The 57671-nt window shown below is 42.9% G+C and carries 56 protein-coding genes and 1 pseudogene (1 of these 57 running past the window's edge); 14 read left to right on the forward strand and 43 right to left on the reverse strand.

The features are described from left to right. Positions 1–26: 26 nt before the first annotated feature. Entirely contained in the window at positions 27–218 is a 192-nt protein-coding gene (locus JOC94_RS00005) for a hypothetical protein (RefSeq protein ID WP_205177827.1), read from the reverse strand. Between the two features lie 319 nt (positions 219–537). Here JOC94_RS00005 and JOC94_RS00010 point away from each other — a divergent pair, with 319 nt between their 5' ends. Beyond that, on the forward strand, positions 538–933 hold the full coding sequence (locus JOC94_RS00010) for a helix-turn-helix domain-containing protein (RefSeq protein ID WP_205177831.1): 396 nt from the start codon (positions 538–540) through the stop codon (positions 931–933). Positions 934–1367: 434 nt separating this feature from the next. On the opposite strand, the gene JOC94_RS00015 is transcribed toward JOC94_RS00010, so the two are convergent. After that, on the reverse strand, positions 1368–1961 hold the full coding sequence (locus JOC94_RS00015; RefSeq protein ID WP_205177839.1) for a recombinase family protein: 594 nt from the start codon (positions 1959–1961) through the stop codon (positions 1368–1370). 594 nt (positions 1962–2555) lie between these two features. On the opposite strand from JOC94_RS00015, the gene JOC94_RS00020 reads away from it, so the two are divergent. Then, a complete protein-coding gene (locus tag JOC94_RS00020) occupies positions 2556–3011 on the forward strand; it encodes a DUF3102 domain-containing protein (RefSeq protein ID WP_205177841.1) in 456 nt (151 codons plus the stop codon). Here JOC94_RS00020 and JOC94_RS00025 read toward each other — a convergent pair. The 3 genes from JOC94_RS00025 to JOC94_RS00035 all read right to left on the reverse strand — a co-directional run bounded on the left by JOC94_RS00025 (position 2967) and on the right by JOC94_RS00035 (position 4956). Further along, positions 2967–3410, reverse strand: a complete 444-nt coding sequence (locus JOC94_RS00025) for a hypothetical protein (protein ID WP_205177843.1) — start codon at positions 3408–3410, stop codon at positions 2967–2969. The two genes, JOC94_RS00020 and JOC94_RS00025, sit on opposite strands and share 45 nt — an antisense overlap. Positions 3411–3793: 383 nt before the next feature. Continuing rightward, positions 3794–4759, reverse strand: coding sequence for a ParB N-terminal domain-containing protein (locus JOC94_RS00030; protein ID WP_205177845.1), 966 nt, complete (start codon positions 4757–4759; stop codon positions 3794–3796). After that, positions 4759–4956 carry a hypothetical protein gene (locus tag JOC94_RS00035; RefSeq protein ID WP_205177847.1) on the reverse strand — a complete coding sequence of 66 codons (198 nt, stop codon included), beginning with the start codon at positions 4954–4956 and terminating at the stop codon, positions 4759–4761. The genes JOC94_RS00030 and JOC94_RS00035 overlap by 1 nt, the downstream gene beginning before the upstream one ends. Before the next feature lie 179 nt (positions 4957–5135). Between JOC94_RS00035 and JOC94_RS00040 the strand changes: the two genes are divergently transcribed. Next, positions 5136–5369 (forward strand): helix-turn-helix domain-containing protein, encoded by a 234-nt coding sequence (locus JOC94_RS00040; protein ID WP_328799750.1) that lies wholly within the window; start codon positions 5136–5138, stop codon positions 5367–5369. A 1055-nt stretch (positions 5370–6424) separates the two neighbouring features. On the opposite strand, the gene JOC94_RS00045 is transcribed toward JOC94_RS00040, so the two are convergent. Both JOC94_RS00045 and JOC94_RS23430 read right to left on the reverse strand, forming a co-directional pair. After that, positions 6425–8521, reverse strand: coding sequence for a CocE/NonD family hydrolase (locus tag JOC94_RS00045; protein ID WP_205177856.1), 2097 nt, complete (start codon positions 8519–8521; stop codon positions 6425–6427). Next, positions 8484–8714, reverse strand: a complete 231-nt coding sequence (locus JOC94_RS23430; RefSeq protein ID WP_139345532.1) for a DUF819 family protein — start codon at positions 8712–8714, stop codon at positions 8484–8486. Before JOC94_RS23430 ends, JOC94_RS00045 begins: the two co-directional genes overlap by 38 nt. 549 nt (positions 8715–9263) lie before the next feature. Between JOC94_RS23430 and JOC94_RS00055 the strand changes: the two genes are divergently transcribed. After that, positions 9264–9587: a DUF3784 domain-containing protein gene (locus JOC94_RS00055; RefSeq protein ID WP_077109506.1), complete on the forward strand. Its 324-nt coding sequence runs from the start codon at positions 9264–9266 to the stop codon at positions 9585–9587. Between the two features lie 171 nt (positions 9588–9758). Here the strand turns inward: JOC94_RS00055 and JOC94_RS00060 are convergent, their stop codons facing one another. The 5 genes from JOC94_RS00060 to JOC94_RS00080 form a co-directional block, all read right to left on the reverse strand. Further along, positions 9759–10235, reverse strand: a complete 477-nt coding sequence (locus JOC94_RS00060) for a hypothetical protein (RefSeq protein ID WP_077109505.1) — start codon at positions 10233–10235, stop codon at positions 9759–9761. Between the two features lie 90 nt (positions 10236–10325). Beyond that, the gene (locus JOC94_RS00065) at positions 10326–10520 is read right to left on the reverse strand and encodes a hypothetical protein (RefSeq protein ID WP_077109504.1); all 195 of its coding nucleotides are present in this window, start codon (positions 10518–10520) and stop codon (positions 10326–10328) included. Between the two features lie 77 nt (positions 10521–10597). After that, positions 10598–13561: a restriction endonuclease gene (locus JOC94_RS00070; protein ID WP_077109503.1), complete on the reverse strand. Its 2964-nt coding sequence runs from the start codon at positions 13559–13561 to the stop codon at positions 10598–10600. A 16-nt stretch (positions 13562–13577) separates the two neighbouring features. Continuing rightward, positions 13578–15587 carry a site-specific DNA-methyltransferase gene (locus JOC94_RS00075; RefSeq protein ID WP_077109502.1) on the reverse strand — a complete coding sequence of 670 codons (2010 nt, stop codon included), beginning with the start codon at positions 15585–15587 and terminating at the stop codon, positions 13578–13580. A gap of 207 nt (positions 15588–15794) precedes the next feature. Next, positions 15795–16313, reverse strand: coding sequence for a hypothetical protein (locus tag JOC94_RS00080; protein ID WP_077109501.1), 519 nt, complete (start codon positions 16311–16313; stop codon positions 15795–15797). Between the two features lie 373 nt (positions 16314–16686). Between JOC94_RS00080 and JOC94_RS00085 the strand changes: the two genes are divergently transcribed. Together JOC94_RS00085 and JOC94_RS00090 are read left to right on the forward strand one after the other, a co-directional pair. Continuing rightward, positions 16687–16833 carry a hypothetical protein gene (locus tag JOC94_RS00085; protein ID WP_171973773.1) on the forward strand — a complete coding sequence of 49 codons (147 nt, stop codon included), beginning with the start codon at positions 16687–16689 and terminating at the stop codon, positions 16831–16833. A gap of 127 nt (positions 16834–16960) precedes the next feature. Further along, positions 16961–17107, forward strand: a complete 147-nt coding sequence (locus tag JOC94_RS00090; protein ID WP_171973772.1) for a hypothetical protein — start codon at positions 16961–16963, stop codon at positions 17105–17107. Between the two features lie 41 nt (positions 17108–17148). Here JOC94_RS00090 and pabC read toward each other — a convergent pair whose 3' ends face one another. From pabC to JOC94_RS00110, 4 genes are all read right to left on the reverse strand, one after another. Then, on the reverse strand, positions 17149–17994 hold the full coding sequence (gene pabC / locus JOC94_RS00095; RefSeq protein WP_077109499.1) for an aminodeoxychorismate lyase: 846 nt from the start codon (positions 17992–17994) through the stop codon (positions 17149–17151). A gap of 1 nt (position 17995) precedes the next feature. Beyond that, the gene (locus JOC94_RS00100) at positions 17996–18574 is read right to left on the reverse strand and encodes an anthranilate synthase component II (protein ID WP_077109498.1); all 579 of its coding nucleotides are present in this window, start codon (positions 18572–18574) and stop codon (positions 17996–17998) included. Beyond that, entirely contained in the window at positions 18558–19979 is a 1422-nt protein-coding gene (locus JOC94_RS00105; protein ID WP_077109497.1) for an anthranilate synthase component I family protein, read from the reverse strand. Before JOC94_RS00105 ends, JOC94_RS00100 begins: the two co-directional genes overlap by 17 nt. 865 nt (positions 19980–20844) lie before the next feature. Next, positions 20845–22092 carry a GTPase gene (locus JOC94_RS00110; protein ID WP_077109961.1) on the reverse strand — a complete coding sequence of 416 codons (1248 nt, stop codon included), beginning with the start codon at positions 22090–22092 and terminating at the stop codon, positions 20845–20847. Positions 22093–22359: 267 nt separating this feature from the next. On the opposite strand from JOC94_RS00110, the gene JOC94_RS00115 reads away from it, so the two are divergent. Together JOC94_RS00115 and JOC94_RS00120 are read left to right on the forward strand one after the other, a co-directional pair. After that, complete coding sequence (locus tag JOC94_RS00115; protein ID WP_236016915.1) at positions 22360–22605, forward strand: hypothetical protein; 246 nt, start codon at positions 22360–22362, stop codon at positions 22603–22605. A gap of 24 nt (positions 22606–22629) precedes the next feature. Beyond that, complete coding sequence (locus tag JOC94_RS00120; protein WP_077109960.1) at positions 22630–23481, forward strand: endonuclease I family protein; 852 nt, start codon at positions 22630–22632, stop codon at positions 23479–23481. On the opposite strand, the gene JOC94_RS00125 is transcribed toward JOC94_RS00120, so the two are convergent. Further along, positions 23460–24602, reverse strand: a complete 1143-nt coding sequence (locus JOC94_RS00125; protein WP_077109959.1) for a DEAD/DEAH box helicase — start codon at positions 24600–24602, stop codon at positions 23460–23462. The genes JOC94_RS00120 and JOC94_RS00125 overlap by 22 nt on opposite strands. Before the next feature lie 224 nt (positions 24603–24826). Here JOC94_RS00125 and JOC94_RS00130 point away from each other — a divergent pair, with 224 nt between their 5' ends. The 4 genes from JOC94_RS00130 to JOC94_RS00145 all read left to right on the forward strand — a co-directional run bounded on the left by JOC94_RS00130 (position 24827) and on the right by JOC94_RS00145 (position 29849). Next, positions 24827–25594: a 3-hydroxyacyl-CoA dehydrogenase gene (locus tag JOC94_RS00130; protein WP_077109958.1), complete on the forward strand. Its 768-nt coding sequence runs from the start codon at positions 24827–24829 to the stop codon at positions 25592–25594. A gap of 33 nt (positions 25595–25627) precedes the next feature. Then, on the forward strand, positions 25628–26773 hold the full coding sequence (locus tag JOC94_RS00135) for an acyl-CoA dehydrogenase family protein (protein WP_077109957.1): 1146 nt from the start codon (positions 25628–25630) through the stop codon (positions 26771–26773). 21 nt (positions 26774–26794) lie between these two features. Continuing rightward, on the forward strand, positions 26795–27922 hold the full coding sequence (locus tag JOC94_RS00140; protein ID WP_083717289.1) for a CaiB/BaiF CoA transferase family protein: 1128 nt from the start codon (positions 26795–26797) through the stop codon (positions 27920–27922). A 316-nt stretch (positions 27923–28238) separates the two neighbouring features. Continuing rightward, positions 28239–29849 carry a long-chain fatty acid--CoA ligase gene (locus JOC94_RS00145; RefSeq protein WP_205177858.1) on the forward strand — a complete coding sequence of 537 codons (1611 nt, stop codon included), beginning with the start codon at positions 28239–28241 and terminating at the stop codon, positions 29847–29849. A 586-nt stretch (positions 29850–30435) separates the two neighbouring features. Here JOC94_RS00145 and JOC94_RS00150 read toward each other — a convergent pair. Beyond that, positions 30436–31824 (reverse strand): alanine/glycine:cation symporter family protein, encoded by a 1389-nt coding sequence (locus tag JOC94_RS00150; protein ID WP_077109876.1) that lies wholly within the window; start codon positions 31822–31824, stop codon positions 30436–30438. Between the two features lie 210 nt (positions 31825–32034). On the opposite strand from JOC94_RS00150, the gene JOC94_RS00155 reads away from it, so the two are divergent. Continuing rightward, the gene (locus tag JOC94_RS00155; protein ID WP_171973799.1) at positions 32035–32928 is read left to right on the forward strand and encodes a YitT family protein; all 894 of its coding nucleotides are present in this window, start codon (positions 32035–32037) and stop codon (positions 32926–32928) included. Positions 32929–33005: 77 nt separating this feature from the next. Then, positions 33006–34139: a zinc-dependent alcohol dehydrogenase gene (locus tag JOC94_RS00160; protein WP_077109874.1), complete on the forward strand. Its 1134-nt coding sequence runs from the start codon at positions 33006–33008 to the stop codon at positions 34137–34139. Between the two features lie 654 nt (positions 34140–34793). Here the strand turns inward: JOC94_RS00160 and hisIE are convergent. The 25 genes and pseudogenes from hisIE to JOC94_RS00285 form a co-directional block, all read right to left on the reverse strand. Next, positions 34794–35438 (reverse strand): bifunctional phosphoribosyl-AMP cyclohydrolase/phosphoribosyl-ATP diphosphatase HisIE, encoded by a 645-nt coding sequence (hisIE, locus tag JOC94_RS00165; protein ID WP_077109873.1) that lies wholly within the window; start codon positions 35436–35438, stop codon positions 34794–34796. Then, a complete protein-coding gene (gene hisF, locus JOC94_RS00170; protein ID WP_077109872.1) occupies positions 35428–36183 on the reverse strand; it encodes an imidazole glycerol phosphate synthase subunit HisF in 756 nt (251 codons plus the stop codon). Before hisF ends, hisIE begins: the two co-directional genes overlap by 11 nt. Before the next feature lie 3 nt (positions 36184–36186). Beyond that, complete coding sequence (gene hisA, locus JOC94_RS00175; RefSeq protein ID WP_077109871.1) at positions 36187–36885, reverse strand: 1-(5-phosphoribosyl)-5-[(5-phosphoribosylamino)methylideneamino]imidazole-4-carboxamide isomerase; 699 nt, start codon at positions 36883–36885, stop codon at positions 36187–36189. 44 nt (positions 36886–36929) lie between these two features. Continuing rightward, complete coding sequence (hisB, locus tag JOC94_RS00180) at positions 36930–37517, reverse strand: imidazoleglycerol-phosphate dehydratase HisB (RefSeq protein WP_077109870.1); 588 nt, start codon at positions 37515–37517, stop codon at positions 36930–36932. Next, a complete protein-coding gene (locus JOC94_RS00185) occupies positions 37498–38574 on the reverse strand; it encodes a pyridoxal phosphate-dependent aminotransferase (protein WP_077109869.1) in 1077 nt (358 codons plus the stop codon). The genes hisB and JOC94_RS00185 overlap by 20 nt, the downstream gene beginning before the upstream one ends. Then, positions 38571–39854, reverse strand: coding sequence for a histidinol dehydrogenase (gene hisD / locus JOC94_RS00190; protein ID WP_077109868.1), 1284 nt, complete (start codon positions 39852–39854; stop codon positions 38571–38573). Before hisD ends, JOC94_RS00185 begins: the two co-directional genes overlap by 4 nt. Beyond that, a complete protein-coding gene (gene hisG / locus JOC94_RS00195) occupies positions 39851–40471 on the reverse strand; it encodes an ATP phosphoribosyltransferase (protein ID WP_077109867.1) in 621 nt (206 codons plus the stop codon). Before hisG ends, hisD begins: the two co-directional genes overlap by 4 nt. Next, positions 40468–41592, reverse strand: coding sequence for an ATP phosphoribosyltransferase regulatory subunit (locus JOC94_RS00200; protein ID WP_077109866.1), 1125 nt, complete (start codon positions 41590–41592; stop codon positions 40468–40470). The genes hisG and JOC94_RS00200 overlap by 4 nt, the downstream gene beginning before the upstream one ends. 305 nt (positions 41593–41897) lie before the next feature. Then, a complete protein-coding gene (locus JOC94_RS00205; protein WP_077109865.1) occupies positions 41898–42890 on the reverse strand; it encodes an ABC transporter ATP-binding protein in 993 nt (330 codons plus the stop codon). Between the two features lie 15 nt (positions 42891–42905). Beyond that, the gene (locus JOC94_RS00210) at positions 42906–43901 is read right to left on the reverse strand and encodes an ABC transporter ATP-binding protein (RefSeq protein ID WP_077109864.1); all 996 of its coding nucleotides are present in this window, start codon (positions 43899–43901) and stop codon (positions 42906–42908) included. A gap of 17 nt (positions 43902–43918) precedes the next feature. Beyond that, positions 43919–44851 carry an ABC transporter permease gene (locus JOC94_RS00215; protein WP_083717264.1) on the reverse strand — a complete coding sequence of 311 codons (933 nt, stop codon included), beginning with the start codon at positions 44849–44851 and terminating at the stop codon, positions 43919–43921. Beyond that, positions 44851–45780, reverse strand: a complete 930-nt coding sequence (locus JOC94_RS00220) for an ABC transporter permease (RefSeq protein WP_077109862.1) — start codon at positions 45778–45780, stop codon at positions 44851–44853. Before JOC94_RS00220 ends, JOC94_RS00215 begins: the two co-directional genes overlap by 1 nt. Positions 45781–46033: 253 nt before the next feature. After that, a complete protein-coding gene (locus tag JOC94_RS00225) occupies positions 46034–47701 on the reverse strand; it encodes a peptide ABC transporter substrate-binding protein (RefSeq protein ID WP_077109886.1) in 1668 nt (555 codons plus the stop codon). A gap of 226 nt (positions 47702–47927) precedes the next feature. Then, on the reverse strand, positions 47928–48878 hold the full coding sequence (locus tag JOC94_RS00230) for an ABC transporter permease (protein WP_077109861.1): 951 nt from the start codon (positions 48876–48878) through the stop codon (positions 47928–47930). After that, positions 48871–49794 carry an ABC transporter ATP-binding protein gene (locus JOC94_RS00235; protein ID WP_077109860.1) on the reverse strand — a complete coding sequence of 308 codons (924 nt, stop codon included), beginning with the start codon at positions 49792–49794 and terminating at the stop codon, positions 48871–48873. Before JOC94_RS00235 ends, JOC94_RS00230 begins: the two co-directional genes overlap by 8 nt. A gap of 3 nt (positions 49795–49797) precedes the next feature. Next, the gene (locus tag JOC94_RS00240; RefSeq protein ID WP_077109859.1) at positions 49798–50508 is read right to left on the reverse strand and encodes an ABC transporter ATP-binding protein; all 711 of its coding nucleotides are present in this window, start codon (positions 50506–50508) and stop codon (positions 49798–49800) included. After that, entirely contained in the window at positions 50498–50878 is a 381-nt protein-coding gene (locus JOC94_RS00245) for a GntR family transcriptional regulator (protein ID WP_077109858.1), read from the reverse strand. Before JOC94_RS00245 ends, JOC94_RS00240 begins: the two co-directional genes overlap by 11 nt. 2 nt (positions 50879–50880) lie before the next feature. Continuing rightward, a complete protein-coding gene (locus JOC94_RS00250) occupies positions 50881–51549 on the reverse strand; it encodes a hypothetical protein (protein WP_077109857.1) in 669 nt (222 codons plus the stop codon). Between the two features lie 1029 nt (positions 51550–52578). Then, positions 52579–53208, reverse strand: coding sequence for an NDxxF motif lipoprotein (locus tag JOC94_RS00255; protein ID WP_236016917.1), 630 nt, complete (start codon positions 53206–53208; stop codon positions 52579–52581). 372 nt (positions 53209–53580) lie between these two features. Then, positions 53581–53778: pseudogene (locus JOC94_RS00260) on the reverse strand (ATP-binding cassette domain-containing protein); the annotation flags it as partial. Then, entirely contained in the window at positions 53736–54446 is a 711-nt protein-coding gene (locus JOC94_RS00265; RefSeq protein ID WP_077109854.1) for an ABC transporter ATP-binding protein, read from the reverse strand. The gene JOC94_RS00265 and the pseudogene JOC94_RS00260, both read right to left, overlap by 43 nt. Next, complete coding sequence (locus JOC94_RS00270; protein ID WP_077109853.1) at positions 54436–54816, reverse strand: GntR family transcriptional regulator; 381 nt, start codon at positions 54814–54816, stop codon at positions 54436–54438. The genes JOC94_RS00265 and JOC94_RS00270 overlap by 11 nt, the downstream gene beginning before the upstream one ends. Positions 54817–54818: 2 nt before the next feature. Continuing rightward, positions 54819–55598 (reverse strand): hypothetical protein, encoded by a 780-nt coding sequence (locus JOC94_RS00275; RefSeq protein ID WP_077109852.1) that lies wholly within the window; start codon positions 55596–55598, stop codon positions 54819–54821. A gap of 592 nt (positions 55599–56190) precedes the next feature. After that, the gene (locus JOC94_RS00280) at positions 56191–56787 is read right to left on the reverse strand and encodes a DNA-3-methyladenine glycosylase (RefSeq protein ID WP_077109885.1); all 597 of its coding nucleotides are present in this window, start codon (positions 56785–56787) and stop codon (positions 56191–56193) included. 194 nt (positions 56788–56981) lie between these two features. Then, positions 56982–57671, reverse strand: partial view of an alpha/beta hydrolase gene (locus JOC94_RS00285; protein WP_077109851.1) — the 3' portion only. Its footprint extends 282 nt past the window's final position; 690 of the gene's 972 nt are visible here — the last part of the coding sequence; the start codon falls outside the window, past its right edge — the gene reads right to left on this strand; the stop codon is at positions 56982–56984.

Here is a 57671-nt window from a genome sequence, read left to right on the forward strand (position 1 = left end):
CGCCGTTCTCCGATATGATATAAGTTTCATTTCGATTCCCCCTCGATAATGTCGTTATACTTCGTCACGTGCCGACCATAGGTGTAAATCTCCATAACATTGACCGCCGATACCATAGCGTAGAGTTCGCGCTTTAGATCGTCATTGTCCGGCTCCTGGCGCAATATGTTCGCGGTAGCCCGGATATGCTCACGTAATGACTCAATCGCATGATCCATTATTTCGATACCTCCTTGCCTTCGCGCATATTGCCGATGAAGTAACCGAGAAAGAACGTTCCGAATGTAGCAAATAATACTGTCATTAGTTCCATTTTCGATGGCCTCCCTTTTTTTACTCTTATACGTTTAAGAGTATATTAAGAACAAAACGAAAGTCGAATTATCTCGACCAAAATAAACTCTTAAACGCCTATGCGTATATTGAATATAACACTGTCGAAAAACGCTGTCAACACTTTTTTTAAAAATAATTTGATAAACGTATAAGAGTATAATAAAATTAACGAAAACCCAACGAAAGCGAGGCGAAAAAGTTATGGATGATTATCGCAAAAACTTTTTAGTCGGCGAAGATGCCGTCAAAGCATTAGAGGAATACGACGATACAGAAGATCACTTATACGATCGTGTTCGAGTAGTCATTCACTTAAAGCAGCGCATGGCCGAGCGCGCGTTAACACAAATGCAGCTGTCGGAAATGTCCGGAGTAAGACAGGCGACAATATCGCAGCTATCACGTGGCTATGTCGAAAGATTGCATATACCAACGCTAGAAAAGATTGCTTGGGCGCTCGGCATCGAAGATATAACGCAATTAATAACATTTGAACTCGAGAGCGAAATAATGAACATGGCGAATCCGTACGGAATTGAATACGACTATCCGACGAAGAACAAACGAAAGAACAGCGCGACCCGGCCCGAAGGCTAGGTCGTTATTATTTTATCGAAGTCCTCGTACTCGGCGCCGCATATATATATTCACCCGTCCGAAGTCCGATTATGACCGCCTTTTTAAACGTTTAAAGCCTTCCGATACCTAATACACTAGCGAAACATTACGACTTCTAAAAAGGCGGGTATACCCCCGTTATTTGATCATAAAATTGAAGCTAAGCCGAAGTGATCTGAAATATCCCGTATCAAAACGGCAGATGGTGTGCGCTGTTCGAAAAAGGAGGCCCCGACCCCTCGATTTTTAAAATTCCGGCGGAAAATATTTCGATATTTGCATTTCCATTTTATGGTATCGAAATATTTTTTTACTTCGCGTTTGTCAGGGTTACTTGGTGCGGCCAGCCAGCGTTACCCTCCCCCGCCGGTCTTTTTTTTATTCTCCCGCCTTACATAAAAAGAGACAGCCGCTTATTTTTCGGCTGCCTTTTCTTCCTTCATTCTTGCGTATAATGTCGCACGCTTGACGCCTGTTATCTTGCATATATCTGTGACGCTTAGACCGTTGTTTGCACGGTCTTTCATTAGTTCGATAGCCTTCCGTATATCTCGCTCGTTACTGCTTGCCGGTCGTCCCATATGCTTGCCTTGCGCCTTTGCTCGTTCCCTTCCTTCGGTTGTTCTTTCGACGATTAATGACCGTTCAAACTGCGCAAAGCTGCCGAGTATGTTAAACATAAGTTCTTGCATAGCGGTAATCTTTCCGCCTGTTTTAAACGTCATATCATCCTGAATAAATACGACACTAACGCCCTTCTCGTTTAGCTCCGATACAATCTTATTGAGGTCGGTAATCGAGCGGGCCAATCGGTCTATCTTCGTTACATACACCGTATCTCCTGCCCGTACATTGTCGATCATGTTAGCGAGTTCCTTCCGTGGTGCTGTCGATGTTCCCGTAACCTTCTCGACATATAGACGCTCGCAGCCTTCCGCCTTTAATATCGCCTCTTGCGTTTCTAAGTCCTGCCCTACCGTCGATACACGCGCATATCCTATTTTCATATCCGATAACCTCCGTCTAAAAGTCTGCTATATTCTATACGTTTAATTATAGACTAACTTCTAGACGGTTTCAAGCGGTATTTTCGAATAAATCTAGGCATATTTCGGAAATATCTATAAGTTAACACTTTTAGACGATGTGTACGTTTTGGGGGACAATAACATTATTTATAGTGTTTAACGGAGTCTAAAGCGTTGACTATGCCGCGCGTAACCGCCTTGCGGCTGGTGAAAGTGTCGGTTATAACCGATATAGTCCGATGAAAAACAGCATAAAACCGGAACTAATCGGAAGCCTAAATCGCAAGCCTACTAAAGGCACTCGAAATAGTTCCTTCATTATGTGTCGAAAATTAAGCCGTTTTAGTCCGCTTGCGATTGTTAATTTCCGATATAATGCTGACCCCGTGAGTTTTCGGAGTCCTAGCGCCTTGAACGCCTCGCCTGACTAACGGACTGCCTGACGACGATTTTACGTTGCATCACGTTGCATGCTTTCGGTATACCTTCGGAATAATTCCTTCATTAAAGCGTCAAGTAAAACGCCTTGACATACGTATGCAACATTATCGCTTAATATAGGAGGTTATCGAAATGGCAAACGAAATAAAAGGCGGTGGTAATCACGATCTATCGACGGACAAACTGTCGCAAGACCTAAACGTAATCACCGCAGAAATTAACGCATACCAGCGTGTGGCGGGCGAAGCAATATTCGAGATTGGTAGGCGATTGAAACACGTTAAGGAAAACGACTTGGCGCACGGAGAGTTTATGGAATGGTACGAGTCTATTGGATTAACGAAAGACTTCGTTAGCAAAGCAATAAAGGTCGCTGAACAGCTTTCAAAATTCGAGACGTCACGAAATATCGGAATGGACGCCTTATATCTTATCGCAACCCTTCCGCCCGAAAAGCGAGAAGTCGAACACGTCACGGATAAAGGCGAAATGAAGAAGCCCGAAGAAATGACCGTACGCGAACTACGCGAATTAAAGAAGGCTTTAAAACAGGCGGAAGCCGAGCGCAGGGAACGCGAAAGACTTTAATGATTCGATCTCGCCCGCAAGTACCTCCGCTTTGGCTTGCGCTTTGGCTGGCGTGGATTCTGCGGAAGGCTTGGCGATTTCGTATGTTAGGGATACCGGTAAATCCTCGATAAGATTCTCGCCTTCGGGACAATTTGTCCCAATGACTAATTTATATCGTTGAATTAAACGAGTCGCTTGTCGTCTTTCCATCCCGATATATTGAAGCCATTTACCGAATACCCCCTCGTGCCTTCCTCCTTTTTTAGATAACTCCTGCTGCGCCTCGTACAACTCACGTCCTAATTCCGTATAAGCCTTTCCGACGATCTGCCGCATGTTTGATTCTTTCTGGCGGAGGAAGTCTGCGGTGTCTCCGTCTAGTTGATCGTATTGAAACTTTGTGATTTCGTTTGTCAATTTCGTTTACCCCCCCTATATAAGCGTCAGGCCGCGCCGCCTACCTTTCTTTTATTTTTAATTTTCTTTTTGGAAGTTCTTCCTTCGAATAGATACCTTATATCATATTATCGGAGTATTAGTTCCTTCGAAATGTGTTTATTATAGATACGTTCCGACCAAACTTGTTTGGGCGGTATGTTTTATCTTGTTAAAGATAGTTCTCGTTAAAAGATGATTCTTGTTAGTGTGACGCCTGTCCATGTGAGCTACATCCGCACATGGTTACTCGTCACATAGTCGCTCCGGCTCCGCTTCAAATATGCTTAACTGGCTTATCGGCAGTACCGTATAGCGCGTATTTTCCCACGTACCACCGTCCGAACGCTTGCGTGTAGTTTCGATCAGCTTTCGACCTTGCCACCGATAGTCGACGAGGATGAAGCGGAATACTTGCTTATCGCTGAGAACGTTGAAAGGCGAGGACAAGCTGAAACAGATCCGATCAAGAAGTCGAGAATAGCGAATTTCTTGCGGGAATATTGGGGCGTTAGGCGAGGAGGGGATATGGCGGGAGCGAAAGACCAAAATGGGCTTTCGGATATAGGAGAGTTTATCGGAGAGAAATCTCTAACAGGCACAAAACGAGTCCTAAAACTCCACGATCTCATCCCGCAACTCCAGCGTCTAGTATCCGCGGGCAAACTCGGAACGACAGCGGGCGAGCAATTAGCGCATTTAACGCCTTCCGGTTGCTCGTCCGCCTTCATCTGCGTATATGCCCGATTAATCGAATACTCTCCGTTGAATACCCGCTCGAATAGGTCGGGGCGGTTGCGGTAGACTGCAATAAGGTAAGTCATACTCGACCGCCCAATCCCCGCCTTTTTAGCTAATTCTTCGGCAGTATCCCGACTTAACTTACTTTTTGCCAAATCTGGCAAAAGGTCATTTCTATTTCCTTGACCAACTTTTGCTTCTTGCGACATCTCTTCATAAAACAATCTAACGACTAGCGCCGCCCGTTGTCCCGACTTTAATTCCGGAACCTGTAATATATTGTTCGTCATATAGGAAGGAACGCCGTCGTCCGTCACATCTTCGAATATTACTTTTACATCCTTTATTCCAAGCTCTTTCGCCGCTCTGAAGTGATATATATTCCCAACTACCTTAAATCCTTTAGTAGCTATAATTGGATGATGAAGCCCAGCCTTTGCGATGTTGGCGACAAATTCCGACCATTTCTTCTTGCTCATTGGCGGAGAGTATTCCGCCTGCTTGCTGTGTTCTGTTAGTTGTGACGTTGCTACTTCAACAACTTCTGTTATCTGCTCGTCGTTCTTTTTAAATTCGATTACGTTTCCCATTACGCTACCTCCTTTATTATGTAGCCGTCGATAATCTCGTAAACTTGTCCGCAATCTGACGTAAATGTTCCCGTCCATGCGGACGTTGTTTCTGCGAATGTGCCTTCGATGATTGGTGTTCCCTCTGCCTCTAGACTTGCTTCGTAAATCGTATGCACTAAGATTCCTTTTTCGACAACTAATATTCTATTATCCATTTATTCGTTACCTCCTGTTAACTTTTCGTATCTTTCGACTAACTTAAATAGTATATTACAACATATTTTTTTAAGTGTCAACACCTAAAAATAACTTTTTGTATTTACATATTAATTTTTCGTAACTTTAAGTGTACTTTTCATTCACTTGTGCTATAATGTAAGTGGAGGTGATAGTTGTGAGAGAAACGAAAATTAGTTACATGCCTTTAGAGATACTTCTCCTTAAGAAAGGTAAAAATAAACAATATCTAAGAGAAGTATTAAAAATCGCACCGTCAACAACCTCTAGAATTTCTAAGAATGAAATAATATCATTGGACATTATTAAAAGAATCTGCGATCACTTCGATTGTCAAATTCAAGACGTTGTACAATTCGTAAGAGTTTCCGAAGAAGAGGACGAGGCTTAACTGCTTCGTCTTTTTCTTTTGCCCGCGCCGTTCACCTTTTCTTTTTATTTGAAGAACTTCCTCCGAATAGATACCTTATACCGTATTATCGAAATAATTAACATCTTCGAAAAAATCTGTATTAGATAGTTCCCGTGAGAAGCGATAGCTTCGAACGGTATGTTTTATCTCGTTAAATAATAGTTCTTGTTAAAACCTAGTTCTAGTTAGTGCTATCCCCACCCATGTCGGCTACCCTTGACACGGCTGTAGGTTGCATGGACGTTAAATCCTCCGGCTCTGCTTCGAATATCCTTAGCTGGCTGATCGGCAGTACCGTATAACGCGTGTTATCCCACGTTCCTTTATCGGTGCGCACTTTGACAGCTTCGACCAACGGACGCCCCTGCCATCGATAGTCGACTAGCTTTCGGATGCGCGCGCTCGCTGCCTGCCTACTCACGCCAAGCCCGCTCGGCTGATATTTTCGGGAACTAATCGGAAGGATCCGGGAAATAAAACAGCATAGTGGCGTAGCCTTGCTCGATAAACTGGACGTACAGGAAATAATCGAGTAAGACTTGCTTGTCCGTTTAAAATCGGCTATTATTGCAGTAACCGTAATAAGAGAACGTGTAAGGCTTTATAAACCGATTGAGGCAGCGTTAGGCTAACGACAGGCTTTACGGACATTTGCGACTAAAAGCGAGTTTCCTAAACCGTGCGTCGCAGGTTCGATTCCTGCCGGGGCCGTACCTAAAAAGCCAGTAACAGCAAGGGGTTCAGCGTTTATGCTCCCTTGCTTTTTTTGTTACCATTGACAAAGTGGCACGTATTGGTCACCTTTCGTCTAAAAACGGTCAAAACCAACATTTGTGTTTTAAGCCAATAATGCTAGAAACAAAGTTGAACTCACTCACATTTTGATATTCATTCAGGATCGTGAACAAGTGGATCAAAAAATCGTCTCATCAGGCTAATTGATAACATACAGGAGATTTCATAAAAAACCTCTCTTTTATGAGGAATACTCGAAGCTGACGATTAAATCGCATTTAATGAAATCCTTGTCGTTTTTATTTAATGATAGGCAATTGCACATATGACAGATGGTTCCCTTGATGATAAACTCGTTGTTTGGCCTTTAGGAAATCAATATCTGTTGCAGGATCTTTTCCGGTATTGGAGTTTGGAAAAATATAGTTATCCGCACTGGAAGTTATCGTTAAACGAATCCGGTGTCCTTTCTTAAAGGTATTGGCTATTTTCGATGTGCGAATAACATATTCTTCCACTTTATTTGGTTCAAGCAAAATCTCTCGTTCAAAACCTTTTCTGAATCGGGCACAAAACACACCATCCACTAGTTGAATAGAATTGCCTTTCGGGTCAACATCTGTTAGGCGAACAATCCAATCCGTATCTTTGGCAGAGCTGGAGGCGAATATTTTCACATAAATGTCCCCGGCAATCGTTATTGGTTTATCCAAAGGTGCGGAAGTGTAAACTAGTACGTCCTCTCTTTCTTCCACTTCTTTATAATTGGCCGGGACGCCAATTTCATTTTCCGATAGATCAATCAAGTGCGGAGCCGGGTTTTCCGGATCATATACAAATTCATCATACCCCTCCTGGACAGATGAATCGAACAATAGAGTACCATCCCCATAGGAAGATTTGGCACTGCTTTTGCTGCTTACATACATATTAGTCCATTCAACATTTTCAGGAGGCCATTGTTTGGCTGTCACCCATTTGTTTTCGCCGATAACATAATATTCGACGATTGGGCCGCCATCAATTCCATTATTAATTCCTTTTAGTTTCCGATCAAACCATTGCAGATAGTAAAAATCCATATCATAACGAAGCGCATTATTACCGAAAGCAACGCCTTGGATATCACGGGTCGTATTTGCATCATGCATCCACGGCCCAAGAATAATCTTCTTATCATTGTCGGCATAGTCTTGTACTACTTCAAGCGCTTCCGTCGTTCCCATCCCGTTATCATCATACCATCCTGATATGATCATGGCGGGTACCTTAATATTTGCTTTATATTGATACCAATCCGACTTTGACCAAAAATCATCTTTCGCAGGATGCGCCATCCATTCGTTCCAAAAAGGGACTTCTTTTCCCAATGCATTTTTCGGAATATTTCGTAATGGACGAGTGTTCAAAACATCATCCCAATCTGTACGAAGCATATTTTCCGGCTTAAATTCTTTTTCAGCCATTGCAAAGGCCCAAGCAAGCGTGCCGGATACGAAAGTACCCCCTTTTCTGGGGATATCGATAAAAGGACTTCCGGCGGTAACAATACTGACTAAGGCCTTTAAATGAGGATTGCCGCTGGCTGCGGCAGCCCATTGAACATACCCGCCATAAGAAGCACCGACCATCCCGATGTTTCCGTTACACCAAGGTTGCTCGGCAATCCAATTTAACGTATCATCGCCATCTTCTATCTCTGAATACATAGGGAGCCATTCACCTTCTGAATCTTGTCTTCCTCGCGTATCCTGGATAACGACGACATAACCACGTTGAATGAAATCCACATACGATCGTTTGTATATCATTCGTCCATAAGGCGTCCTTACTAAAATAACCGGCTTTGGTCCCTCAAGTTTACTTGGAACCCATACATCTGTAGCCAATCTAATATGATCCCTCATAGCCACCATAAAGCTCCCGAGATGTTCAATACCGTATGTTGCTTTCGATACTTTTGGGTGATCCCAAAGTTTTATAGGTGTATTTGCTTCATATCCTTCCTTAACCAAAACACTGCAATTGATCCTCGAAGGGCATATAAAGGCAACTGGTTCTCCATCTGCCAGTACTATATCGAGCGGAAACTTTTTCTTTCTTTCAACCCATACGCTTTTATCTTGCTCAAGTCTATGATAAACAGCCCCCCAGGACGTGACCACCTGCTGTTTTTCTGTTTGAAAAATATTCCTGTATTCATCCAGACGCTCCCAAATCTCTCGCGGATTTATATGGTAGTAATCTTCCAGTGCCTTTGTTTGTGTGTCCGTTAAGCTTACCTGATCATCCCATTCGTTTGTCATAACGTTCCTTTCTCGAAATAAGACCCCGTCACTTTGAAATGTCAATGTCGCATCATGAATTCCCGACCGATATAACCGATAGGTCACCATTTAATCTCCTCCTATTTTTAGGCATCGATGATACATTTAATGAAGTATGTACGCCAATCCCCAAATAATTGCCAAGCACCGAACCGATGACTCCTAACACAATGGCAAGGCTAACGAGCGCTCGCCACTTAGCTGAAGCCGCAACTAACGCAGAAGTTGCACCATCCGCGATTGATGCAGCAATGGAAATAATGACATATTGGTATCACTATTAAAGATACGACATAAGACTGCATGCCATATAAGCGAAAAGATCACAACAACAAAGCAATAAGGGTTTAATACATCTTCCCAATCATTAAAAGACAAGAACGATCACATTACTCTAAAATATAATATCTGTTCATATTGCCAAAACGGCAAACCTTCTTCTTGAAAGAGGTTGTCCTTTTGTTGCATTAGGAAAAGGAGTACCTTCAAGATTCTGTAAAAGTTGTTTGATGAAATATTTTAAAAAGATTATTTTCACACCTTTCCACAACTTGCTATTTTGCGTTATGATGAAATCAATGCATGGTTGTAGAGCTGTTAGATTGAAGAAATGGCCCAAAGACTTTGCTTCGTACCGAAACCAGCCAGGTTCTCGCTACTTCCACTTGTTGCTAAAAGCAAATGGTTCGATTTCATGATCAAACTGCTAGTTGGAGGTTAAGGGAAAGAACCCGTTTATAGCATTTCTGGTACTCTTATTCAAATCAATCATGAGTATTGCATTCAATATGAAGCAAAGGAAGGTGCCGTTATGTTTGAAGCTACCATTCTCATCATTATTTTCATTTCTTTTTTCATTTTTGCTATCGTATTGTCAAGAGGAAAAGGAGCATTTTTGATTGCGGGTTATAATACAATGTCTGACAGTGAAAAAGCTCAATACGATGAAGTGGCTTTGTGCAAATTTATGGGGAAAATCATGTTTGGCGTTTGCTTGAGCATCTTATTGTTGACATTAAGTGAGGTGTTAGGGAAACAAGTGTTGTTGATTATAGGTCTTATTTTACTATTTACCCTTATTATTTTTGCCTTGGTGTACTTAAATACAGGCAACAGATTCAAAAAGAAAGCTTAATCTTCGATTTACAACACATGCGTCGTTTCATTTTTGAATCAGGTCTTAAAAAGGAGAATGAAATAAACTGAATAAATGAATAGTTTTTTCATACTCGGAGTTATCGTGTATTTTCTACTATCTGGGTTATTCAAAGTTTACATAATAAAAATCTCCATACGTGAGATGTCTCTAATCATTCATGAAATCATGTATTGTTATGCATCTGCCATCTGATATAACAATATCTTGATCATCATGAACATGAACTACTCTCACTTGACTGGGATCGTCAAAACAAGGGTTTTTTGTTTTTCTATTATATACAATATCGAATTGTATATCGCTCATTTGCGCAAGTTTACTTACTACTCTGAAGTTATTGTAATCTACTGAAAATGGCCGCCATTGATTTAGGGTAAAATAAGATCGTTTTAATTCGGAAAAGCGCTCAATAACGTCCTGACGCGAGATTTTAAACATGTCTATCTCAACCGCAATCATTCGATTACCGAGATTTCGTCTCTGCCAATTCATACATGCACTGGATGATTCGCTATTAATCGCTTTTTTTGTAGGATGACGATTCATTTCCCAATGAAAAGATTGCAGTTTCTTGGCTAACTCAGGCAACGGTATGTTGGCAAAGTTGCCATCTCTTTTTGCCATAGCGATTTCTGTTATTTGTGTAACATCTGTTCTAAAAAGAATGGTGACAAACGGAACCCCTTATCGGTGGCTGATCTGGTTTAAAAGCGCCTACGTTTCGTAATAGCTGTTCGACAATGGTTCATCGGCTTTCACTCCAGCCGCCAAACTCAATACTTTGGGATGAAACGTATTCTTATCTCCATATATGAGCGCCCCAATATTGCCTTTTGGAAACTTGAAAAAAGGATGAGGATTCTCGTCCAAATAACGATAAATCGCATTTGTTTGATAATAATTTCCCATTGAATAACCCCCTTTAAAATAGAAACACCCTTAGACATGATTCGTCACTAAGGGTGAATTTTCCTGCTCTTCCTATTTTATTCTATGCGTGATTTTTCCCACCAATCACGAACTGTTTGATCAACAACCCCATAACTGATACCCAACTTGCCAAAATATTTTTGAGCACATTTGACTTGGGAACTATTCAGCCCGCCTTTCAAATCTCTAATGAATTCAAGCTTTACTTCTCCCTCTTTTTCTAATCTGACCATTCCCCAGCCGGGTTTATAATTGCCAATCACTTTTGGGAATTTTATTTTAAAATGGGGCGGGAATTTAAAATAAAGCTTCGTGTTGTCCGCATCAGGTATGACTCGTTTCAACATAAAGTCACGTTCAACATCTGAATCAACTTGCACTTTATCATATAAGCTGTTTATCCCGCCCGCGATCAACTGCTTCTGCGGACATTTCCTAGTGATAGGAAATATTGCATTTACATCATACAATGGCTCCGCCATTACCGTAAATTCAATGTTTTCGGCGATGTGGTTACGGGAAACTTCCTGAATCCGGGATAAAAACTCACGAATCCAGCCCTCGGGGTTTTTCCATATAAGCTTTCTTTTTTCAAGATCCATTTTTTTAAATATCGTTATGATTGTTTTTTTTGTTAAATTTGTTTCTTTTGCCGCCCTCTCTATTAAGTTAGGTATAGGGTATTTTTCACTGAAAACTCTCGTTTTATTTTTTTCAATATGACGGATTTTTTCAGTGTGAAATATGAATGGACTTTCTTTTGTGAGGATCTCCCCACCAGCAAATATAAGAGATTGTTCCTCACTTTTGCTGCTAGAATTGATTTCCGTAACGATGTGATGTTTCAGTCGGATATCATTTACTAGTTTATAGAGACTGTCCCCTTCCCGAACTGTTTCATTTCTCGTATAACGATTGCCGGTAGAATTTTGAAACGCAATGGTAATATATGCTTTTTCATCCCGGGTTTCTCTTAACACTATCTTGTATTGGTGCATGATAAACTTGGCGCGGGAAATTTCCATTGTCGGCTCGGGAAACTTGGTGGCATTTAACCTTTTCACACATTGATTGATGAGCTTTTCCGTATCAATGTTTATTTCATACTTTACTTTCTGATTTAATTTCGCCCAAAAATGTTGAAACTCAGAAGAAAGAAATAGTCTGTCATTGCGTTTAACAATGGCTTGCCGCGGCTTTTTTGGCTTCTGAGGAGGTTTATTTCCATCTTCTTCATATTCATGTTGCAAACTTGCCACGTAGTTCTCATAACTTTCATTGGCGATGACCGTGAGGATATTCATTTCATATTCCGCAGGCCTCTCCCCTTTTTGGTCTACAGCCAATCGTAATCCTCTTCCTATTTCCTGCCTTTTTTTGATGTTAGAAACAGTTTGATTTAATGTGCAGATTTGAAACACATTCGGATTATCCCAACCTTCTCTGAGTGCAGAGTGGGCAAAGATAAAAGAGACCGGTTCTTCAAAAGAAAGTAATTGTTCCTTTTTCTTCATAATTAATTCAAAAGCGGCTTTTTCCATTTTTCTTTCGGTTTGATTGCGGCCATTCGTGTCAACCGCTTCATCATCACTCGCCGTCTTGCCGGGCTTTGCAAAATAACCTTCTCTGACTTCACTCGGCTCCATATTGGAAAAAGAAGGAAATTTCGTCTTTAATCTGTTAAAACACTCATCAAACAACCTTCTAATAAGAGCCTCTTTACCGGTATAATTTTTCACTTTGTCGATAAAAAACAATGATAACACTTTAATTCCTTTTTCTTTCAATTCCTCTTGTTTAGCCATATGCACTTCAATCGTTTTTTCAATTTGTGCTCGAAAAATACTTTCTTTAGATGCAAGTGCATGATGAAAACTTAATTCAAACCCATTTTCAAACGAAACTTTTTTATGTTCGTCTTTTTTGCCATACTGGATTTCCGTCACTTTCAATCCGGCATAATCTTGTAATCCGGTGATCTTTTCTAGATCAGAACCTTGTCTTAACAAGATGTCTCTTTCCTTTTTTATTCCCTTATCCAATACATTCACTTTTACTTTTGCCGCTATCGGCTGGCGAACTATATCCATTAACCGGATTAAAGGAACATTAAAGTTGTCCAAATCAGATATGCCGATCACTTCAATTTGTTTTACAAGGTTATTTCTAAAAGCATCTATTGGTGTAAGGCGATAACATAAGTTGGGCGTCTCTTTATGGGTCGCCGAATATCTTAAGACAAATAAAGGTTTTAGTGTGCGGATGGCTTCCTTGGCTATTTTTGTATGAAAATTTTGCGGTTCATCCAATACAACGATAGGTCTCGTTTCTTGGACAAAATGAATGGGCTTTTTATCACCTTGTAATTGTTCGGTCATTTTATAAAAGTTATTGGAAGGTTTATTAAACGAATCCATTGTCATGATCATGACAGATAGATAGGGGGTTTCGGCATACTCGCGCAATTTGCCCAATTTAGCGCCATCATATTGAATCAAAGATATTTCTTCATTATCGTACAATGACGCAAAATGGGATTTTGTCATTTCAATTGTTTTTACCACACCTTCATAAATGGCTATGCTCGGCACAACGATCATGAACTTTTTATACCCATAGATTTTATGTAATTCATGAATGGTTCTTAAATAAACATATGTTTTTCCGGTGCCGGTTTCCATTTCGATTGTAAAATGCGGAATAGCAATAGGTTTGTCATGGTGAATGCCATTCAGAAGAGGTCCTTCATCGAGTTCTATTTTGGAAGAAAGCGAGATTTCGCTCCCTCTCTTTTCAAGATTGTTTTTCTGTTGGACTTGTTGCAGGTTGTGCAACAGAAGATGATAATCCAATTGTTCATCCAAGCCCGCATTAGTAACAATTTTATCATCTATATGGGTTGGCCAAAAATCAACGTTATCAAGTGTCGGTACTCCTTCAAAAAGCTTTACAACACTATTGATCGCATCAAGTTGATATTGTTGTTCAGAATCAAACTTTATTTTCAAATGTTGTCCCAATGATACTCTTCCTTTTTTAGAGTGTTTTTACATTTAACGTTTCAGATAAGACCATTTTTAATGTGTCGGTTACGGCATCGTCCAATACAATCAAAACATCCCCCTTGAATGGGATAAGATCATTGGCTGTATGTTCTTCCAGCTTCTTGTCCAGGCATATATATAAACTGTAGTCGACGCGGTCATGTGTAATCTTCCACACTTTGTTGTACCGCACATTTTTTAAAACTTCCCTATTGCTATCAAGGGGAAAACCTTGAACTAACAAAAGTTCGGTTATGACATTTTCTTCATTCCAGCCTGGAACGAGCGGTGAATAATCAAACCGTTCTTCCAATTCTTCAATACGATCACCGTCAAAATCAGACCATTGTCTAATATTTGTTTTCCCTAAACCAAAAACCTTAAATCCGCAATCAGAAACGGCTCCCCTTTGCTTTATACATGTCGCGACTTCCATTAACCTTTTCTTTGTTATTTGGGAAATAGTGTTAAATCCGGATTTTCTAGCTGCCGAATTTTTGGCTGTTTCTTCGGGAACCTGAACCAAAATAAATCTTCTTCGGGTATGATATTTTTCATTTAATTCATAGACTGCATGACCCGTTGTGCCTGATCCCGCAAAAAAATCTAATATGATATCATCTTCCTCAGTAAAAAAGTGTATCATGTCCATAGCGAATCTATAAGGCTTTGGATTTTCAAAAGGCAGCCCCAGCTTGTTAAACAAATCATCGTCGCTTCCGCCATACCTGAGGATGGATGGGATATTTTCATATAAATATTCTTTTAAAAGATATTTTCTATTTGGTATTGTTTTTTCATCTTTCCCAAAGAGGATTTTATTTTCTTCCAATAATTTTCTCATTGTAGAGGGAGGATTTCTCCAGCCTCTTTGAGGAATCGCACAAGGTTTTTTAGTTTGGGGATGAATCAATGGAATAAAATAATGGTCAGGAGCCTGCTTTTTATTTGGCCAAGCCATTGAAACTGGACGATATACATCCCCATTTTCATCAATAAATTTATAAGCGGCTTCCCCGCCCGATAGATCATCTTGGGTTTGTAACCATTTTTTATATTCTTCATTCACAGCGTCCAAATCATATTCTTTGATATGTTCTTCCAGAATCGATTTGGGTAATGTATATTTTTGGGCCACTTCTTGAAGGTCATCCGGCAAACTTGTCTTGCCAAGCTTGCTGAATAGCTCCTTCGCTTTTCGAATCATTTTTTCAGCGTTTCGTTTGGGTCTTTTTATTTCATGTTTTGCCAGCAAATAATCCTTATTTCTGGCGTAGACTAATATGGATTCATGTTGATAAGCAATGCCCGTAGCATCCCCCTTGGGATTTCGCTTATCCCAAATGATATGTCCAAGTCTATTTTCTTCTCCAAATATTTCATTCATCAGCAATTCCAGATTGCTCTGTTCGTGTTCATCTATATGTATGGCGATAACTCCTTCTTTTTTAAGCAAAAACTTTGCCAACCGTAAACGCGGATACATCATATTTAACCAATTAGTGTGAAATCTGCCGCTCGACTTGGGATTGCTCGTTAACACTCCTTCTTCGTCCGCTTGTCCGGTTTTCAATAAATATGAGTGTACAGACTCTTTGTATTCATCTTCGTAAATAAAATCATTCCCGGTATTATAGGGGGGATCGATGTATATGAACTTCACTTGTTCTCTATAGCTTTTTTGCAGTATGCGGAGAACCTCCAAGTTTTCTCCTTCAATCAAGATATTTCTGGTATTTTCAACGTTTATCCCTTCATGTTTCATAGGATAAAGTGAACCTGTAAATGGTTTTGCAGCCAGTTTTTTAGCTTCCACTTTTCCGGGCCATTTTAACTCATAAAAGCCGTCTTTTTCCGAAGAAAGATCCAGAATATGTAATTCTTCTTTTAATATTTCCAGGTTAAAAGTTCCATCAGTAAACGCTTCTGGAAATAATTCTTTTAATACATCTATTCTTTCTTGATCAGACCTTTCGGGTTTATTGAGTTTTTCTATAGACATTAGCGTATTCGCCCCTATTAATTGATGTTCTTATTGTAAAATATATCATCAGTGAGAATGTCCGTTCGCATTTCATTATAACAATAATTTGCTTTAAACAACAAATGCGTATTATTTTCATTATACAATCATAAACGGCTGTCAATATAAGTTTGCGGTAGCGGACCGAAGGGAGCGTACAAAAGAATGTAGCCAAGGTAACCAAATTTACCGGGCTTCGTAAATGGGTCCGTGCCTCTGAGACCAGCTTTCGGTTATGACTAAACGGAATTCGGAATTATCTTTCATCTTTCGGTCCAGAATAGGTTTTTTCACTACAATTGCTAAACGATTGCCATCGTTTAACAAAACCACTAGACAAATACCCATTTTACGAAAAATAGGTTTCATGTTTTTTCCTGGGTCATATGGTGTATAAACACAAAGCAAGGAAGGTGATCTACATGCATCATTATGGCTACCATGGTTATCCAATGCATCATTACGGATATCCAATGCACCATCACGGGCATCATCATCATGGCCACCACCATGGGCACCACCATTGGCATCATCATGGATATGAATTGGATCAAATGCAATTTCAACATCAGGGGATACATCCCTATTCCATGCACCATGCCCACCCTCACCACCACCATCATATGTATTAAAGAGCATCATGAAATCAATAAAGAGAAGAACTATTTTTTGAGCGCTTTTACAAGGCGCTCTTTTATTTATCATGATCGCCAGGACTCCCGCTTTAACAAACATTGCGTTGCTTTTTAATCATGGCTCACTATCTATAAACGGTTATCGTCTCGAGGACGGTTAGGAGGTTGAGCAATTGAATGAACATTTCCGCCATTTTATTCAGCCCTGTCGTGTTCCTTTTCTTTGTTTTCCCGCGAACGGCTTGTTGATGTTGCTAGCTTGACAGCCGAGTGTGTCGTTTTAGATGGAGCGGCAGATTGTGATAGAATCCCTCTGTCTTGTACCTTGGTGGATCATCATCATCGCAAAGGCCCACGGCAAACGATACAAAACTGAAACGCATTTTTTTATGATGAATGTAATTCGGCGGCAAGCATACATATTGTATCAAGGAGGAATGCTCATGGAATTATGGATTACAATTGGATTAACAGGTGTGTTGGCGGCTATAGCGGGATTTCTTATTTATTACATTCGTACTGTGTTGGATTTTGATGACACACGTACAATTGATTCCTCCCCTTCAGATGAACAGAAAGAGAATGAGTAACATACCTCCCGCACAATTGTCCTAATATTTTTAAAAATGAGTTGACAATTAGGAATATGATGTTTATTCTATTAGCAAACGGGGTAATGATTGTACTAAACGATCACAAAACTGGGAGGGAACAACGTTGGACTTATCGGTTTTGATTGGACTGGTCGTTTTTTTAGCCGTAGTTGCCGGAGGACTCGTATTTTTTATCGGTTCTGCCCTTGATTTTGAAGATGCCAGGAAAGTCGATCGGCCCCCTTCTAAAGATTTACATCATGAAAATTAGAAATCAAAATCTCCTGCAGCCCGCAGGAGATTTTTTCTCTTCTATTTATCCATCTTTGATATAGCGTCCTTATATTTTTCATAAAGCCGCCCGACTATGACTCCCTTGTTCCCCGGCAGTTTGCATTTCATGAACTTGTGAACAGGGACGATTTCCTGGATGGAGTTGGTAAAAAATATTTCATCCGCCTCTTGCAGGACATTTTCTTTAAACAAGCCTTCTATAACGGGAATGTCTGCGGATCTAGCCAGCTTTAATATCAATTGCCTTGTAATCCCGTTTAAAATCCCTGTTTCCAGGGAGGGTGTGTACAACACACCCGCTTTTACCCAAAATAGATTGGAAGTAATGCCCTCTGCCAAATATCCTTCTCTTGTCAGAAAAATTCCTTCCCTATCGCGGTCAGGCCCCAGCTCCCTTTTCGCTGCAGCATTGTTGAAAAAGTGATGGGACTTCAGCCGGCTTTCCGTTTCCGGTGTATTGCGCCGCAGTTTTAAAATGACCGCTTCTTTTTCCTGAAGGGGAATGAGCGGGGGAAGCGATTTTTGAAAAATAATAACAGTTGGATCGATGTATGGCGCGGTTTGCAGCCCGATGTCACCTTCTCCCGCAGATACATTCATTCGGATGTAGGAATCGGGGAGGCCGTTTATCAGGCATAATTCCTGGATAATCGGCTTTACTTCTCCTGATGTAAATGATCTGTCTATCTCCAGCTCTTCTAATCCATGATTCAGCCTTTCTATATGCTCCTCCAATAAAAACGGCTTCCCGCCATAAGTACGAATCGTTTCAAAGACGCCCAATCCGTATAAATAACCGTGATCAAAGGGGGAAATAACGGCGTTTTCCTTTTTGATAAACTTCCCATTTAAAAATAAAACCATGTTATTTCACAGCCAATTCTATTGATTTCAGAAAGTTGGACAAAAGCCGTTTTCCTTCCCGGGTCATGATCGATTCTGGATGAAACTGGACACTTTCGACTGGCCATTCCTTATGACGGACAGCCATGATTTCTTCATTCTCGCTTTGTGCACTCACTTCCAAACAAGCTGGGAAGTCTGTCTTCTGGATAAGAAGTGAGTGATAGCATGTTGCTTGGAACGGATGATCCAGTCCGGCAAAAACGGATTTCCCGTCATGATGAATTTCTAATGTTTTCCCATGCAGCACATATTGTGAACCTCCAATTTCGCCTCCAAAAGCAACGGCAACCGCCAAATGTCCAAATCCAATGCCGAGGATGGGAACTTTCCCTAAAAAATGACGGATGATATTTACCGTTGTGCCCTCTTTGTCGGGAATACCCGCTCCTGATGAAAGAATGATAGAGTCAGGGGCCAGTTTGTCCATTTCTTCGATGGACGCATGAGCTGATATGACCGCCACTTCTCTTCCCGTAGCGCCAATCATCTGGACAATGTTATATGTGAATGAATCATCATGATCAATAATCAGTATCAACACTAATCCCTCTTTTCTCTGCCGCTTCCTTTGCTTTCCAAAGGGCTTCCGCTTTTTTCAATGATTCCCTATACTCCGCCGCCGGATCTGAATCAATGACAATTCCCGCCCCGGCTTGCACATGGCACATTTGTTCTTTGATTACCATCGTTCGGATCGTAATATTGAGATGGAGATCGCCGTTAAAGCCAATCCAGCCAAGTGATCCTGTATAGACCCCGCGTTTTATTGGTTCTAATTCTTCGATGATTTCCATTGTGCGAATTTTAGGGGAGCCTGTAATCGATCCGCCGGGAAATATGGCCTCGATGACATCATTTACAGTTTTGTCTGCGGACAGCTCGCCGCCTACATGTGAAACAAGATGCATGACATGGGAATACTTTTCGATGGCCAACAGTTCATCTACTTGAACAGTTCCGTATTCGCATATTTTCCCAAGATCATTCCGTTCCACATCGACAAGCATAATATGTTCCGCCCGCTCCTTTTCATTGGAAAGCAGTTCCTCTTGCAGGGCTTGATCCTCCGTTTCATTTGCACCCCGGGGCCTCGTTCCCCCAATCGGTCTTGTTCCCACATGCTTGCCATGTTTTTTGATTAACAGTTCCGGTGAGCCTGACACAATTTGAAATCTGGGTGTGTGAAAATACCCCATATAAGGTGAGGGATTCAGCTTTCGCAATTCATTGTATACCTGTATGGGAGGAACGGCTATTTTTTGGGATTGGCGCACCGTAAGGTTCACCTGCGAAACTTCGCCAGCTTGAATGTATTGTTGCACCTTTTGAACGGCCGCCTTAAACTCCTCTTCCGTGAAGGAAACTTGCATATCTTGATCATCCGCTACGGGTTTGTCAAAGACGGATTCCTCAATGGCCGGCTTGGAAGCTTCCATCCACTCATGTTTTATTCGGGTAATCGTTTCCTCTGCCTGTCCGTGCTTCAATGCCATTAACCAGAGAGTCTGCTCCTCGTGGTCAAAAACAGCCCACTCGTCAAACACCAAAACATATAATAATGGAAGCCGCAAGTCGTCTTTGGCGATTTGCGGCATACTCACCACATGTTCTATGTAATCATAGCTAATAAAACCGATGGCTCCGCCTTGAAAATCGGGGATTTCCGGCAAAGGGGCAAAGGAAAAGGGCTTCATCCACTTTTCAAGCTCCTCTATTGGCTTCCCTGCCATGATCTTTTTTTCACCATGATGAAAAATCTCCAAACCGTTTTCAATCGCTCTTGCCTCGGCAAATGGTCGAATGCCTGCAATACTGAACCGCCCGGTCCTGCCGCTTTCCAATAATACGTGCCGATCCTCGTTCCGGGTCAAATGAACATATGCGCGAAAAAAGCTTTCTTGATCAAAAGGGATTTTTTCAAACAACACATTTCTGTTTGCCATCTGTCAGTCATCACTTCCTGCCTTGTCAGTATAAATGTCTTCTTCAAATTTTAGAGTACATCGTTAATAGAGTACAAGTATTATCCCGCATGTAAGGTGCCGTAAGACTCCCACTTCAACATCTTGAGTGAATACAAAAGGGCTAAGTGGGAGAAACGGCACCTACATGCCCGATTGGTTCAACTAACATTCAGTAGGAGAAACGCCTACTGAATGAAGTTTCACTTTATCCCGCATGTAAGGTGCCGTAAGACTCCCACTTCAAAATCTTGAGTGAATACAAGAGGTTTAAATGGGAGAAAACGGCACCTACATGACCGATTGGTTCAACTAACATTCAGTAGGAGAAACGCCTACTGAATGAAGTTTCACTTTATCCCGCATGTAAGGTGCCGTAAGACTCCCACTTCTTGAGTGAATACAAGAGGTTTAAATGGGAGAAAACGGCACCTACATGACCGATTGGTTCAACTAACATTCAGTAGGAATGGAAGAAAACGCCTACTGAATGAAGTTTCACTTTATCCCGCATGTAAGGTGCCGTATACACCACTTCAAAATCTTGAGTGAATACAAAAGTCTAAATGGGAGAAAACGGCACCTAAATGCCCGATTGGTTCAACTAACATTCAGTAGGAATGGAAGAAAACGCCTACTGAATGAAGTTTCACTTTATCCCGCATGTAAGGTGCCGTATACACCACTTCAAAATCTTGAGTGAATACAAAGGTCTAAATGGGAGAAAACGGCACCTAAATGCCCGATTGGTTCAACTAACATTCAGTAGGAGAAACGCCTACTGAATGAAGTTTCACTTTATGTAAAGCAAAATAAAACTCCGCAACATAAGCGGAGATTTGATAGTTTATGATTCTTTTTTTTGTTCTTTTCGAAATTGCTTTTTTCCCTTCTCAAATGCTTGCTTTGCTTTTTTCAAATCTTTTCCTTCAATGTAGTATGAAATGCCGGCCTGACCAATCCCATACGTTACCCCACCTGCCACTGCGCCGGAAATGACGTTGCCGGCAGCGGGAATTAGTTTGGCCGCTGAACGGGCTCCTTCTCTTACGAGAAAAGCCACTCCAAGATTGACTCCAAGCGCTCCAATAAACTCGCCGGCAGTGGCCTTGCTGATTTCCCTGCCCGAAATATAGGCAATCGCCATAATCATAAACGCCTGAAGTGCCGTCAACAGCGGCATATCCGCAAACGGTATCGGCTCAATTCCGATGATCATCGCCATACCGGACATCGTGACGACGATCTTCTGTGCCGCTTTTTTTTTAGCCGGGATCGCCTTTGCCGCTTTTGCCGTTTTTAATTTGGCGTCGTTTGGAAGGACGTCGACTAAATATGCGGCCAGCTCATCTACGTTCCAGCGCATATCGTATACGATATTTCCATCTTTGTCAAAATCGGCATATGTGCAAATTGGAATCGTCGTGATCAGAGGAATTTTATGTTCCTTAAAGCGTTTTTCCATCAAATTGACGGCCGCTTTGATATTTTTTGCTTTTTCCGGATGCCCATCGAGCGGCAGTTCTTTATAGTAAGGCGGATCAAGCTCATCCACTTGGCTCACGATGCAAATGACTGGAACATCATAGGCGTGAACCTGGCGGATGAACTCCCTGATGTCGTTTAGCTCCCGCAAATCCTCCTCCACCCGTGCATCGATTTCCTTTGCCTTGATTAAAAACAGGAATACATCCGGCTGCTCCGCTTTTACTTCTTTTTTTAATTGATCTATCGCACGATCTTCGTCGGCTGCTTCAAGCGGCTTCTCGCTTTCACCAAGCCCCCTGGAATCAAGCAGCCTGATCTTCGGGTCTTCATCTGAAGGGTACCATAGCCATTTTCCCCTTCCAGTTCCCGCCTGGACCGGGCTGACTACTTGCCGCCTTTCTCCAAATAATGCATTGATGAGAGATGATTTCCCGGCTCCTCTTCTTCCCACAAGCGCAATTCTTGGTTCCCGCGCTTCGATTGTAAGCTCCTTTAATTCAAAGATCTTGGATTTCATTTTTTGTTTTGCGTTGCCGGAAATTGGCAGTCGATCTACTTGATCCTTTAAGTTTTTAAATACAGAAAAAAAATTTTTGTCATTGCCCATCTCGATCCCTCACGATCTGTAATATGTAAATTTATCCCGCATGTAAGGTGCCATTTACATCACTTCAAAACCTGGGTTGATACAAAAGGTCTGAGTGGGAGAAAACGGCACCTAAATGCCCGATTCGTTCATCTAACATTCAGTAGGAGATGGAAGAAAACGCCTACTGAATGAAGTTGCAATTTATATTTTCCCTCTTTTTCCGTAATTGAACCATTTCTATTTCTGTTTCTTCATCAAAAGATTATAATGAACAGGAAGGGAACGATGATTATGGAGCTTTTACATTGGTCATACTCAAAAAAATACAATATTGTGGCAAGGTTTCATCCATTTTCCCACTCAAAAGTCATTTTCAGACAGATCAAGGACTATTATTTCATTTATACCATTTATTGGTCTTCCGAAGATCCTGTCGTTGTCCGCAAGGATTTGGAAACAATGGAAATTCTGCTGAACCGCGAGCTTGGAACAGAACAAGCCTACTTTAATAGGCTTGCCTACAATCATTAATTCGGCAGAAACGGAGTGATCATGATGACCGTCCATCTTGTCCCAACGATCAAAACTTTGGAGAAGAATCTTTATAGATTAAGAGAGAATCAGCTAGTTTATTACGATGCGCAAGCAGACAGGAATGAAATCATCCAATATTATCGACGTGTCGACGTGTGGGAAACGAAATCCATATACCGGCAATTGCACGCCCTCGTCAAACAAACCCATAAAAACCGCGTGCCCTATGGGGTAAGCAAAGACCAATATTTATATACGTGGGTGGATCTGCAGCCCGACGGAGGAATTAAAAGCATATACTCCGGAAAGGATGAAGATCCGGCTATGTTGATTGCAAAAGATGATGAAGTTCGAAAAAAGCATGAACAGTTATTGGCGGAAAACGGCCTCCCAAAATATATGCCGATGGAGCTCAAGTTTAATGCCGAGCACATTGTCCCGCAATCATGGTTTTCCGGTCGCGAACCGATGAAGGGGGATTTACACCATCTTTTTGCCTGTGAACCAAGCTGTAATGCCATTCGGTCCAATTTTCCATACTACGACTTTCCGGAATACAACCCGGAATTGCCTACTGAAAAAATACGGAACCATTGCGGAGTCGCTTCGTCCGGTTTATTTGAACCAGAGTTTGGAAAAGGAACGGTCGCCCGTGCGCTGCTTTATTTTGTCCTCCGTTACCCGAAAGGGATCAAAAAGGCATTTCGCAAAAAAGTGGACTTCCCGCTCTTGCGGAAATGGAACAAGACCTTCCCACCCGAGCTTTACGAAAAGCACCGGAATCAAGCCATTTTTCATATTCAGGGAAACCGCAACCCATTTATCGATTTTCCCGAGCTTGCGGATAGCATTTATTTTCCTCTGCGTTGGTAATTTTTTGCCGGATGAAAGCCGCCTTTATAAAGGCGCTTTTTGCTGAGTGGAATCCCTAAAAGTTTGCCATATTTTTGCAGCTCGCGTTCATCCCTTGGAGAAACGAGCGAAACAACTGTTCCGAATTTCCCCATTCGCCCTGTTCTTCCTGAACGGTGGATATATTGTTCCACGTCCTTCGCCAGGTCAAAATGAATGACGTGGGATATCCCTTTTATATCCAACCCTCTGGCTGCTATATCTGTGGCGAGCAAGATGCTTACATCCCCGGAGTCAAGCCTTTGTAACGCCTTTTTCCGTTCATCTTTGCGCATATCACTGTGAAGGATTTCCAAATCAACACCTTCATAGGATAACTTGTCGGCAATGACATGCAAGTTGCCAATAGACCGAATGAAAGCGAGGCCTTTCATCCCGTCCATTTTCGCGATTTTTCCAAGCAGGTTGATTTTTTCACGCGGTTCACACAACAAATAAATATGTTCGATCTCAGATGGTACAGCTAGTTCCCCCTCGACCACAATCCTTTCGGGCTCCCTTCCAAGCATGGCTGTTACTTGGTCGGGATCTTGCAATGCGGTTGCTGAAAACAGCAGCAACTGGCGGTCATTGAGCGCCGATTTCACGACACGCCGGACATCGTCAAGATGTTCCTTGCCGAGCAGTTCGTCCCCTTCGTCCAGCACAATGGTTTTCACTTCATGCATCTTCAGTTTTTTCATTTGAATCAGTTCCCAAATGCGCCCTGGTGTTCCCACAATCAGTTGTGGGCGCTTTTTCAACTTTTCCATTTGCCGCTTTATATTGGCCCCGCCAACAAGGGAAACGCTTGTCAGCCCGGTTCCTATAGACCATGCTTTTATCTCTTCAAAAATTTGCATGACAAGCTCTCGGGATGGAGCCAAAATGACTGCCTGTGTCGCTTCCTTTTCTTCATCCACCCTGTTTAAAATCGGCAGTAAATAGGCAACTGTTTTGCCAGTGCCCGTTGGAGATTGAGCGACCACATCTTTACCTTCCAAAATAGAAGGTATAGCTCGTTGTTGAACAGGCGTCGGCTCTGTAAACGACTTTTTCCAATTTTCCTGCAGGGCAGGTTTTAAGCTATGTAAAAAATTCATATTACTTCCTCATTTCAACTTGTTGATTGCTGGATTATCATAATGGACAAAATGCCCTCTTCCAGATTATATCCTAAGTTTAAATCGTGAATAAGAAGAAAAGCAAATGTTATCGCAAACCAAGGCTGTTTAGCACATATGCCTGATATTGCTTGACTTCATATATTTGAATTATTAGAATATATTTAATTAACTTCTCTATTTGTCGAGAAAGGATGATTGTCATGAACATAGATGAGGTTACCGCAATCGTTACGGGAGGAGCCTCCGGTCTTGGGGAAGCCACCGTAAGAGACATTGTTTCACATGGTGGCCGGGCTTTTATTCTCGACCTTGAGGAAGAAAAAGCAAGGAAGCTTGCGGATGAGCTCGGAAGCAATGCCGCTTTTTTTCATGCTGATGTTACAGATGAAGACAGTGTTCAAGACGCAGTGGGAAAGGCATGTGACACTTTTGGGCACATCAATGTGCTTGTAAACTGTGCCGGGATTGCTATCGCTAAGAAAACGCTCGGCAAGCAAGGGCCGCATGATTTGCCGTCCTTTTCAAAAGTCATCGCCGTCAATCTGACAGGCACTTTCAATGCGATCCGCTTGGTATCTGAAAAAATGGCGACCAACGAACCGAACCTGCACGGTGAACGGGGTGTCATTATTAATACAGCTTCTGTCGCTGCTTTTGACGGACAAATCGGACAGGCTGCCTACAGCGCATCAAAGGGCGGTATTGTAGGAATGACATTGCCACTCGCAAGGGATTTGGCTCACCTTGGCATTCGGGTCATGACCATTGCTCCCGGATTGTTTCATACCCCCCTATTTGCCCAACTGCCTGAAAAAGCCCGAAAAGCCTTGGGTGAAATGACTCCTTTTCCTTCCCGCCTCGGCCAGCCAAGCGAGTATGCGCATTTAGTGTTGTCAATTATAGAAAACGCGATGCTGAACGGAGAAACAATCCGTCTGGATGGTGCCATTAGAATGCAGCCAAAGTAATGGCAAAACCCTCAAAAGCACGAGGTGAACATAGTGAAAAGAACGTTTTTAAAAGAAGAACATGACATTTTCCGCCGGTCACTAAGAACCTTTCTTGAACAGGAAGCTGCCCCCTTTATTAAGCGATGGGAAGAAGAAAAAGAAGTTCCGCGTAGTTTTTGGAAAAAGATGGGGAAGCATGGATTTCTCTCCCCGCAAGTCAGTGAGAAATACGGAGGGTATGATGCCGACTTCGGTTTTGCCGTTGTCGTTTCCGAAGAGTTGGACCGTGTGAATGTTGGACTTGTTGGAATCAGTTTACATAATGACATTGTCATTCCCTATATTGAAACATACGGCACCGAAGAGCAGAAGAAGCGGTGGCTGCCGGGGACTATTAGCGGAGACTTGATCTCGGCGATTGCCATGACAGAGCCGGGAGCCGGTTCCGATTTGGCCGCGATTAAGACGAAGGCCATTAAAGATGGAAACCATTATGTTTTAAATGGAGAAAAAACATTTATTACAAATGGAAAAACCGCTGATATCGTTGTAGTGGTATGCAAAACGGATCCTCAGGCCAGTCCGCCGCACAAAGGAATCAGCCTGCTCGTCGTTGAAGCGGGAACACCCGGCTTTATAAAAGGGAAAAAATTAAACAAGCTTGGCCAACATCTCAATGACACTTGCGAGTTAATTTTTGAAGATGCGAGAATTCCTGCGCAAAACTTGTTGGGAGAAGAAGGAAAAGGATTCTATTATTTAATGGAAAAATTACAGCAGGAACGGCTTTTGGTTGCTATTCAGAGCATGGCCTCAGCAGAACTCATGCTGGAGAAGACCGTTGAATTTGTAGAACAGCGGGAAGCCTTTGGCAAACGCATCAGCCAGTTTCAAAATACGCAGTTTAAGCTGGCAGAAATGAAGTCGGAAATTGAAATTGGCAGGACATTTGTGGACAGGCTCATTGAAGCGCATATAAACAATACAAAAATCACGACAGAAGTAGCCATGGCCAAATGGTGGACAACAGATTTGGTGAAGAAAGTGTCTGCAAACTGTTTACAGCTTCACGGGGGGTACGGATATATGGAAGAATACGAGATTGCGAGAAGGTACCGCGATGTGGCCGTTTCATCCATATATGCAGGTTCCAATGAAATTATGAAAATGATCATTGCAAAAAATATGGGTCTATGACATTTGAAAGGAGGAGCCTTTTTGCCGTTAACATCTATTATGGTCTTGGATTTAACCCGCCTCCTGCCGGGACCTTATTGCACGATGATTCTGGCTGACTTTGGGGCGGAGGTCATAAAAGTAGAAGATCCCCAGCTTGGCGATTATGCAAGACATTTCGAACCGAAAACGAATGGAAGCAGTGCCCTGTTTCAATCACTGAATCGTAACAAAAAGAGTATTTGTCTGAATTTGAAAGATGAAAGCGATAAAAAAACCTTTACGCAACTGGTTAAACAAGCGGATGTCCTTGTTGAATCTTTTCGGCCAAATGTCATGAAACGGCTTGGACTTGACTATCAAACGTTAAAAGAGCTGAATCCCGGTTTAATCTTTTGCTCCATAACAGGGTATGGACAAACTGGTCCTTATGCAAACCGCCCCGGCCATGACATCAATTATCTTAGCTATGCCGGGCTTTTGGATATTATGGGAGCAAAGGATGGCATCCCGATCGTTCCCGCTGTCCAAATTGCCGATATTGGGGGCGGGGCTTTTCCGGCTGCTGTCGGTATTTTGCTCGCACTACTGGAAAGAAACCGGTCAGGAAAAGGACAATTGATTGATATATCCATGCTCGATGGAGTGATTTCCTGGCTGCAAACATCGCTTCCAAATTTTTTGGCAGGCGGCACTGTCCCAAAACGCGGTGAAGAAATGCTGACCGGCGGACGGGCATGCTACTCCGTTTATGAAACAAAGGACGGAAGGTTTTTATCAGTCGGGGCCATTGAGCCGAAGTTTTGGAAAGCTTTTTGCCATACAATTGAACAGCCTGATTTTATTCCTTTATTGGAAGCGTCTTTACATGAACAGCACCGGCTGAAATATGAGATTCAACAGATTATATTGCAAAAAACTCTTTCCGAATGGATAAAAGCGTTTTCTGAAGTGGAAGCATGCGTCTCTCCTGTTTTAACTTTTAAAGAAATGACAAGAGATCCGCAAGTTGTCGCAAGAGGCATCCTGCGAACCATTTTTCAGCAAATGGCAGGTGAAATAACATATATTGATAATCCGATCAAACTATCAGATACGCCCGCAACATTCAGATATCCGGCTCCCAAACACGGTGAACATAATAACCAAGTAATTAGCCATATAAAGTGAAACTTCATTCAGTAGGCGTTTCTCCTACTGAATGTTAGTTGAACCAATCGGGCATTTAGGTGCCGTTCTCTCCCATTTAGACCTTTTGTATTCACTCAAGATTTTGAAGTGGGAGGCTTACGGCACCTTACATGCGGGATAAAGTGAAACTTCATTCAGTAGGCGTTTCTCCTACTGAATGTTAGTTGAACCAATCGGGCATTTAGGTGCCGTTCTCTCCCATTTAGACCTTTTGTATTCACTCAGGTCTTGATGTGGTGTATATATGGCACCTTACATGCGGGATAAAATAAAGCAGAGTAAAGGAGAGTTCCCTATGATGGACATCCCATTAACCCTCACTGCGCTGATAGAGCGTGCTGAAAAATATTTTTCCAAAAAAGAGGTCATTTCTAGGACCCATGGCGGATTGCATCGTCTCAATTACGGGAAAATCGGCCGCCGTACTCGGGCTTTAGCAAGCGCATTGGAAAAGTTGGGCGTAAAAAAAGGAGATCGTGTCGGGACATTCGCCTGGAACCACCACCGCCATTTGGAAGCGTATTTTGCCATCCCATGCATGGGCGCAGTGTTGCACACCATTAACATCCGTTTGTCAGTAGAGCATTTAATATATATTATCAATCATGCTGAGAACAAAATATTGCTGATCGACCCTGACCTTTTGCCCATTATTGAAAAAATTCGAGAACAGATCCCCACGGTGCAAGCTTTTATTGTCATGGCTGATGAAAATGCATCCATAGAGTCCAGTTTAGAACCATTATATTCTTATGAAAAGCTGGTCGGTGATGGCGATGAATCTTATGAGTTCACATCTGATATCGAGGAAAACGACCCTGCGGGCATGTGTTTTACTTCTGCAACAACAGGAAAACCGAAAGGCGTTGTTTATTCCCACAGAGGTATCGTTCTGCACAGCATGGCATTAAGTATGGCCGATACCGCGGGCATTTCCGAATCAGATATAGCAATGCCTGTTGTCCCAATGTTTCACGTAAATGCCTGGGGATTGCCGTTTGTGGCCACCTGGCTTGGAACTACGCAAGTCCTTCCCGGTCCCATGGTGACACCCAAGCTTCTTGCCGAACTCATTGAAACTCATAAGATAACGATTGCAGCCGGTGTGCCGACCATTTGGATCGGACTGTTACATGAACTTGAAAACGGAGAATACGACACGTCCAGCTTAAGGTATGTCCTTTGCGGAGGAGCTGCCGCGCCTAAAAGCGTGATTCATGCGTTTGAATCAAAGTTCGGCATACCTTTTATTCACGCATACGGCATGACGGAAACGACACCCCTGGCTACGCTGTCGCGCCTCAAAAGTTATCAGCGTGATCTTCCAGAAGAAGAGAAGCTGGCGATCAAGGCTAAACAAGGGATCGTTGCTCCCGGTCTTGAAATCAAAGTAATCAACGAAAATGGCGAAGTGAAGCCTGATGGAAAGGAAATGGGAGAGCTTCTCATTCGTGGCCCCTGGATCGCCAATGAGTATTACAAAGACGAGCGGACGGAAGACGCCTTCCAAGACGGCTGGCTTCATACCGGAGATGTGGTAACAATTGATGAGGAAGGCTTTATCCATATTATCGACCGGACAAAGGATCTAATCAAAAGTGGCGGTGAATGGATCTCTTCTGTCGAACTGGAAAATGCGCTCATGGCCCATGAAGCTGTTTTTGAAGCGGCAGTTGTTTCGGTTCCCCATCCAAAATGGCAGGAACGCCCTGTTGCGTGCGTCGTTCTTAAAGAAGGAAAAAGCTTGACAAAAGAGGAAATCATCGCCTTTTTGAAACCGCAATTTGTCAGCTGGTGGCTTCCTGATGATGTGATCTTTCTCAAGGAAATACCCAAAACATCCGTTGGAAAGTTTTTAAAACGCCAACTGCAGGAACAATTGAAAGAACATCTTACCACCCAGTAAATAAAGGAAATGGCGCTGACGCCTTATGGCTCTAATACTTCGTGCTCGGCTTCTGAACGCAAAAAATAATAAAAAACCTAATGAAATCATGTGGAAGAAGAACTTTTTCCTCCACATGATTTTCATTTGTTCGATCTCCACAAGCCAAAACAGCAGAAATAAGCGACAAACGGGCAGCTGGACGGACACGTCCGCACAATAATAGCGGACAGCTGGACGGTGGAATTTTGCCCGTAAGCACGAATGGCTCAAAACCCGTTCGATTGTCCTTGAAAAAGGAGAGAGATCACTCAGTCAAGTTTTCGGCCTTGGACGTCATGCAATATGATATTAATAATCGGTCCCTGAATCTGTGTAAATTGCACTTATCTTAATCATGAGTATGAGCAATATATTTTTCTCATGGAAGTTGCTTTTCCAATGGGCAGCTCACCGTTTTACTAAAAAGGTCCTTGCCGTGCGTCCCTCCCCCTGCCTCTTCCATCATCGCTTTTTCAATTTGCGGGAAAATGCGCAACTCGTCCGTCCATCAAGCGTCAGGCCAAATTTATTTTAGGAGTGGGAGCTTTACGACCACGACCGTCACCTAACTCACATTTGCTTTTTCCTCTTCCAAATCCTTTAAATAATATTTTTCCGAAGTGAAAAACTCATCTTTTAGCTCCTTCACTTGTTTACGGAGCAAAAGGATCGCTATGACATTTGGAATCAGTATTGCCGCAAGGGCGATATCAAGAAAGCTCCACAGCACTTCGGCGGCGCCAATAGCGCCAAGAATAATGCACGCGACATATACTACTTGCATTCCTCTTCCTGCCGTTAATCCAAATAAAAACTCAGCCTGCTTTACTCCGTAATAAATCAGAACAAGCATCGTAGAAAGCACAAAGAACACGAGGGAAATCGCCACGACGGCACTTCCAATCCCGCCAAAATACTCTCCAAATGCGACCGCTGTCAAGCCGGAGGGGTTTTCACTGGCTGCTTCTCGTGTCCAGGCATCTGAGGATAGGACAACAAACGCTGTTGCGGTACAAATGATGAGCGTGTCCACCACGATTCCGATGATAGACCAAAATCCCTGTCTTACCGGATGGTCAGTTGTCGCTGTGGCGTGCGCAATTGGTGTTGTTCCGAGTCCTGCTTCATTAGAATATAGACCGCGGGCAAATCCCCAGCGGATTGTTTCCGCAATGGCGGCCCCGGCAAATCCCCCGATTGCCGACATTGGCTGAAAAGCAGAAGTGACGATCAATTTAATGATGGAGGGAAACTCTCCGATATTCATGGCAACAATGATGAGAGCTGATGCCACATAAAATATAGCCATAAATGGCACCACAAATTCGGTGACGCGGCCGATTCTTTTAATACCGCCAAATACAATGATGGAAATCAAAGCGGCGGCGCCAATACCTGTATATAAAGGAGAGATTTGGGTTGTTTCATAAATGGTAGAGGCAATTGAATTTCCTTGCACCATCATGCTGGGGACAAGTTCAAGCATGAGGGCGAAAGAAAACCAGATGCCAAGCCATTTCATGTTAAGCCCTTTTGTCATGTAATACATTGGTCCGCCTACGTATTCTCCCGTTTCGTTTTTCTCCCGGTAACGTACAGCGAGAACACTTTCAGAAAACTTAATAGACATGCCGATTAACGCGATGACCCACATCCAAAAAATGGAACCAGGCCCTCCAAACATAATGGCAGCCGGTACCCCCACAATATTTGCGGCGCCAATCGTACAGGACAACTCGGAGGTCAGAGCCTGAAAAGGAGTAAGTGTCCCCTTCCCTTTCGGCCTTTTGAAAACGCTTCCTAATGTTTGTTTTATGATATAAATAGGATAGCGAAATTGAAAAAAACCGAGCAGAACAGTTAAATATATACCCGTGACAAGAAGCAACAAAATAATGGGCAAACCCCATAACCAATTGGAAAAAGCCTCTACTTTCGCAAGAAATTCATCCATCTTAATTCAAACAACCCCTTTCCCTATTAGGTACGAATTACCCCGTTCCAGAGGCTATAAACACACTTTTTAAAAAATAGGAAAAATGTCATAGTTCTGAAATTTTATTATCGGAACAATTCATTTTTTCGAGTTCATATTTTGGGACTTTTTCAATAGCGTCTGGAAAGTTTATAATATAAATAAGCCATTAAAGAGAGGAATTATCCAATGAGACAGAAAGACAAAACATTACCTTCCCAGGCGCAGCACAGAAAGTTGACGAAAAAGGCTCTTTTCTGGCGATTCGTTTTTGTCACTTTAGGGGCTGTTCTGATGGCTGTCGCTTTAGAGTTTTTCTTAATACCGAACAACATTTTGGACGGAGGCATTACCGGCATTTCCATCATTGTCGGATATCTCACCGGTTGGAGAGTTGGATTTATCATCTTTCTATTAAACCTGCCTTTTATTTATATTGGGTATAAACAGATGGGAAAAACCTTCGCGCTGACCACATTGTATGGTATTTTTATTTTATCCATCACCTCTATTCTCCTTCATAATGTCTATATCGTGACAGATGATTTATTGCTGGATACGGTTTTTGGCGGGATCATTTTGGGAGTCGGTGTCGGCATGGTGATCAGAGCCGGCGGTTCACTTGACGGGACAGAGGTTCTCTCCATCCTTTTAAGTAATAAACTGCCTTTTTCAGTTGGCGAAATCATTATGTTTTTTAACTTTTTTATTTTTACCGCCGCCGGATTTATCTTTAGCTGGGAACGGGCGATGTATTCGATCATCACTTATTTCATCGCCTATAAAGCGATTGATTTAGTCGTCGAAGGCTTAAATCAATCTAAATCGGTCTGGATTATTAGCGAGGAAGCGGAACATATCGGAGATGCCATCATTGCCAGGCTTGGCCGGGGTGTGACGTATTTGAAAGGCGAAGGCGCTTTTACAGGGGACAAAAAAAGAGTCATTTTTTGTGTCGTTACCCGCCTGGAAGAATCCAAGTTAAAGACGATCGTAAATGACTTTGACCCCAATGCTTTCATTGCTTTTGGAAATATATCCGAGGTCAAAGGCGGCAGGTTCAAGAAAAAGCATATTCACTAAAACCGGCGGAACTGCCGGTTTTTTTTATGGGAAAAGGACATCCTATCATTAGTAAATATGAAAAGGAGGACGAACAAATGAAAGCCGTGACATACCAAGGTCCCCAAAAGGTGGAAGTAAAAAATGTCCCTGACCCCGTGATCGAGAAGAAAGATGACATCATCATCCGTATTACCTCTACTGCGATTTGCGGATCGGATCTTCATTTATACCTCGGAAACATCAAACTTCGCGAAGGCTATATCATTGGGCATGAACCGATGGGAATCGTGGAAGAAACAGGCCCGGACGTTACGAAAGTCAAAAAGGGAGACCGGGTCGTCATCCCTTTTACCGTTGCGTGCGGAACTTGCTTTTATTGTAAAAATGACATGGAAAGTCAATGTGACCATGCCAATGAAGTTGAAGATACCGGGGGATATTTTGGATACTCCGAATGGTTTGGTGATTATCCGGGAGGCCAGGCCGAGCTTTTGAGAGTCCCTTTTGGAAATTTCCTTCCGTTTGCCATACCGGAGACGTGTGAACTGGAAGACGAGGCCTTATTGTTTTTATCCGATGTCCTGCCCACATCTTATTGGAGTGTGAAAAATGCGGGGGTAAAGCCGGGAGATACCGTTGTTGTTCTCGGCTGTGGCCCCATTGGCCTGATGACGCAAAAATTTGCATGGAAGGCCGGGGCCAAGCGGGTTATCGGTGTGGACTATATTCCATACCGTTTAGATCATGCTCAAAAAATAAACAATGTCGAAGTCTTTGATTTTACAAAGCATGATGATATGGGGTTGGAATTAAAAGAGTTAACGAGCGGAGGCGCGGACGTTGTCATTGACTGTGTCGGGATGGACGGAAAAAAATCCCCGCTAGAAAAAGTCGGACAAAAGCTGATGATCCAAGGCGGAACGTTAAGCGCCATTCAAATAGCAACAAAGGCCGTTCGAAAGTTCGGCACCATCCAGCTGACAGGTGTATATGGATTAAACTATAACATGTTTCCGCTCGGCGATCTTTTCGCCCGAAACATATCACTAAAAATGGGCCAGGCCCCTGCCCCTCATTTCATGCAGGAACTTTATGAACAAATCGTTTCCAACGAGATTGATCCGACTGATATTATCACCCACCGAATTCCATTAGAAGAAGCGGCCCGAGGCTATGAAATGTTTAACGAACGCGAGGAAGGCTGCATCAAGGTTGTCATGAAGCCGTAAGAAAAGTGCAGCGCCTGTTTAGTCACATACAAACTGAAGCACTCCACAATGAGATAAAACGAAATAGCGGCCAGCGGAAAGCTTTTGTCCGCCGCTTGTTCGTGACGGTCACTTCCGCAGTTGCCCCCAATGTTTTTGAAATGGGGGTAATGCCAGTTCATGCGAAAGAAAGCCAAATAACCACAATACGATAAAGGCAAAATGACAAGGAGGTTGGGACACAACTAAATCAGCTGATGAAAAAAAGAACAATAAAGTGAAACTTCATTCAGTAGGCGTTTTCTTCCATCTCCTACTGAATGTTCGTTGAACGAATGGGCATTTAGGTGCCGTTTTCCCCTACTTAGACCTTTTGTATTCACTCAAGGTTTTCAAATGGTGTATATGGCATCTTACATGCGGGAAAAATTTAGCTAGTGTATAATACGCAAGCTTTTAGCGTAGTCAACATATGTGGACTCCTGCGGGAATAGCTCGATCTGAAGATCCCCCGATCCCGCAGGAAAGCGACCTTTGCTTTCCGAGGAAGCTGAAGAGACCTGCGGAAAACGAAATATGTTGACGTAGCGATGATAGGGATTTTTTTAATACAAATAAACCGAACAATTTTAAATGAATTGTTCGGTTCGTATTTGCTTATGTCCAGTCTCTTTTTTACCAGTTTTCAATTTCCGGGCGTTCCGGCTTCGCATTTCCTTTTTTGGATGAACGTTTTTCCAATTCCGCGTATACTTCTTCAAGGGAAACCCCTTGCTCTGCCAATAACACGAGACTGTGGTAGAGCAGGTCTCCACATTCGCTGATAACCTCATTTTTATCTTTGTTTTTCGCAGCAATCACAATTTCTCCCGCTTCTTCAATCAGCTTTTTGGAAATTTTATCGATTCCCTTTTGAAATAAGTACGTTGTATAGGAACCTTCAACCGGGTTCGTCTGGCGTTCATTGATTTCCGCCATCAATGAAGCAAAAATCGATGAGTCGGCCTTTTTTTCACCAACAATAGTATTATAAAAACATGACTGTTCTCCCGTATGACACGCGGGACCAAGCGGCTCCACATAAATGAGCAAAGAGTCGTTGTCGCAGTCCAAATGTACCGATTTAACGATTTGCTTGTTTCCGGATGTGGCCCCTTTGTTCCAATATTCTTGGCGCGACCTTGAATAAAACCACGTTTCTTTTGTCTCCAAAGTTTTCCGGTAGGCTGTTTCATCCATATAACCGAGCATCAGCACCTCTTTGCTCACGTCATCCACAATCACCGCCGGAAGCAGTCCTTTTGAAAAATCAGGCTCCACTAACGTCAACTCCCCGCTCGCGGCATAACGTTTTCACTTCGGGAATGCCCACTTCGTTTTGATGGAAAATAGATGCCGCCAATGCTGCGGCCACATTCGTTTTTTCAAATACCTCTACGATATCCTCCGCACTGCCACATCCACCTGAAGCAATTACAGGTATATCAACAGCATCGACAATCGCTTTCGTTAATTCCAAGTCGTAACCGTCCTTAACACCATCACGGTCAACACTTGTCAGCAAAATTTCGCCGGCGCCAAGTTCTTCAAGCATTTTCGCCCATTGTACCGCGTCAAGGCCGGAATCTTTCATACCGCCATGTGTCATCACATGCCATGTCCCATCCGACATTTGCTTGGCATCAACTGCTGCGACAATAGTGGCCGAACCAAATTTTTCCGCCGCTTCTTTAATAAGTTCCGGCCGATCTACGGCAGCTGTATTGATCCCGACTTTGTCCGCCCCGGCTTCTAAAATCCTTCCGATATCGTCGGCTGTCTTGATTCCCCCGCCAACTGTAAAGGGGATCGATACTTTTTTCGCCACTTTTTTGACGACATCCACCATCGTTTTGCGCCCTTCGGTAGTAGCTGAAATGTCAAGAAAAACAAGTTCATCAGCGCCATTATTTGAATAGTCGGAGGCCATTTCTACTGGGTCGCCCATTTCACGCATTCCCTCAAAATGAATTCCTTTCACTACTTTTCCATCTTTTACATCCAAGCAAGGAATAATTTTTTTCAACTTTTATGACCTCCTTAATTTGACTGTTCCCTCATACATGGCTTTTCCCACGATGGCTTCTTCAATCCCCAGCGCGGCAACTGCATCTAAATCTTCTTGATTGCGAATACCGCCTGATGCGACAATTTTACAGCTCACCGCATCATTGATTTTCTTCAGTTGCTCCAGGTTGGGCCCTTGCATCGTGCCGTCTTTTGAAATGTCCGTAAAGACAATTGTTTGGACGCCCAGCTGCTCCATTTGCTTCGCAAATTCAATATAATCCATTTCGGTTTCCTGCTCCCAGCCCGAAACCGCCACTTTTTCATTTCGGGCATCAATGCCGATTACGATATGTTTTCTATGTTTTTCCAAAGCAGCTTGTAGAAATTCCCTATCTTGAATGGCAGCCGTTCCAATAACGATTCTGTCCACCCCTGAGTTGACATATGCCTCGACTGTTTCAAGGTTCCGAATACCACCACCAACCTGAATCGGCACAGTCGACTTGGCGCATAATTCTGAGATCAATTCAAATTGCTCAGGCTTTCCTGAACGGGCGCCGTCTAAATCAACAATATGAATGATTTCCGCCCCATCATTCATAAACGTTTGTAATTGTGAAGCGGGGTCGCTTCCTACTTGCGTTGTCTTATTAAAATCCCCCTGATACAGCCTGACACACTTTCCATCAATTAAATCCATTGCTGGTAAAATCTTCATTTGCCCCTCCCGCATTGTTTGCTCAATGATTTTAAAAAGGCTCCTTACTCAAGCAAGCCTTTTGTTGACAAAACACCTTCCAACGAAGGATCTATTTTCACCGCTTCCGCCAGCGCCCGTCCCAGCGCCTTAAAAAGAGCTTCAATTTTGTGATGTGTATTTTCTCCGTATAGTACCCTCGCATGGAGAGTAATCCCTGCGTTAAATGCAAATGCCTGGAAAAACTCCCGTACAAGCTCAGTATCAAAATTCCCGAGGGAGGTTAAATGGAATTCACCCTCAAAATGTAAGAATGGACGGCCGCTTATGTCCAGTGACACAAAGGCAAGCGCATCATCCATCGGTACGTACGATGTTCCAAAGCGAACGATGCCGCGTTTGTCCCCCAGCGCTTCCCGGACTGCTTTTCCAAGAACAATGCCTGTATCCTCAACAGTATGATGACTGTCGATATGCAGATCGCCTTCGACATTCAACGTTAGCCCAATCCGGCCATGACGTGCAAACGCATGAAGCATATGGTCAAAAAATCCGACTCCCGTCTTAATACTGATTTCCGACGCATCATCAAGCCGGACAGCCAAGTCGATTTTCGTTTCGGCCGTCTCCCGTTTACTGGATGCTTGGCGCATACGACTCACTCCATTCTTTCAAGGCTGACCGTAATTTCTCATGTTCTTCCTTCGTGCCGGCCGATATCCGGACTGCTTCCGGCTCACTACCGAAATAACGTATTTTTATCTTTTTTTCATATAAAAAGTCTGTCAGGCTTTTCGCCCCGCTTAATGTCATGAAAAAGAAATTGGTGTTTGAAGGATATAATTTGGCATCTTTCCTGCTTGCCGCAAATTCCTTCATAATGTCTTCCAATTCAGCAATTTGCGCCAGTTGCATGATCAAAAACTGATCAAGAAGCTCCGGTTTTTTTAACAGCTGCGTCCCGATTTGAGCGGAGACGGTATTCACATTATAAGGTGGCTTTATAGAGCCGATCCCTTCAATCAGACGATCATTTGCCGCCAAAAATCCGAGTCTGAGCGCCGCCATGCCAAGCGCTTTGGAAGCTGTTCGTAAAATAATAAGATTGTCATAATCAAGCAATTTTGACACGAAAGGAGATTCACCGGCAAAGTCTATGTAGGCTTCATCCAACACAAGAATGCCCCCGCCATTTGTCTCCAATGCCATCATGATTTGCTCTATTTCTGTCTGTTCATATAGTCTGCCAGTCGGATTGTTTGGATTTGATAACAAGAAGAGTTTTGGCTTTAAATGCTCAATCTTTTGCAAAACGATTTCAAGCGGCAGAGCAAAATCATCTTGTAAAGCAACTTTCTCAACGTTCGCCCCCATAATTCGGGCATTTTTTTCATACATTGAAAAGTCTGGTTCCAATACTATGACCGTATCTTTCGGATCAAGAGCATATTGGCATATAAGTGTAATGCATTCGTCCGATCCGTTCCCTGCCAATAAATTGTTTTGGGGAAAACCGGAAAATTTGCTGTACGCCTCGATGAGCGCTTCCGTACTTTCTGCCGGATAGCGGTGAATCAGCGTTTTTTCCAGCTCGGAAAAATCTACGTATGATAATAGACTCGTATATGCTTCATTGTTGTCCAGCCTGATCATGTCGCCAGGCTCTGGTTTCACTTTATAAGGGCTTATGCCCGAAAGCGTCTTTCTCACTGTTCCAGCCTCACTTTCACCGCGCGTGCATGGCCGTCAAGCTCCTCTTCCTGCGCAAGAGTTTCCACATAAGGAGCGGCCTGCCGCAATGCGTTTTCTGAATAATAAACATAAGTTGTTTTCTTGATAAAATCATCGACTGACAATCCCGAAGAAAAACGGGCTGTCCCAACCGTCGGCAATACATGGTTCGGCCCGGCAAAATAGTCGCCGACAGCTTCCGGTGTATGATGGCCGATAAAAACAGAACCGGCATTTTTCACTTTACTCAAATGATGAAGTGCATTCTTTGTCTGAATTTCCAAATGTTCAGGAGCAAGAGCGTTCACTAGGGAGAATGCTTCATCAATTGTGTCTACCAAAACGGCAGCACCTTCGTTGGCAAGCGAGATTTCCGCAATGTCTTTACGTGGAAGCTCTTCACATTGCCGTTTTACTTCTTCCAGCGTTTTGGCAAGGAGGGCTTTGGACGTGCAGAAAAGAAAAGAGCGCGCCTTTTCATCATGTTCGGCTTGCGCGATCAAATCTGCAGCCACATACGGGGGATGGGCCGATTCATCCACGATAATCGCCACTTCCGAAGGCCCCGCAATCATGTCGATTCCGACATCACCAAAAACGAGTGATTTTGCCGCGGCCACATATGCGTTCCCGGGGCCGACAATTTTATCAACGGCTTCAATTTGTTCTGTCCCGTATGCAAGTGCGCCGATCGCTTGGCTTCCGCCAATTTTATAAATAGTGTCCACACCGGCAATGTCTGCGGCAACTGACAGAACAGGCGGAATATTTTTGCCGTCTCTTGCCGGGGTTGTCATGACAATCTTCTTGACGCCGGCAAGCTTTGCTGGTATAGCATTCATGAGAACCGTTGAAGGGTAGGAAGCCTTCCCTCCCGGAACATAAATGCCAACTCGTTCGAGCGGCCGGAAAAGCTGGCCGGAAACAATGTCATCCGTCATTTCCATCACACGTGATGTTTGAAGTTGTTTTGAGTGAAAGCTTCGAATATTGTCCGCCGCTTTTTTAAGAGCGGTGATCACTTCCGGCGCTACGTCATTCCAGGCGTTCTCCCGCTCTTTCTTGGAAACTAGCAAAGAAGCGGCGGCCAAACCGTCAAATTTCTTCGTATATTCCTTTACAGCTTCATCACCGCGATTCCGAATATCATCCAATATGTGTTTCACCGTCTGTAATACGTCACTGTCAAATGGCTGCTTTTTTGTTTTCGCGGCAATAAAAGCTTCCTTAAATTCCTTTTGGGAATATTGGCGTATCATATGGCGACCTCCTCAATCCGGAAGGAATCAATAAGGGGGGCCAAGATGGCTTTTTTCAACTTCAAGGAGTTTCGGTTGGCGATACACCGGGCACTGATCGAAAGCATTTCTTCCTTTACAACAAGCCCGTTCTCCCTTAAAGTATTTCCCGTTTCGACAATATCAACAATATCGTCTGCCAACCCCAATAATGGAGCCAGTTCAACAGAGCCTTCCAATTTTACAATATCAACCGACTTTCCTCTTTCCCGAAAATATTTCGTCGTGATATTGGGAAATTTCGTCGCGATACGCTGTTTTGCAAACTTGTTTTCCGCCTTCTGTTCGCCCGCGACAGCCAAACGGCATTTTCCAAAAGGCAGCGGCAGCAAATCATACACATCAGGCTCAAACTCTAACAATATATCTTCACCGACAATCCCTATATCGGCTATCCCATGTTCAACATAAGTAGCCACATCAACTCCTTTGGCAAATACGGCATAAAAATGCTCAGTTTCCACTTGGAGTTTTCTGCCTTTCTCTTTTAAAGGCTGAATATCATAATTGAGCGATTCCAGAAAGGCAAGAAATTGCTTTTCCAACCTTCCCTTTGTTAAAGCGATCACCGGTTTCACTTTTCCAACACCTCATATTTTCCATCATTAAATTGTATTTCCACTACTTTATCATAATTTCCGGTATTTGCGGCGTCCAACTGCACATCAACAATGCAATTTTCATATGATTTTCTCAATTTTTCCGCATAAACGATCGTATCCATATTGGCAATGATGCAAATACGCTGTTTTGTATTTTCTTCTTCATATTGTTCGGCCAATAAATCCAGATCAAATGCCAAACCCGCCGCAGATACATTTCGTCCATATCTGTCATAAAGCTTGTCGTAGCGCCCTCCGGAAAAACAAACGCCACCATTTTTTTTCAAAAAGCCCCGATACATCATTCCGGAATAATAAGGGAGGTTTTTAACTCTTCCCAAATCGACGAGAATGTCCCCGCTTCCGGATGCTTTCAATATATGGGCTACTTTTTTCATTTGTTCAAGGATTTGAAGCAAGTGCTCCTGATCTTTCCAGCGCTTCTCATATTCGTCAATGACACCAATATCACCATATGCATCAACAAGCGCCGCGAGTTCTGCCGCTGCTTTTTTTCCTCCGATATTGAGTACGATGTGGTATACCTCATCCTTTTTCTTGTCATGCATGGCTTGGTGGAGTTTTTCCGCATCATCTTTGGCAAATGGCAGATTTGAAACGAGGCTTTCATATATATTTGCATGCCCCAGCTCAATTACATAATCCTCCATGCCCATTTCCTTCAAGAAAGAATGGGCCATGAGCAGACTCTCACTTTCCCCCATCAATAGCGGCATATGAAGTATTTCAATTCCGGCCTGGTTGCATTCCATGCCAGGACGGTCCGTCCTAAATATAGAACCTTGATAAGCCCATTTTTGCGGTGTGGCTTCCCGGGAAGATAAAGCTCTTGCAATGGCCGTCGTCCAATCGGGACGCAACACTTCAATTTCTCCTTCAGAGTTGAACCATTTTAACATGTTTTGTAATTTCATATTGACGTAATCATTCGTAAAAGTGGACGCATACTCCACAACTGGTGTTGAAATCATTTCATATCCGCGTAATGTCACGACCTTCCGGAACTTTTCCATTACCGAAAACCGATTGCTGACGGCGGGTCCCATTTCATCTCTGCTCCCTGCAGGCAAAAACATAATACTCACTTCCCGAATCAATTATTCTTTAACTCTCTATCGAACTAAAGGATTTTCATAAATTGGTATTACTTTACCATAAAACAAAGGATTGAGTCAATCTGATCGTAAACTATTAAAATAATGAAAAAAAAAACATTTTTCCATTGAAAGTCATGTAAACGAAGAATGGTTTGAGGATTAGACCATAAGAATCGAGGATTGCCCCGGAAAGAAGGACATGAATATGTTCGCTATTCCAGTAAAACTTCCAGCCACATGTATGCATTTTTCGCAACATGTAAAAAGGGGCTCGCGGCCCCCTATTACTGATATAAATGACATGCGGTGAAATGTCCCGGTTTTACTTCTTTCCAGTCTGGATCAACTTTGGCACACACGTCCATAGCAACCGGACAGCGCGTTCGGAATACACATCCGCTCGGGGGATCTATGGGACTTGGCACATCGCCTTTTAAAATAATCCGTTCCCGCTTCACTTCGGGATCGGGGATCGGAACCGATGACAATAAAGCTTTTGTATATGGATGCAATGGGTCCTCATACAGCTTTTCACTATCCGCAAGCTCAAACATTTTCCCCAGATACATGACGAGAATTCGATCGGAAATATATTTGACCATTGATAAATCATGCGCAATAAATAAATAGGTCAAACCCATTTTTCGTTGCAAGTCTTTTAGAAGATTCACAACTTGAGCCTGTATCGATACGTCCAGGGCCGAAATCGGTTCATCACAAACAATGAATGTCGGATCAAGGGCAAGCGCCCGCGCAATGCCGATCCGCTGGCGTTGGCCGCCGCTGAACTCATGGGGAAAACGGCTAATATGATCGGCATCCAACCCGACAAGCCGCAGCAATTCTTTGACCCGCTCACGCCTCTTTTTTCCGCTCAACACACCGTGAATCGCAAATGGCTCTCCAATGACTTCCTCAACTGTCATTCGCGGATTCAACGATGCGTAGGGATCCTGAAAAATCATTTGCATTTCCCGCCGCATTTGGGACATTTCACGATCATTGCTTTGAAAAATATTTTTTCCGTTAAATAAAACTGCACCCGAAGTCGGCTCGTATAATCTGATGATCGTTCTGCCCGCGGTTGATTTCCCGCAGCCGCTTTCACCAACAAGGCCGACCGTTTCTCCCTGGTATATATCCAAATATAACCCGTCAACCGCCTTCAATTTTTTATTACCTACGGTAAAATATTTCTTTACATTCTTCACTTGGATTAATGGTATGGAAGAATATCCCTGTTCAAAAGATTTTTTTTCTTTCAATTCCGGTGTCATGTGCTTCCTCCTTTGTTACACACTTGCTCTCTTTTGAGCCATTGGGTGGTGAAGCCAGCAAGCGGTAAACTGGTTTGAACCTACTTCTTCAAACTCCGGGTTGTGACCTTTGCATATGCGCATGGCATATTTGCATCTGGCATAAAATGGACACCCTTCCGGAGGATCTATCAAGTCTGGCGGAGTACCGATGATGGGAGCAAGCGGCTGGTTTTTATCCATATCCAAGCGCGGAATGGAATTTAATAATCCCATTGTGTAGGGATGTTGAGGGTTGTTAAAGATCTCTTTCACTGTGCCGCTTTCGATCACCTGGCCGGCATACATGACGACTACGCGCTCGGCCATTTCTGCTACTACGCCCAAATCATGTGTAATTAAAATAATGGAAGTTCCGGTTTCTTGCTGGATTTTTTTCATCAATTCCAATATTTGAGCCTGTATCGTCACATCCAAAGCTGTCGTCGGTTCGTCGGCGATCAACAGCCGCGGATTGCATGCCAGCGCCATGGCAATCATGGCCCTTTGGCGCATCCCGCCCGAAAATTCATGCGGATATTGATTCACCCGGTGGCCTGGCTGCGGAATTCCAACAAGTTCCAGCATTTCAATGGCTTTTTCAACAGCTGCCTTTTTATTCATGTCATTATGTTTCAAAATAGCCTCTATAATCTGGTTGCCTATTTTGCTTGTTGGATTTAAAGATGTCATTGGGTCCTGGAAGATCATGCTGATTTTATTGCCTCTGATGCGCTGCATTTCTTTTTCAGTTATATCGAAAAGATTGTTCCCCTGAAATTGTATCGATCCCTGCTTATATTGCGCGGGAGGGGAAGGCAACAGCCGCATGATTGATTTGGCTGTTACACTTTTACCGCAGCCCGATTCTCCAACAATGGCGATCGTTTCTCCTTCTCTTACGTTAAAATTGACGCCTCTGACCGCCTTTACCTCTCCGGCATATGTTTGAAAAGATACGTGCAAGTTTTTGACTTCCAGTATATTATTCATATCGATCCCCACCTCTCTCATTCTCTTAATCTGGGATCGAGCGCATCCCTAAGTCCATCCCCGAATACGTTAAATGCCAACATCGTTAAAGAAATTAAAATAGCAGGTATAAACAATTGATAGAAATTCCCCACATGAATACTGCCCAAGGAATCACTTACGAGCGTCCCCCAGCTTGCTTGGGGCGCTTGAACACCCAATCCCAGGAAACTCAAGGTCGCTTCAGCAAAAATGGCCGTCGGAACAGTAAGGGTAATATTGACAAGGATAGGCCCTAATGTATTCGGTATCATATGTTTTCTTAAAACCCAGCCCATTTTGGCCCCAAGAGCGTTCGATGCGTGAACAAATTCCTGCTCCTTTAATTGCAGCACCTGGCCCCTGACGAGCCTTGCCATTTGAATCCAGCCCGTAATAGACAAAGCAATGATGATCGGCCAAATACCTCTTTCCATGACGATCATGACTAAAATCACAACAAGCAAATAAGGAATCGAGTATAGTATTTCAGCAATCCTCATCATGACGTTATCAGTGCGGCCGCCTTTGATGGCCGAAATACCGCCGTATACGACACCAATTAAAAAGTCGATCAACGCGGCCATCGATCCGATAAACAGTGAAATTCTCGCCCCATACCAACTGCGGGTAAATAAATCTCTTCCGGCCGAGTCGGTTCCAAACCAATGCTCAGCATTGGGGTGCAAATTCTTTTTGGTAAAATCCTGTTCATAATACGTATATCCGTTTAAATGTGGACCGATAACGGCCATGATTGTCAATAGAAAAATAACAGTTAATCCGAGCATCGCAAGCTTGTTTTCAACAAGTCTGCGCCATACATCACTCCAATAGGAAACAGAAGGCCTCGCAATTTTTTCAGCTTCCTGGTAATTGTCTTCCGCCGGCAAAAACATATCTTCCGTCATATTCAGTTCGTGCTTGCTCATCAGCCGCTCTCCTTTCCGATCTTGATTCTGGGGTCAATCCAAGTGTAGGCAACATCCACAATAAAGATCAATGCGATGAGAATGATGCTGTAAAAGATGGTCGCCCCTAAAATGACCGGATAGTCACGGTTGAAAATGCTATTTACAAACATTTCACCCATGCCGGGTATTCCAAATATATACTCGATAATGAAACTCCCGGTTACCAGATTGGCCGTCAGGATACCGAGTACTGTCACGACAGGCAGGATAGCATTCCGTACCGCATGCTTCATGATGATGGCACCGCCGGCCAGACCCTTGGCTTTGGCAGTTAATATATAATCCTGGCTCATCACTTCCAGCATGCTCGATCTCATTAATCGGGCAATATAAGCCATGGGCATCATCGCCAACGCAATCGAAGGGAGAATGGTATGAGACCAAGACTTCCACGTTGCAACGGGCAGAAGTTCCCACTTAACAGCAACATAATGGATCAAAAAGGTGGCAAGGACAAAACTTGGAACGGACAGGCCGATGATGGCAAGGACCATCGCTGAGTAGTCTGGCCACCGGTTTCTGTTCAAAGCAGCAATGACCCCAAGGAACAAACCGAATGTAATGGCTATCAACAATGCTTGAAGCCCTAAATGGAGAGAAACGGGAAATCCATTTTTAATATAATCATTGACTGTGATAGCTTTTGTTTTCATGGATGGCCCGAAATCCAGTTGGAGGACAGACTTTAAATATAGGGCATATTGGACCATTTCCGGTTTATCAAGATTATAGTGGCGCTGTAAGTTTTCATATACAGCCGGGGGCATCGGCCCTTCTTTGGCGAACGGATTCCCCGGAATGGTTTTCATAATGATAAAGGTGAGTGTAATGATGACCCACACAGTGATGATTGCCCAAAATAAACGATTTAGCGTATATTTCCACATCATTTACACCTCTTTCTAAGCAAAACTTCAATCTGCGAAAGCTTTATTTCGCATATGGTTAGTTGTACCAATCGGGCTTTTACTAGCAGTTGATTCCCGGTGAACCTATTTCCCCGCGAATTTTTGAAAATGGGAAGCTTGCTTGCTGCCTGTTAATCCGGGATATAGCCATGCCATACATACAGTAAGATGAAAAAATAAAGACTAAAACCAGGTATGCCAAAAGTGGCATACCCAATTTTGAAATGCATGATTATTTTTCAATGTCCGCATAAATGAACTGTGGATATCGGTTAATTGGTGTAAAAATCCCTTTCACATGCGGCTTCACAGTGAACGGTTTTGTGTAGAAATATAGCGGTATAATCGGCATTTCTTCGATTAAAATTTCTTCCGCTTTGTGCATGGCTTCCATCCGTTCTTTTTGATCCATGGACGTCTTGCCGATTTTAACGTTTTTATCATATTCCGGATTGCTCCAATTCGCATCATTGAACGAACCGTCTGTTACCCAAAGATCAACGAATGTCATCGGGTCAACATAGTCCCCTACCCAACCGCCACGGGAAATTTGATAGTCCCCAGCTTTTTCCCGGTCAAGCTTGACTTGGAATTCTACGTTTTCCAATGTGACGTTTACATCCAAGTTTTTGCGCCACATTTCCTGTATCGCCTCAGCAACCTTTTTATGCCCTTCATCCGTATTATACGTTAGGGTAAACTCTGGCATTTGATCCATGTCTTCTTCAGCAAGTCCTTCCTGCAGGAGCTTCTTCGCTTCTTCCGCATCTTCTTTAAACAGGTCGCCGGAGTTTTCCTGGAAATCTCCTTCCACATCGGGAATTCCTGGCGGGATGATGCCATACGCGGGCTGCTGGCCGCCCTGCGTCACATGTTCAACAAGAGACTTTCGGTCAATCGCCATCGATAAAGCCTTTCTAACCTTTACATTGTTAAATGGCTTTACCTCATTATTTAAATTATAGTAATATATTGCCAAATCCGGAGCAATCTCGAATTCTGGATCGTCTGTTCCACTCAGTTCGCCTGTCACATCCGGAGGCAGCGGGTAGACGAGGTCAAGCTCATTGGACTGATACATTTGCCACGCGGTATCAGCATTGTCAATAATGACAAATTGAACCTCATCCAGTTTGATTTTATCCTTATCGTAATAGTTTTCGTTTTTCTCCAATTTCATGCTTTCTTTATGTTTCCACTCCGTCAGTTTAAAAGCTCCGTTTGATACATATGTTTCAGCTTCCAGTGCCCAGTCGGGGTTTGCTTCCTGTACCTTTTTGTTCACAGGATAAAACGTATAAAAAGATGTCAAATCAAGGAAGTAAGGTGTTGGTTCCGCAAGTTTAACTTCAAGCGTAAGGTCGTCCAAAGCCTTTACACCGACTTTTTCTTCCAACGCGGCATATTCGTCCTTGTTTTGCGAGCTGTTGTACGCTTCTCCTCCTTCAAGATAATAGAGTTGATAAGCATACTCGGAAGCGCTTTCAGGATTGAGCGCGTATTTCCAGGCAAATTCAAAGTCGTGAGCTGTTACAGGGTCGCCATTGGACCATTTCGCGTCATCCCTTAAGTTGAAAGTCCACGTTAATCCGTCATCACTCACATTCCAATCTTTAGCGATTCCCTCGACTATTTCACCTTCAGGCGTTTTCTTCGTCAATCCTTCAAAGGCATGCTCCAGGATCCATGAATCATGGGTTCCCTGTGCTGTTCCAGGGTGTAGTGAACCCGGCTCTTCATTGTTATTGAGACGTAAAATTTTCTTCTCGCCCGACTTTTGCTCGCCACCAGATTTTTTCTCGTCAGCCGGTTCCGGCGAAGTCTCCGTTTGACCGCTAAAACAGCCGGAAAGTACCAGTAAGATTGATAGTACGAAAACCATGAAAGCAGACCGTGACATCTTCAAGCAAATTCCCCCTTCTTCATGATAATGGACGTGGCAACGATTACATAAACCAACAACTAAAACCCGTTAACAAACATTGGGTCCATATTAGTCTATGATTCGTTACACATTTACTATACCAAAAAAACAATCTGAATACCAAACTTTTATTTGCAAGATTCGGAATTGTGTTTTGGGGATGGACAAAAAAACCCCACAGAGAGAAAGAGATGTTACAGGCTTAAGCCGTAACATCCCTTTTCAAAAAGAATAGAAAAGCCAGTATTTGAAAGATTGTAAAATACAGTATCATCATCCATATGGAAAAAGAGAGCGTCATGCCATCCACCAATGGCATCCCATCAATATATTGCATTAAGTTAGTGTTGGCAAACAAACTATATTTGGCCCATTCAAATTTGCTGGCCAGCAATTTGGTGGCCGTTTCGCCTGTGAAAAGCAGAAATACCGACAGGCCGATCGCCAGCGCGCTGTTCTTGAAAACAGCCGAAATCATGAATGCCATAGCGGCAAGCAAAAAGACGCTTAAGGAATTGAGGGCATACGATTTGACCAAGTATAAAAACAGACTTTGTTCCTTCACCTGTCCATTCACATAAGCCAGATGGACATTGCTTGACGAATCTCCCGTCCCGAACAGAACCGCTCCAATGATACTGGCGCAAACGAATAGGATGGCAAGCATAAGCAGCAGGAACAAATTGACGGTAAAGTATTTTGCCAACAATATCTTCCAACGTTTATAGGGCTTCACCAACAATATTTTGATCGTTCCCCATGAAAATTCATTGGCGACAATACCAGCAGCAACAATGAGTACGAACAAGCCGGCAAATGGTATGAGAGAAATCGAGTCGTTGATAAATGTCCAAACCGTGCGCTCCTCAACAGGCGGCAAGTCATTTTTTATCCGATATTCATTAATAGCTATCTCCTGTTCAATAAGATCCTTAGGGCCTATAATTTGCATATCTTCATGCTGTTGTTTTAAATTCTCGTTTTCCGCCATCAACTCTTGCTTCCAATCTTGATTTTCCGCTTTTTCTTTGCTGTCAAGATATTTCATCATGCCAGCCGTTACGATCAGAATGAGAATGAGCAGTCCCATCATGATATATGTACTGATCTGCCTAAAAATCTTCTCCCATTCATTGCGTACCAAATTAAACATTGGCTGCCACCCCCGGGTCGTTTGTCATTTCAAGGAACCTTTCTTCCAAAGATTTTTTCACTGGGCTTATTTCAAACACGAGGAGATCGTGTTCAAGCAATAAGCGCAACACATCCGGTATTTGAGAAGGTTCCACTAAAATATGAATGCCATTTTCTCTCTTCATTCCTTGAATTCCACGACTTGCCAATAATTTTAAGGCTTCATTTCTATTATCCACATCGCAATAATACGTTTTGGTATCAGACTCCACCTCTTCACTGGCGATACTTTGGACATTGACGAGCGTCCCCTTTTGAATAATAGCGAACCGGTCACACATCATTTCCATTTCCGACAACAAATGACTGGAGACGATAATGGAAAGGTTTTTCTCTTTGGCCAATCGCCTTAAATAGCCCCTGATTTCCCTGATGCCCGCGGGATCAAGCCCATTTGTCGGTTCATCCAAAATAAGAACTTTTGGATCATGCAGGAGGCTTTGGGCAATTCCCAATCTCTGTCTCATCCCCAAAGAGTAAGTCTTGACTTTGTCGTGGATTCGCTCTGTCAATCCGACAAGACTTACGACCGCATCTATTTTTTCTTTCGTGATTCCCTTAAACAGGCGGGCAGACTGCTGTAAATTTTGATAACCAGTCAAGAATTTATACAACTCCGGGTTTTCGACGATGGCTCCTACATGGCTAATCGCGTCTTCATAATTTTTGCGGACGCTTTTTCCGCAAATTTTAATCTCCCCGGCCGTTATGCCAATCAAACCGACAATCATTCTGATCGTTGTCGTCTTCCCGGCTCCGTTCGGCCCCAAAAATCCAAACACTTCCCCGGCTTCGACTTCAAAGCTTAAGTCATCAATAATTTTTCTTCCGCGAATTATTTTCGTGACATTTTTCAACTCAACAACAGCTTTCATTTCTCACACTTCCTTCCCTTTGTTCCGCATGATTGATTTGAACCATTCTAAGACAGATAAGCCTTGTTCTTCGCGTATGGCTTCCACATTTTGGCGGCTGATAATGTCACCGTTATAAATGGCGATCACTTCATCCATTATCTGCTCAATCTCATCAATCTCGTGCGTGGCGATAATGACGGTCTGTTTTTCAAAATTAATATAGGTGAGCAAGCTTGTAACAATGGAATCCCGCACCATTGGATCGAGTCCGGAAAATGGTTCGTCCAGCAGGACCACCGGAACGTCCCTTGCCAAGGTTAATACGAGTTTCAATCTTCCCCGGTTCCCTTTGGAAAGCTGTTTGATTTTTTTATTTTCCGGCAACTCCATTTCTTTAAGAAGGTGAAACGCTTTGTCCCGGTCAAAATCGGGAAATTGAGAATCATAGAACTCGATCATTTTCCCGGTGGTAAAAGAATCATAAAACATATCAAGTTCCGTCAAGTATGCCACTTTTTTGCTGATCCTTCTTGTGACCTTCTCTTGTAAAACGGTCACTGTTCCGCTGTTCGGATAAACAAGGCCGGTGATCAATTTCAATGTGGTGGATTTTCCACTCCCATTGGGACCGAGCAGACCGTAAATTTTCCCCGGTTCAAAATATAGAGTGACATTGTCCAGAGCCTTTTCTGCTCCGTATTTTTTCACGACGCCCTTTAATTCAATGTTCATCCTGCCCACCATCCTCCAAATAATGTGTCAATCCACTCACCATTTGCTGGTTCGTATATCCCAATTCTTTCATGCTTTTGACAAACTGGCCGATGATTTCCGTCTGCATCGACTGCTTCAATTTATTCACAATGCTTTCCTTTTCAATCACGAACGTCCCCTGTCCACGTCTTGTCTCCACAATACCCATCCTTTCCATTTCCGCATATGACCTTTGTATCGTATTTGGGTTGACACCCGATTGGACAGCCATGCCCCTTACAGACGGAAGTTTTTCCCCGGGATTGATTTTTCCCCGGATGATCCTTTGAAAAATCTTTTCAGTAATTTGTATATAAATGGGCTTTGACGCTTCAAATTCTTTGGACATGTTTACACCTCGACTTTCCGGTCCAGCAGCCTACTGGCAAGGAGAAAGAAGATGATGGATAAAATAGCGTACATCAAGGTAAACAAGGATAGACTATTTTGGAAAATAGGTAGTTTCCAGAGTTGCCTTTCCACCAGTACGTGATAGGAAAGCCAAACGAGAACCACCGCCAGCCAGCGAAAATGTCTAATAGCGGGGTATTTTCCTAGTGAATGGTAAACCGTCCAAAGAAACATGAACAAAACTGATACATGCATCGCTGTGCCAAAGATATGTAACTGTAAAGAAATGATCCCTTGATCGATAGGCAGAGCACTGCTGAAAAAAGCGATCGCCCTTCGCATAAAAAACAAAGCATAAAAGGATATGAAAAGTTGCGCAATCAACTGAATAATAGCCGCGGCACCGAGCTTTGCTAACAGCAATTTCAAACTGCTTTGCGGATTATACAGCCATAACTGTGTTTTCCCCTCGACCCTTAAAGTATAAAGCAGTAAGAGCGGCGCCAATATCAGAACAGCAGCCATCATGAAGGGAAACATTAACTCCGGCTCCGATATATAACCTGAGAAGATATGCATACCTGCCATACCGAAAAATAGAAGCCCCATCCAAGACCAAAATTTCATTAAACCTAAATCCTTTTTAACCAACCCAATAAATGCCTTCATGACTTTACCTCCGCCACCTTGTATTAGTGTGTTAATTAGATAGTACACTAACACAAGTATACATGCAACCATTTTTACAAAAAAACATAAGATGTATTTTTTACCTGATAGAAAATTTCAAGAGATGGGCTATGGTCACCGGATGCAGCTACTTTCAGAGAATTATGCCATTCTCTTCCCCTCGATCAAAAGGCGGAACAAAGGCTAAAGAATGAAAGCGTCCTGTTGGCTTAACCGAGGAAATAGCGTCATCCAAGCTCGCGCTTTCCCTGCCTTGTTTGTTTCTTCTCTTACACTCGTACAAGCGTATACGTTGCGGCGCTTCCATGACCGATATCTTTGAAAACCATGAGTTGTGTATCACCGCCCCGGACGAATCGGACTTTTGGCGCGATTTTTTGAAATGGGGACCTTCCTGCAGTTCATACCGAAAAAACTACTAACATCAGTAGTGCGACCAAGGCCATGGTTTGTGCTAGTATTTTTTTGCCGAACAGCTTCAAGATCTAGAATCCATATAAAAGACCGGCCAACTTCACAAGTTTAGTATGTTGGGGGTCCAAAAAGATCATGTCAATAAGGCAGTGTGAAGGCTTCTATGATTGGCTAAGAGGGAGCAGAAATCATGAAACATAAACATGTTGTAGCTTTTGATGTGAGTATGGGGGAAAATGGGATGACAGTCTGACCGTTATAAACGATGTGAGTATGGAGATGAAGTGGAACATACACGTCCTAGCTTTTACGATGACAAATTAAAAATGCAACCTCGGCGAAATCCTTATGAGGTTGCAGTAATGGCATGTATAAATAAGCTTCCGAAATACATCTTCACCATTAAGGAACTGGAAACAAAATGGGATGGCGGGCATATCCAAAATTGGGCCATGGTCAGAAACCAACTGCTCTTTCACGACAAACTGAAAGATAGGGTTTTAAGATACCTTGAGTAAAGTGTACTTACACACTTAACTTGACAAACCCGATAGTTCCTTTTCATTGTCCACCTTTCCAATTCAATGGTTAACTTTATTTTTTAACATCCCTTCCAAAGGCCTTTGTGTCAATATTCTTCTCATCAAGGAAGTCTTCAATTTTTTTCTGTTCTCTTCCACTCACTTTAGGAGTTTTATTAATGATGGATCCAATGTCTTTTTCAGAAATTTTCCCTTCGCTTGCGTTGTCGAGCACTTCACTTAATTCACGAATATACTCATTTGAAGTTGTAATATAACGACTAATCCTTTCCGACTCTTCTTGATAACCTTTAGGTAAGGTATTATTGGAGATATAACGAGAGAAATTCTCATCATTTTCTTTTATAAGTTTGTTAATTTTTTTAAATTTCTCTAATTCACTTTTATTTAATGTCTGATCGTCCCATATGAACTCCTCAAATGATTCTAAAGCATTATTTAACTCTTCGTCACTGTCTAAATATATTTTGTTACTTTGTTTCATTTCTTCTTCGTCAATGACACTATTGTTTTTTTCAGAGGTGAAGATAGTACTAGGGATTTTTATGTCCTTTAGAGAAATTTCCTCTTCTGTAGCACTTTCTTCCTGAGCATCCATATTTTCTTCCTCGGAACATCCGCTCAACACAAAGATGATGATCATGAAGCAACTATAAAATATTTTTCTCATAATTAGAACCATTCCTTTCGCTCTCGCTAAGGGCACAAAACTGTATAAAATGTACTTATTCCGAGCGCGTTTTTAGTATTACTGAAACGATAGGGATTTACAGAACTACAAATCAAGTGAAGGTGAGAGGCCGATGGATAAAAAGCAGAAATGACATTCACACCTTAACAAGTTGTTGAACGGATCCATTTTATCATTCGTTTCCAATGGATTTTACAGACATGCTGGCTTGGCTTTAGCCTCCTCATCGCTTTGCACCTGCGGGGTCTTCAGCTCAAGCTATTCCCGCAGGAGTCGTCGCCTTCCGTTCTGAATATATATTGTGAACTAAAAAAAGCAATGATGAAATTTCTAAACTCCTTCCATTCACATTTTAAAGCGTTAACCGACAATCATTCTGATCGTTGCCGTCTTCCCGGCTCCGTTCGGCCCCAAAAATCCAAACACTTCCCCGACTTCGACTTCAAAGCTTAAGTCATCAATCATTTTTCTTCCGCGAATCATTTTCGTGACATTTTTCAACTCAACGACAGCTTTTTTCACACTTCCTTCCCTTTGTTCCGCATGATTAATTTGAACCATTCTAAGACAGATAAGCCTTGTTCTTCGCGTATGGCTTCCACATTTTCACGGCCGATAATGTCACCGTTATAAATGGCGATCACTTCATCCATTATCTGCTCAATCTCATCAATCTCGTGCGTGGCGATAATGACGGTCTGTTTTTCAAAATTAATATAGGTGAGCAAGCTTGTAACAATGGAATCCCGCACCATTGGATCGAGTCCGGAAAATGGTTCGTCCAGCAGGACCACCGGAACGTCCCTTGCCAAGGTTAATACGAGTTTCAACCTTCCGCGGTTCCCTTTGGAAAGCTGTTTAATTTTTTTATTTTCCGGCAGTTCCATTTCTTTAAGAAGGTGAAACGCTTTGTCCCGGTCAAAATCGGGAAATTGAGAATCATAGAACTCGATCATTTTCCCGGTGGTAAAAGAATCATAAAACATATCGAGTTCCGTCAAGTATGCCACTTTTTTGCTGATCCTTCTTGTGACCTTCTCTTGTAAAACGGTCACTGTTCCGCTGTTCGGATAAACAAGGCCGGTGATCAATTTCAATGTGGTGGATTTTCCACTCCCATTGGGGCCGAGCAGACCGTAAATTTTCCCCGGTTCAAAATATAGAGTGACATTGTCCAGAGCCTTTTCTGCTCCGTATTTTTTCACGACGCCCTTTAATTCAATGTTCATCCTGCCCACCATCCTCCAAATAATGTGTCAATCCACTCACCATTTGCTGGTTCGTATATCCCAATTCTTTCATGCTTTTGACAAACTGGCCGATGATTTCCGTCTGCATCGACTGCTTCAATTCATCGACAATGCTTTCCTTTTCAATCACGAACGTCCCCTGTCCACGTCTTGTCTCCACAATACCCATCCTTTCCATTTCCGCATATGACCTTTGTATCGTATTTGGGTTGACACCCGATTGGACAGCCATGTCCCTTACTGACGGAAGCTTTTCCCCGGGATTGATTTCTCCCCGGATAATCCTTTGAAAAATCTTTTCAGTAATTTGTATATAAATGGGCTTTGACGCTTCAAATTCTTTGGACATGTTTACACCTCGACTTTCCGGTCCAGCAACCTACTGGCAAGGAGGAAAAGGATGATAGCCAAAGCGGCATACAACAGAATGGGTATGATAGGTAGCGATACATCCGTATAGATGATGTTCCAGCCATCTTCATATTTCAAGTTGGGCTCAATATGGACGTTTAGGTCCAAAGAGAACCACTCATTTGTTAAAATCTTCGTTTTTACAAGAAGCTCTTCCAGTAAGCTCCATGCAAACCAAACGAGAACCACCGCCAGCCAGCGAAAATGTCTAATGGCGGGGTATTTTCCTAGAGAATGGTAAACCGTCCAAAGGAAAATGAACCAGATCGATATATACATTGCTGTGCTGAAAATGCCCAACTGCATAAAAATCCCTTGTTTGATAGGCAGGAAGTTGCCGAAAGAAGCGATTTTCCCTGCTTTCACCAATGCTTGCATGATAAACAAGGCATACAAGGAAATGATGAGTTGCGCAATCAACTGAATAATGGCTGCCGTACTGAGCTTTGATAACAGCAATTTCAAACTGCTTTGCGGATTATACAGCCATAACTGTGTTTTCCCCTCGAGATTTAAAGTATAAAGTAGGGAGATCGGTGCCAAAAACATGTGAAACCCGGCAGCCATCATCAGAAAAGGAACGGGTATTAGCGGCTCTGATAAATAAACAGAGAGGATATACACACCCGCCATCCCGATAATAAAAACCGCAAGCCAAACGATGTACCAAAATTTCATTAAACTTAAATCCTTTTTAACTAATCCAATAAATGCTTTCATGAGTTTGACCTCCGTCATCAACTGTTATTGTACTAACCAAATAGTACACTAACACAAATATACATGCAACCATTTTTACAAAAAAATATGAGATGCATTTTTACCTGATAGCGAAATCTATTGGCGGCATGATCAGGGTGACAGGGTGCGGGTCCATGCAAGAAGCTCATGCCGCGCTCTCTTTCCCCTTATAAGAAACGGAGCGACAGCGTCCTGTTGGCAAGCTCTGGGGAGGAGCGCCTTACTTTATCTTCGTGCGATCATGATGCTGTCGCACTTTCCCTGTCTTGTGGCTTCGCTGCACCCGTACATCATGGTTATGACGCTTCCAGAAAACCATGAGATGTGTGTCGCCGCCCCGGACGAATCGGGCTTTAACTGACTGTTGCTCCCCCGCACTTACCGTGATTTTTTGAAGTGGGGATCTTCCTGCCAGTTCATACCGAAAAAAAGCTGTCCGGAAAGGAATATGACAGCTTGAAAAATAATAAAACAAAACCCAAGAATGCTATAAAATCAACATTCTTGGGTTTTAGATTGTAGTGTGTTGACTCTAAATCGGACTTTTTAAACAGCCCCCTCCATATATATTTTATCGTGATACATATGGATTTCCCTTAACCCAGAAACGCCACGGGTAATCTCGCGCCTCACCCGAATTTTGAATCCCGATCCTGGTTCCTTGCTCTATTTCTGTCGGGGAATAGCCATCACTGATATATAACGGCCGCTCATAAAATGTTCGGCCGTAGTCCTCCATGGTAATCCCCATTGCCTTTGTTAATTTTCCGGGGCCATTCGTCAAGTTTTTCATTTGATCGACTGGGCGCCTCTTTTTCATAAGGCCAATTCCTGTAACAGGCTCCAACGCTCGAATCAATACGGCTTCGGGCTCATCAATGCCTGCGCTGACGACATTGATCAGACAATGCGTGTGCATCGAGTATGTATACACGAGCCCTGCCTGGCCATACATGATTTCAGTCCGCTTCGTCCTTCTATTGCCGTAACTGTGGGCGGCGCGATCATGCGGGCCTATATAGGCTTCCGTTTCCACTATATATCCGGCGGAAAGCCCTTCTTCCGTTTCGTTGACAAGGAGGCAGCCTAAAAGCGACTTGGCTAGTTCAAGCGTTGGCTGTTGAAAAAATTGTTTGTTTAACGGTTTTTTCGGCATTTTGTCATTCATTTCCATTACATCTATTCACCATCATCCATTTTATGAATTTATTTTTTTGCTTGATCGAGTCATACTCATTTATATTCGCAGATGTCTTTAGGACGCCAAAGCGCCATTCGCAACCTCAGCATCGTTTTCTTGCGTTCCGGGCGGACATGGCTTATTCCCGCCAGCATCATGTACGTTTTTTCATGTTGAGCCTGTCACTCATCTTCCTTTATTCCTTGTAATACCCCGTCAAAAAAAGCAATCACCTTTTCAACATATTCCTCAGAGTTTTGCTCAAAAGATTTCACATGCCCGTCTCCCTCGGTAAGCCAAAACGAAAAAACATCGGGGTGCTTTTTGTACATTTTTTCACTTTCTGTGTAAGGGATGGAACGATCGCCTTTATTGTGGATAAATAACACTGGACGCGGAGCCACATCATCCAGCACAGTGATCGGGCTTGCGCCGGACAAATCGATGTCAGCCATTAGTGGAATGATATTGAGGATCAACGGTGTAAAAGGAAAATTCGGCAGATCGGTCCAGACCGGCATATTTTCTTCCAAATAATCATGCAAATCGCTGAACGGGCTGTCGGCTACGACTGCATGCACATTCTTTGATTCAGCCGCCGCTAAAATGGAAGTGGACGCCCCCATGGATATTCCCAGCAATCCAATCGGCTCCTCATATTGGTCGGCTGTCCAATCAATGGCCCCCAGGAGGTCCCATTTTTCTTTGACTCCAACAGTGGTCATGTCTCCTTCTGATTCCCCCGCATAACGAAAATCAAACGTAATGACCCGATATCCTTTTACAAGTAAATTGTTGGCCAGCGGCATAAACGGAATGTTTTCCTCGTAACGGTTCCCTTTATAACCGTGGGCAAAAATAATGTTCATTTT

This window comes from Siminovitchia thermophila, from assembly GCF_016909185.1.
GTDB classification, from domain to species: domain Bacteria; phylum Bacillota; class Bacilli; order Bacillales; family Bacillaceae_C; genus Siminovitchia; species Siminovitchia thermophila.

Excerpts from the sequence above, each read along its gene's own strand:
- JOC94_RS00220 (WP_077109862.1), bottom strand. The coding sequence starts at position 45,780 with ATGTGGAAATATACGCTAAATCGTTTATTTTGGGCAATCATCACTGTG.
- JOC94_RS00265 (WP_077109854.1), bottom strand. The coding sequence starts at position 54,446 with ATGAACATTGAATTAAAGGGCGTCGTGAAAAAATACGGAGCAGAAAAG.
- JOC94_RS00105 (WP_077109497.1), bottom strand. The coding sequence starts at position 19,979 with ATGGCAAACAGAAATGTGTTGTTTGAAAAAATCCCTTTTGATCAAGAA.
- JOC94_RS00250 (WP_077109857.1), bottom strand. The coding sequence starts at position 51,549 with ATGAAGGCATTTATTGGGTTGGTTAAAAAGGATTTAGGTTTAATGAAA.
- JOC94_RS00150 (WP_077109876.1), bottom strand. The coding sequence starts at position 31,824 with ATGGATGAATTTCTTGCGAAAGTAGAGGCTTTTTCCAATTGGTTATGG.
- JOC94_RS00230 (WP_077109861.1), bottom strand. The coding sequence starts at position 48,878 with ATGTTTAATTTGGTACGCAATGAATGGGAGAAGATTTTTAGGCAGATC.
- JOC94_RS00255 (WP_236016917.1), bottom strand. The coding sequence starts at position 53,208 with ATGGTTCTAATTATGAGAAAAATATTTTATAGTTGCTTCATGATCATC.
- JOC94_RS00120 (WP_077109960.1), top strand. The coding sequence starts at position 22,630 with ATGACCGTCCATCTTGTCCCAACGATCAAAACTTTGGAGAAGAATCTT.
- JOC94_RS00110 (WP_077109961.1), bottom strand. The coding sequence starts at position 22,092 with ATGGGCAATGACAAAAATTTTTTTTCTGTATTTAAAAACTTAAAGGAT.
- JOC94_RS00020 (WP_205177841.1), top strand. The coding sequence starts at position 2,556 with ATGGCAAACGAAATAAAAGGCGGTGGTAATCACGATCTATCGACGGAC.
- JOC94_RS00160 (WP_077109874.1), top strand. The coding sequence starts at position 33,006 with ATGAAAGCCGTGACATACCAAGGTCCCCAAAAGGTGGAAGTAAAAAAT.
- JOC94_RS00215 (WP_083717264.1), bottom strand. The coding sequence starts at position 44,851 with ATGAGCAAGCACGAACTGAATATGACGGAAGATATGTTTTTGCCGGCG.
- hisA (WP_077109871.1), bottom strand. The coding sequence starts at position 36,885 with ATGAAGATTTTACCAGCAATGGATTTAATTGATGGAAAGTGTGTCAGG.
- JOC94_RS00210 (WP_077109864.1), bottom strand. The coding sequence starts at position 43,901 with ATGAATAATATACTGGAAGTCAAAAACTTGCACGTATCTTTTCAAACA.
- JOC94_RS00225 (WP_077109886.1), bottom strand. The coding sequence starts at position 47,701 with ATGTCACGGTCTGCTTTCATGGTTTTCGTACTATCAATCTTACTGGTA.
- JOC94_RS00145 (WP_205177858.1), top strand. The coding sequence starts at position 28,239 with ATGATGGACATCCCATTAACCCTCACTGCGCTGATAGAGCGTGCTGAA.
- JOC94_RS00060 (WP_077109505.1), bottom strand. The coding sequence starts at position 10,235 with ATGGCAAAAAGAGATGGCAACTTTGCCAACATACCGTTGCCTGAGTTA.
- JOC94_RS00115 (WP_236016915.1), top strand. The coding sequence starts at position 22,360 with ATGATTATGGAGCTTTTACATTGGTCATACTCAAAAAAATACAATATT.
- JOC94_RS00125 (WP_077109959.1), bottom strand. The coding sequence starts at position 24,602 with ATGAATTTTTTACATAGCTTAAAACCTGCCCTGCAGGAAAATTGGAAA.
- JOC94_RS00030 (WP_205177845.1), bottom strand. The coding sequence starts at position 4,759 with ATGGGAAACGTAATCGAATTTAAAAAGAACGACGAGCAGATAACAGAA.
- JOC94_RS00275 (WP_077109852.1), bottom strand. The coding sequence starts at position 55,598 with ATGAAAGCATTTATTGGATTAGTTAAAAAGGATTTAAGTTTAATGAAA.
- JOC94_RS00130 (WP_077109958.1), top strand. The coding sequence starts at position 24,827 with ATGAACATAGATGAGGTTACCGCAATCGTTACGGGAGGAGCCTCCGGT.
- JOC94_RS00245 (WP_077109858.1), bottom strand. The coding sequence starts at position 50,878 with ATGTCCAAAGAATTTGAAGCGTCAAAGCCCATTTATATACAAATTACT.
- pabC (WP_077109499.1), bottom strand. The coding sequence starts at position 17,994 with ATGGTTTTATTTTTAAATGGGAAGTTTATCAAAAAGGAAAACGCCGTT.
- JOC94_RS00080 (WP_077109501.1), bottom strand. The coding sequence starts at position 16,313 with ATGATAAATAAAAGAGCGCCTTGTAAAAGCGCTCAAAAAATAGTTCTT.
- JOC94_RS00065 (WP_077109504.1), bottom strand. The coding sequence starts at position 10,520 with ATGGGAAATTATTATCAAACAAATGCGATTTATCGTTATTTGGACGAG.
- JOC94_RS00205 (WP_077109865.1), bottom strand. The coding sequence starts at position 42,890 with ATGACACCGGAATTGAAAGAAAAAAAATCTTTTGAACAGGGATATTCT.
- JOC94_RS00005 (WP_205177827.1), bottom strand. The coding sequence starts at position 218 with ATGGATCATGCGATTGAGTCATTACGTGAGCATATCCGGGCTACCGCG.
- hisD (WP_077109868.1), bottom strand. The coding sequence starts at position 39,854 with ATGATACGCCAATATTCCCAAAAGGAATTTAAGGAAGCTTTTATTGCC.
- JOC94_RS00010 (WP_205177831.1), top strand. The coding sequence starts at position 538 with ATGGATGATTATCGCAAAAACTTTTTAGTCGGCGAAGATGCCGTCAAA.
- JOC94_RS00235 (WP_077109860.1), bottom strand. The coding sequence starts at position 49,794 with ATGAAAGCTGTTGTTGAGTTGAAAAATGTCACGAAAATAATTCGCGGA.
- JOC94_RS00015 (WP_205177839.1), bottom strand. The coding sequence starts at position 1,961 with ATGAAAATAGGATATGCGCGTGTATCGACGGTAGGGCAGGACTTAGAA.
- JOC94_RS00270 (WP_077109853.1), bottom strand. The coding sequence starts at position 54,816 with ATGTCCAAAGAATTTGAAGCGTCAAAGCCCATTTATATACAAATTACT.
- JOC94_RS00045 (WP_205177856.1), bottom strand. The coding sequence starts at position 8,521 with ATGGTGACCTATCGGTTATATCGGTCGGGAATTCATGATGCGACATTG.
- hisB (WP_077109870.1), bottom strand. The coding sequence starts at position 37,517 with ATGCGCCAAGCATCCAGTAAACGGGAGACGGCCGAAACGAAAATCGAC.
- JOC94_RS00200 (WP_077109866.1), bottom strand. The coding sequence starts at position 41,592 with ATGTTTTTGCCTGCAGGGAGCAGAGATGAAATGGGACCCGCCGTCAGC.
- JOC94_RS00035 (WP_205177847.1), bottom strand. The coding sequence starts at position 4,956 with ATGGATAATAGAATATTAGTTGTCGAAAAAGGAATCTTAGTGCATACG.
- JOC94_RS00240 (WP_077109859.1), bottom strand. The coding sequence starts at position 50,508 with ATGAACATTGAATTAAAGGGCGTCGTGAAAAAATACGGAGCAGAAAAG.
- JOC94_RS00085 (WP_171973773.1), top strand. The coding sequence starts at position 16,687 with ATGGAATTATGGATTACAATTGGATTAACAGGTGTGTTGGCGGCTATA.
- JOC94_RS00075 (WP_077109502.1), bottom strand. The coding sequence starts at position 15,587 with ATGTCTATAGAAAAACTCAATAAACCCGAAAGGTCTGATCAAGAAAGA.
- JOC94_RS00155 (WP_171973799.1), top strand. The coding sequence starts at position 32,035 with ATGAGACAGAAAGACAAAACATTACCTTCCCAGGCGCAGCACAGAAAG.
- JOC94_RS00055 (WP_077109506.1), top strand. The coding sequence starts at position 9,264 with ATGTTTGAAGCTACCATTCTCATCATTATTTTCATTTCTTTTTTCATT.
- JOC94_RS00280 (WP_077109885.1), bottom strand. The coding sequence starts at position 56,787 with ATGAATGACAAAATGCCGAAAAAACCGTTAAACAAACAATTTTTTCAA.